The sequence below is a fragment of the Hydrogenispora ethanolica genome, assembly GCF_004340685.1.
GTDB classification, from domain to species: domain Bacteria; phylum Bacillota; class UBA4882; order UBA8346; family UBA8346; genus Hydrogenispora; species Hydrogenispora ethanolica.
Genome location: NZ_SLUN01000030.1, coordinates 1 through 57,671, shown reverse-complemented (window position 1 = coordinate 57,671; position 57,671 = coordinate 1). Strand labels below are relative to the sequence as shown.

Here is a 57,671-nt window from a genome sequence, read left to right as displayed (position 1 = left end):
CGGCTAAGATCATCAGGGCGATGATGCCCTTAAGGAAACTTCTCATTCTCATGACCGTGATTCCTTCCTGCTTTTCTTTCTGGAATTTACTTCGATGGAATGGAGTGAATTCCTTCCATTCAATCCAAATTTACTATGACTTAGTCCCAATGACATGGCAGACCTTCTTCCCACCGCAGCGGACCTTCCCGCCGCCACGGAAGACCTTCCGGCCGTGCTGGACGATCTTCCTTTCGCCGCAGCAGGCCTTCCCGCCGCCGTGGCAGAACTGCTTTTCCCCGCGGCAGACCGTCCTCCGGTCATGGAAGACCTTCCTTCCGCCATCGCCGGCCTTCTTTCCGTTATCGCAGAAGTTCAACAAAAAACTCCTGCCTCGGCAGGAGTTCTTAAAATCCGGTAGCGGACGCGGGATTTCACGTCTCGCTGTAGACCGTCTTGTCCTTTAGGATCACGTCGTGGGCGCCGCCCTCGATCAAGCTGGTGGAAGAGACCAGGGTAATCCGGGCGGTCCGCTGCAACTCGGGGATGGAGAGCGCGCCGCAATTGCACATGGTCGACTTGATCTTGCTGAGGGTGATGTCGAGATTCTCCTTCAAACCGCCGGCATAGGGGACGTAGGAGTCGACCCCTTCCTCGAAGGAGAGTCCTTGTCCGCCGCCCAGGTCGTAACGCTGCCAGTTGCGGGCGCGGTTGGAGCCTTCGCCCCAGTATTCCTTGACGTAATTGTTGCCGAGCTTGAATTTCTTGGTCGGGCTCTCGTCGAAGCGGGCGAAATAGCGCCCCATCATCACGAAATCCGCCCCCATCGCCAGCGCCAGTGTGATATGATAATCATGGACAATGCCGCCGTCGGAACAGATGGGAATGTAGATCCCGGTCTCCTGGAAATATTCGTCGCGGGCGGCCGCCACTTCGATCAACGCCGTGGCCTGGCCCCGCCCGATCCCTTTCTGCTCGCGGGTGATGCAGATCGAGCCGCCGCCGATGCCGACCTTGACGAAGTCCGCGCCGGACTCGACCAGATAACGGAAGCCTTCCCGGTCCACCACATTGCCGGCGCCGATGCCGATCTGCCCCTTGAAATTCGCTTGGACATATTCGATGGTGCGGCGCTGCCACTCGCTGAAGCCGTCCGACGAATCGATGCACAGGACGTCCGCGCCGGCCTCCACCAGGGCGGGAATGCGCTCCGCGAAATCGCGGGTGTTGACCCCGGCCCCGACCACGTAGCGCTTGTGCTGGTCCAGGAGTTCGTAGGGGTTTTCCTTATGGCTGTCATAGTCCTTGCGGAATACGAAATACATCAGGTTCTGGTTCTCATCGATGATCGGGAGGCAATTGAGCTTATGGTCCCAGATGATGTCGTTGGCTTCGGAGAGGGAAATTCCCTCACGGCCGTACACCAACGAAGCGAACGGCGTCATGAATTCACGGATCGGTTTGTCCAAAGCGTCCCGGCTGATCCGGTAATCGCGGCTGGTGACGATCCCCAAGAGTTTGCCGTTGGGGGTGCCGTCCTCGGTCACCGCCACGGTCGAATGGCCTTTCCGCTCTTTCAGGGCCAGGATGTCCCGGAGCGTATGGTCCGGGGTCAGGTTGGAATCGCTGATCACGAAGCCGGCCTTGTACTTCTTGACCTTGCGGATCATCTCCGCCTGGTCGGCCACGGACTGCGAGCCGTGGATGAACGAGATTCCGCCGGATCGGGCCAGGGCCACCGCGAGATTGTTGTCGGAGACCGATTGCATGATCGCCGAGACGATCGGGATATTCATGCGCAGCGCGGACTGCTCGCCGGTCCGGTATTTGACCACCGGCACCGTCAGGTCGACATTGGCCGGGATATTATCGGTCCGGGTCAGATTGGGGATGAGCAGGTATTCGCTGAATGTCCGGGATGGCTCCTGATAATAAAAAGCCAAAATTACCACTCCTTCGTTGGATTCGCCGCAAAACTTTTAAGTTAAAGATTATAATATCGAATGTGGCCGCGTTTGTCAAACGCTATCGCCGAACGATAGCGGCGCCGAGGAATCGGCTCATCTGGAAGTCATCCCGACTTCGTTTCGCGGCGAAGCCGGCGGCCGGTGATTCGCCCGGCCATTTCACGAAAAGAGGTCATTTCATGGTCTATATCGCAATCCTCGGGGCCATTCTGGTCCTGATCGGCAACAATACCCGGACCGCTTACAGCCGGCCCTTGGTCCTGGCCGGGATGGTTGTCACCGTGCTGGGTCTGATCCTGATGTGGGTCTTTCGCGAGGTTCGCTCCTGAGGAGTCCGGACGGGCCACCCGCTCCGCACAGCCCCGTTCAAGAGGCCGTTCGCGAAAGAACGGCCTCGATTGATGGCGATCGTGAAGGAACTCCGGCGGTGCGAGCGGATTAGCTTCCCTGATTGAGCGCGGCGACCTGAATCTCTTCCGGGCGGAGCAGGCTGCCCGGCAAGCCTTGAAGGGTCACGATCTTCTCCTCGCCCGGCCGCAGATCGAAATAGTTATCGCTGAGGGTAGCCCCGTCCAGCCGGTGCTCGATCTTGACGAACTTGGCAAAATTGTCGGTCCGGATCCGGAGCTCCAGGCGGTCCTCCACTGCCCTGTCCCGGTTCACCTCCAGCCGGCAAGGCGGCAGGTTCAGATCCTTATAATCCTCGAAGAAGAAGAGATTGCCCCCGGCCGCCGCGTCGCCCGGCTGGGCGTATAGGAATTCGAAATTGGTGTAGGTCACATTGATCCGGTTCTTGGAGAATTCCCGGAGCTTGACCGAACGATTGGCCGGGACCGCGATCTCCAGGACTTCCCGGTACTCCGAATTGCCGAAGAAATCGGCCAGCCCGATTTCCACCCGGTCCCGGTACTCCTGGAGCGTGTCATTGATCGCCCAGAGGGAGACCGTGTCCGGCCCCTCTTCCTTGAAGGAGAGCAGAATGGGCTGGAACGCCCGGCGCACATAATAATAGGAGGCTTTGGGCCGGCCGTGGAAATCGACGATGCTCCAGCTGATCGCCGGCCAGCAGTCGTTGAGCTGCCAGATCAAGGCGCCGCTGCATTCCGGCTTGCGCCGCCGGTAATGCTCCAGTCCGTACTTCAGCCCTTCGGCCTGGGCCAGCATCGAATAGTCGATATACTGCCCGAGATCGGACGGGAGCCCGGTGTAGCTCTGCATCATCAGAAAGCCCCGGTTCGGCCGCTTGTCTTTGTTCCGGTAGCGCAATCCGAAACTGCCCCAGTACAACTCCTCCTGCGGCAGGCACTCCTGGAGCGTGCGCAGCACCGGCGCGGCGTGGATCCCGAACTCCGAGACGAACTTGCCGTAATCCTGGGCGAACTTTTTGAAGGAGATTCCCGCCGGGGTGTTATCGACCACCAGCTTTTCGCCGTGGCGGTGCGGATAGACCTGGCCCGCCCAGACCTGCCAGTTATGCTTGTCGCCTTCGTCGTCGCTGTTGGGGTCGTTGCCGCCAAACGGCGAGCTCGGCCAGTACAGCCGGGTCGGATCCAACTCCGCCAGGAGCTCGGGCATCAGGTCGTGATAGATCTTCTCGCCATACAGCCGCAAGTCTTGCAGGTCGGAGAGCTTCTGGCCGTGAATCCACTGGATCTCGTTATTGCCGCACCAGATGGCGAGCGACGGATGGTTGCGCAGCGCCGTGACGGCGTAGCGGACCTCCTCGCGCACATTGGCCATGAATTCCGGATCGAAGTCGGGATAAGACGAGCAGGCGAACATGAAATCCTGCCAGACCATGATCCCCTGCCGGTCGCATTCGCGGTAAAACCATTCCTTCTCGTAGATGCCGCCGCCCCAGACCCGCAACATATTCATCCGGCCTTCCTTGGCAATGGCGATCCACTGGCGGTAAGCATCCTCCCCGATCGCTCCGATAAAGCTGTGGGCCGGAATCCAGTTGGCGCCCTTGGCGAAGGTCGGAACGCCGTTTAATACGAAGGTGAAACGCTTTTGGCCGTCCTCGGTCCGCTGTTGCACGGTCAGGGTGCGGATGCCGATTGGCGTGCTGTAACTGTCGACCATGGTCGCGCCGTCTTTGAGCAAGACAGTCAGATCATAGAGCGCCGGCTCGCCCAGATCGTGGGTCCACCAGAGCTTGGGCTCCGGCACGGTCAGGCGCAACGCGGCCCGGCCCTCCCGCAGCGCCACCGTATCGGTCAAGCGTTGTCCGGGCCGGCTCAAAGTGATCTCCGCGTGGAGCCCGGCCTCGGGCCGCCAGACGGTTGCGGCGATCTCCAGCTGCAGATCGGCCGCGTCTTCCCGGAGCGCCGCAGTGTGGGCGAAGACGCTGTCGATCTTGGCGGTCTGGTAGACATTCAACGCGACATCCCGCCAGATCCCGGCGGTGATCAGGCGCGGCCCCCAGTCCCAGCGGAAATTCATCTGGGCCTTGCGGACCCAGGCCCGGTTCGGGCTGTAGGAGTACCACATCTTCTCATAGTCCTTGCCGGCGGTGGCGGCGATGGTCGAATCGAACCGCACCGCCAGCCGGTTGAGTCCCGGCCGCAGCCGGCCGGTGACGTCAAAGACCGCCGGGGTGAACATATTCTCATGGCTGCCCAATTCCCGGTCATTCAGATAGACCGTAGCGAAAGTGTCCAGCCCGTCAAAGCATAATTCGCAGATCGCGCCGTCCGCCAGTGGCCGGTCGAAGCTGAATTCCATCCGGTACCACCAGACCTTATCCTCGATCCAGCGGCATTTCTCCACATTGGTGGAGTAAAAGGGATCGGCGATCCGGCCGTGCCGCAACAGCGTGGAATGGACATCGCCGGGAACCGCCGCGTCCAGCCATTCGCCGGACCATTGCCCGGAACGGGCGGCTTCGTCCGCTTTGGAATGCCGGTCGCAGCCTTGCAGTTGCCATCCTTCATTCAACAAGATCTTCATCTTGGTTTTCTTCCCCTTTTTCGAAGCATTTTTGAAACGCCCCGGCCGCAGAGAGCTTGCTCTCCGGCCGGGGCGCTTGAAATACAACCCGTTCTATGCAACGGCATGATTTAAATCGCCTGATTCGCGAAGAAACGGTGCAGCGTCCGTTATTTTCGCAAATCTACCCGTCAAAGATTCATGTCGTGGCATAGCGATTAAAGGCCGTTGTCGCGAATGACCTCGCGGTACCAGAGCGCGCTCTTTTTCCAGGTCCGCTCCAGCGTCTGATAGTCGATGTAGATCAGGCCGAAACGCTTGCCGTAGCCATGGGCCCATTCGAAATTATCCATCAGCGACCAGACATAGTAGCCCTTCAGCTTGACGCCGGCTTCCAGCGCGCGGTGGGCCGCGGCGAAATGCTGCTGCAGAAACTTCAGCCGGTCCTGGTCATCCACCACCCCGCCGTCGCGGCGGTCATCCTTGAAGGCGGCGCCGTTCTCGGTAATATACAGATCGGGGTGATGGTAGTCCCGGTCGAGCCGGACCAGCAGATCGGTGAGGCCCTGCGGCGTAATCTCCCAATTCATCGCCGTATATTCCGAGCCTTCCGGCTTGATTTCCTCAAATTGCAGGATCGGGTGGACCTCCGAATGCTTGACCACCTTCTGGAAGTAGTAGTTGATGCCCAGGAAGTCCATGGGACTGGCGGCGATGCACTCCATGTCGCCGGGCTCAATCACCGGCGAGTTCAAGCGCTCCTGATAGAGGCGGAGGATATCCGCGGGGTACTCGCCTTTGAGGACCGGATCGAGGAACCAGCGGTTATTGTGCCCGTCCACCAAAGTGGCGGCCGCCCTGTCGCTCTCGGAGTCCGAAGCCGGAACGCTGGGATAGAGATTCAGGGTGATCCCGATCTGGCCGTCACCATGCTTGCTGGCGCGGTAAGCCTGGACCGCTTTGGCATGGGACAGGATCAGATGATGGGTCACCTGGACCGCCAGGGGCAGATCGGTGAGCCCCGGAGCGTGCCGGCCCTGGAAATGTCCGGCGAAGGCCACCACCCAGGGTTCATTGTGGGTGATCCATTTCTTGACCCGGTCGCCCAAAACGTCAAAGAGGTAAGCGGCATATGCCGCGAAATCGTCGACGATGGCCCGGTTGCCCCAGCCGCCGTTCTCCTGCAAAGCCTGGGGCAGATCCCAGTGATAGAGGGTCACCGCCGGCTCGATCCCGTTGGCCAGCAGCTCGTCAACCAGCCGGTTGTAGAAGTCGATCCCCTGGGGGTTCACCGCACCCCGTCCGTTCGGGAAAACCCGGGGCCAGGAGATGGAGAAGCGGTATCCCTTCAGTCCCAGCTCCTTCATGAGCCGGACGTCCTCCCGGTAACGGTGGTAGTGGTCGCAGGCCACGTCGCCGGTGTCGCCGTTGGTCACCTTGCCGGGGATATGGCTGAAACGATCCCAGATCGATTCGCCCTTCCCGTCGTCGGCGGCTCCTCCCTCGATCTGATACGAGGCGGTCGCCGCGCCCCATAGAAAGTCTTTCGGAAAAATCAGCTGAGCCATGTTTCTCACAACTCCTTATCGAAAATGAAAATCCGTCCTTGCTCCGGTTCAACCTTTCACCGCGCCGCTGGTCATGCCGTTGATGACCTGTTCCTGCAGGATCAGGTACAACAGGATAATCGGGATCGACGAGATGGTCAGGGCGGCCATCAGTTCGGCATAGTTGCTGCTATAGGCGCCCAAAAAATTATAAAGTCCGAGGGGCAGCGTCTTTTTGATGTCATCATTGATGAAGATCAGGGCAAACGAGAATTCCTTCCAATTATTCAGGAAGTTCAAGATGGTCACCGTGGCGATGGCCGGCCGCGACATCGGCAGGATCATCTGGAAAAAGACCCGCGGGATCGAACAGCCGTCCATCACCGCCGCCTCGATAATGGCGTCGGGGAACGAACGCATGAAACTCTCCAAAATAAAGACGGAGATCGGCAGTCCGAACGCGGTGTAGGAAAAGATCAGCGACCAGTGGGTGTTCAGCAGGTTTAGGTTCCGCATCTGGATAAACAGCGGCACCAAAACCGACTGCAACGGGATGAGCATTCCGATGATGAACATCGTATACACCAGTCTTTGCAGCCGGAAGGTGAATTTGGACAAGATAAACGCGGCCATGGCGCTGACCAGGACCGTCAGGACGATGGCCACCGTGGCCACGTAGACGCTGTTGAACAGATAGACCCCGATCTTTGCGGTCTGCCAGGCATTGACGTAGTTCTCAAAATGCAACTGGGTCGGGAGCGCAAAGATGTTCATGGTAATCTCGGCGTTGCTCTTGAAGGAGGTGTAGAACATCCAAATCAAGCAAAACAGCGTCGCCACGCTGAGCAGCGTGAGGACCAGATACAACAGCGGCTTCTCCCAGCGGTTGCGGGCAGCGTGAGGCCGGGCCGCGTCACCGAAGCTTTTCAGTTGAGTGCTCATCTTATTCCCCTCCTTCATCGGCTTTGCTGCGGCCCATCAGTTTCTGGCTGAACAGGATGAAGCTGAAACTGATGATGAAAATGACCAGGGAGATCGCGCTGCCGTAGCCGTATTTGTAGACCGAGAAGGTCTTGTTGTACATATAGGTGGCCATCAGTTCGGTGGCATGGGCCGGTCCGCCCTGGGTCATGACAAAGACCAGGTCAAAGGAGCGCATGCTGCCGGCGATGCACAGGACGACCGCGGTTTTGATGGTGGTCCACATCATCGGCAGGGTGATCCGGAACAGCTTCTGCGCCTCATTCGCTCCGTCGATCTCCGCCGCTTCCATGATATCCACCGGGATATTCTGGAGGGCCGCCAGGAAAATAATCATATAAAACCCGATGAATTGCCAGATCACGACCCCGCTGACCGTATACATCGCCAGCCGCGGATCGCCCAGCCAGTCTTGGGCCAAAGCCCCCAGCCCGATACTTTGCAAGAGCGTATTGACCAATCCCGTCTGCGAATTGAGCATGGTGGTCCACAGCAAACCGATGACCACGGTGGAGAGGATCATCGGGATAAAGAAGACCGATCGGAAGAACCGGGCTCCTTTCAATTTCCGGTTTAGGATAATCGCCAGGATCAGTCCGATGGGCACCTGCCCAAAGACCGACGCCACGACGATAAAGATGTTATTTTTAAAGGAATACCAGAAAACCCCATCCGTCAAAATTTCCTTGAAGTTTTGCAGTCCGATATAGATCGGCGCGCTCAAGCCGTTCCAGTCATAAAAACCGTAAAAGAACGAGCGGATAATCGGATAGACGACCAGGACCAGATAGAACAGGAGCGCCGGCAGCAAGCCAATGGCGATATAGTTCTTATTTTTACTGGTGATATACATTTTCTCACCTCTAAACCAAAGATAAATCGATCCCGGAAGAATTGCCCCCTTCCCTTGCAGGCAATTCTTCCGGTCGACAAAAAAGGGCAGGAAAGCGGAGCAGTTTTCAATCATGCCAACACATTCTTGATCTCAAGCCGGTCCACATTCCATACCCTTTTTGACGATCCGTTCAAAACAACTTCGCTGAATTCGTGATTTTCTAGGATATTATCGGATTACTTAACCGCCGCTTGCAATTGTTTGGCCAGATCTTCGGGTTTTTGCATGCCCATCATCACGGCTTGCAAGCCGTTGTTGATGATCTCGGTCTGTTCGGAATTGAGCGCCGAGTCATACACGGTTACAAACGGGTGCTTTTTGATCAGGTCCACCAATTTGGCGAAGAGCGGGTCAACCTTGCCGGGATCGATATCCACGTTCTTGAAGGATACCGGGATGCTGCTCTTGACATACAGCTGTTGAGCGTTCTTGTCGGTGACAAACTTGATCAGCTTCTTGATGGCTTCTTTTTGTTTGGGTGAAGCTTTGGCGCTGACGACGATGCCGGTGGCGCTGACGCCGGACATAACGTTCGGATCGCCCTTGCCGCCCTCGAAGGCAGGCAATACGCCCATCTCAATGTTCTTTTTCAACGCATCCGGGGCTTTGCTGATCATGTCGGTCAGCGCCCAGGAGCCGTCGATCATCATGGCCGCCTGGCCACGGTAGAAGTAATCGCGCATCTGGACATTGTCCAGGCTGTTGTAGTCTTTGTTGAACGCGCCGAGGTCGGTCAGGGTCTTCAGGTCTTTCAAAGCGGCCACGAATTGTTTGTCAGTGAACTTGGCGCCTTTCTTGCTCAGGACATTGTCCAGCCATTCGCTGCCGGTCCGGCGGTTGGCCATCAGGCTGAAGATGGTGGATTGCGCCGGCCATTTGGGCTTATTGCCCAGGCTGATCGGGATGACCCCGTTTTTCTTGAAGACTTTCACCACGTTCAACAGTTGTTTATAGGTCTTCGGATAGGCCAGCTTGTATTTGGCAAACAAAGCTTTGTTGTAATACACGATCGAGGTGACGGATACGCCGATTCCGGCGGAGTAGGTCTTGCCGCCCACGGTGAATTCTTTCAGAGCCGGGGCCACGAAAGAATTCTTCCAGTCGGGGTTCTGTTCCAGCAGATCGTTGATGTCCGCCAGCAGGCCGGCCTTGGCGAACTCCTGGGTCATGGCGTTCGGCCACAGGACGAAGGCATCCGGCAATTGGCCGGCGGCCGCCAGGGTCTTCAGTTTGGTCTGATATTGATCGCGGGGGATCTGCTCTTCCACGATCTTGATGTCGGGATATTCGGCGCTGAATTTCTTGAGGATCTCATCCATAAACGGGGCGCGCATGTCCGCACCCACATAGGAATGCCATAAGGTAAATTTCACCGGTTCGCTGTCGGCACCCACCTGGCTGCTGTAACCCGCCAGTCCGACCAGCATCAAACCTGCCAAAAACAGACTGAGTATTCTTCGTTTCTTCATACGAATCGGCACCTCCCGTTGTCCATTGGTTTTCATCGCAAACGGTTCCTTGGTGCCAAGTCCCCTTCAACCTTCTTGAAATCAGCCGCAACCCGTCTTCAGCTGTTAAGATCGGGATCCTGGGCCGGTCGTTTATGGGTGAACTTGGCATTTGCAACGCGCGCTTTGGAACAGTTTCATTATATAATTTTAAGAGGATGTTAAGAATCCACAATTCTTCGATTGTATCGGATATTCTTAGAACCTGCGGATCAGGGAATATTTTCTTCAGCGTTGCAAGCCGTGGTAGTCGGTGGGCGACACGCCGGTGATCTTCTTGAAGACGCTGCTGAAATACTTGTAATCGCTGTAGCCCACCATGTCGGAGACCTCGTAGACCTTGTAGAGGTTGTTCGCCAGCAGCTCGGTGGCCTTGCGGATCCGCACCTGATTCAGATAATCGGTGAAACTCTCGCCGCGCACCTTCTTGAAGATATGGCTGAAATAGTCGGGGCTCAGGCAGACCTGCTCGGCCACGGCCTTGACCGAGAGCTCCTCGGCGTAATGGCCGTCAATATATTGGAGCGCCTTTTGAATCGCCACGTGATGGCCGTTATCCTTCCGCTCCTCCACATAGCGGGCGATGCCCGCGGTAAACCGGCGCAGCCAGCCGTATAGCTCCTCGGCTGTGGCCAGGGAGCGGAGATCCTGATAAGCGCGGCCGTTTCCCGGTTGCCATTCGCCGGACAACGGAATGCCGTCGCGCTGCAGCGCCTCAAGGACCTGGTTGGACAGTTCCAGGCAGACTTTGCGCAGCTGTTCGGGGGAGATTTTTTGGCTCATCAGCTTCAGGACGATCTCGTCCAGCACCGCGCCGGCCTTTTTCCCGTCGCCGAGCCGGATGGAGTTCAGGTAGGCCTCCAGCCCCAGGCCGATCTCTTGCTTCGCTTTGACCAAAAAGAGTTCGGCCGAGAATTCCGCTTCCATCTCCTGGACCAGTTTTTGCATCACCCGGGTCAGCTCTTTGGCGCCCACCGGCTTCAGAATATAATCTGAAACCCCGTAGCGCAAGGCTTTCTGGGCGTAGGAAAACTCATCGTAGCCGCTGAGAATGATGATCTTCACGTCGGGCAGGGTTTCCCGGACTCTTTTGATGAATTCCAGGCCGTCCATCCGGGGCATCCGGATGTCGGTCAGAATGATGTGCGGCCGGGTGGCGGCCACCAACTCCAGGCCTTTGAGGCCGTTCTCGGCGGTTCCGGCCACTTCGATCCCCAGTTCGTGCCAGGGAAAGGTGGCGGCCATGCTTTCCCGGATCATTTTTTCGTCGTCCACGATGACAATCTTAAGCAACGCCATTGGCTCCATTCCTTTCGATATACTTTGGAATCCGCACCCGCACCCGGGTTCCCCGGCCCGGCGCGCTGTCGATCTCGATCCCGTAGCGCTCGCCGAAATACAGCCGGATCCGCTCGTCGACATTCTTGAGGCCATAGCCGCCCTGGTCGCCGGCGTTCTCCTGAAAGATCTCGCGGATCTTGGCGTCGGTCATTCCGACGCCGTTATCGCTGACTTCAAAGACGATCTCACCGGAGACTTCGGCGCCGGTCACCCGGATCTTTCCGGGCCCGTCGATCTCGGCGATCCCGTGGTACAGCGCGTTTTCGACCAGGGGCTGGAGAATCAGCTTGATGGTGTGGTACGGATAGAGCTGCGGATCGATGGCGATCTCGATCTGCGGCTCCTCGTCGTAACGCATCTTCTGAATGAACAGGTAGCTGCCCAGGTGTTCCACCTCTTTTTCGATGGTGGTGATCTCATTGCCCTTGTTCAGGCTGAGGCGGAACAGCTTGGCCAGGGCCTCCACCAATTCCCCGGATTTGGAGGCGTTCTCCTGGCGGGAGGTCCAATAGATGGTGTCCAGGGTATTGTAGAGAAAATGGGGATCGATCTGCGCCTGCAGCGCTTTGAGTTCGGCTTCCTTCCGCTTCAGCCGGGTCTTGTACACCTCGTCGATCAACCGCTTCAACCGGCCGATCATACTGTTGAAGCTGGCGGCCAAGGCGCCGATCTCATCCTTGCGTTCGATATCGATCACCACGTCCAGATCGCCCCGCTCCACCCGCTGCATCAGCCCGGTCAGCTTCTTGATGGGGTCGGTCACCTTGGAGGCGATCAGGTACGACATCACCAAGGCCACCAGCGAGGCGATGAGAATCACCGTCAGGCTGAGCCGCCCGATGAACATAGTGTCCTTCAGGAGTTCGGCGAAGGGGATCACCTCGACGTAGATCAGATCCTGATCGGCGGAAGTGTAATAGGTGATCAACATATCCCGGCCGCCGATGCTGCGGCGGTAATATCCTTCTTTCCCGTCGAAGACCGGCTTGAAATAGGACTCGTTCCTGAGCGACCGGGAGATCTTCTCCTTCTGGGAATGGGAAACGACAAAGCCTTCCTTGTTGACCACGAAGACGTAGCCGGTCTGGCCCAGGTGGATGTTGCGGTAGAGGAGGTTGATGGTGTTTTCGTTGATGTCGATGCGCAGCGTGCCGAGTCTCCGGGTCAGATCGTTGATATCATTGATCTGGCGGTAAAAGGAGATCACATATTGCTCGCCCACCGCCTGGTAGTTCCGGCGGTAAGTGGGGGTGAGCATATAATAGCCGCTTTTGGGGATCCGCCGCTCATAGCCGGCGATGATGCCGCCGCTCAGGTCCCGCGACGGACCCTCGGTCTCCAGTTTGAGCCCGTTGTCGCCGTAAATGTTGATCGAGGCGATAAAGGCGGCGCCGGTCAGATTCGAGAAATTCTCGTACAGCCGCGTCATGATGATGTCGCTGCGCTCTTTCAGCTTCAGGAAGGTCCGGGCGTCGTTGTTGGCGATGATGAAAAGGGAGATGTCCTGGACGTAGCCGAGCATCGAGTGCATGTTCTTGTCGATCTGCTTGAGCGTCTCCAGCGTCGAATCGCTGACCATCTTCTCGGTGGTCCGCTTGGTCCAGCTGTACTGGAGGCCGCCCACGGTCGCGAGCAGAATCAGGATGAGCAAGAGAAAATAGAGCATCAGTTCCGAGCGGAATTTGCGCACGTTCGGGTGCCTCCTGGCATAGCGTTGTCCTGTCGATCATGGTTTCGGTTAATCTATGATTATTCCATACCCGCGGGGGCTCATCCTTCACGGATCATCCCGAAATTTAATGGAAAGGGGTTTAGGACTCCATTGGAATGTGATTTATCCACAGCCAAAACCATTAACCGCGTTAAACGGAACCGTTTATCCGCAGAAACAAATCGCTTGACAGAGCCGATCGTTTATTCACAAAAAGAGCTTGCTGAACGACTGAGCGAGCTCTCCCATTCACAAAACAAGCTTGCTTATCCACAAAGCGAGCTTGCCGAGCGACTGAGCGAGCTTGCCGAGCGACTGAGCGAGCTTGCCGAGCGACTGAGCGAGCTTGCCGAGCGACTGAGCGAGCTTGCCGAGCGACTGAGCGAGCTCACTGATTCACAAAACCAGCTTGCTCATCCACAAAAAGAGCTCGCTGAACGACTGAGCAAGCTCTCTTATTCACAAAACGAGCTTGCTGAGCGACTGAATGAGCTCTTTCAGTCACTAAAAAAGATCCGTTATTCACAAAGTGAATAATAGCTATCTTGATACGAGGAAAACTGATCAAATATTGATTTTCCCCATCCCCCGGCCCACCAGAGCCACCCAGTAGCCAAACAAAATCCCATCCATCAACGCTTCACTGTAAATAAGCTCATCCTGGCGGTTCATTTGTGCCATCCGTTCACTATCGTATTCATCCAGTAACTGGCTATCTTCTGGCGGCAGCTTAGCGCTGAGCTGGTTCAAAATCTCACGAGGTTTTTCTCCAAGTTCGCGAAACTCTTGGTCATGAATAAGCAGTTCGTCATGGATTTTAACCAGCCGTTCGAGGATAAATTTCTGAATGCCTTGACTGTCACTGTTCAGCATTATAAACCCTCCTATATGCTTCATCCATTTATTTTCGTATGCAACGTATTGAGAGGTTTACAAGATATAAGCCATCACAGGAACGAAATTGAGTTCAATTAGCGCGCAAAAGCGAACTTGCAAACTCATGAATCAAAGAAATATGCTACAATTATTTCGTGGCCAAAAACTTATTGCAAAATCGATGGTCAAAAAGAAAGTTGCCAGGCATTATGTCTCATCATGGCGATGTTTGATACAGGCCGATTGAGAAAGTAAGCGTAATGTCGGTAGCGCATCAATATGTACTTCCATTTCCAATACTTTTGTCTCCGATCCATAGACTATATTCTTATCATAAGTCTATGATTGATAGACTGTCAAGATAAATCTTTCCATTTTCTATAAAAAGTTCCTAATATTTTAACGAAGAGACCCATCAAAAAGGCATTGAACTTATCAACCCATACTATAATTGCTATACTGAACGCGGAAGGGAGTCATTCATTTTGAAAACACCCACCACTTTTGGAGCAAGGTTTAAACAATTAAGGGAAGAGAAAAATCTGACCCTTGAGCAAGTTGGGAAAGAATTGGGTTTTATTAAGCAAACGATTTCGAAGTATGAGAAAAACGAGAATGAACCAGCCTATTCTGATCTAGTACGGATCGCCAAGTTCTTCGAAGTATCGATTGACTACTTATTAGGGAATAGCGATGAAAAAGACTGATCTCCTCTCCTTTTGACTTTTGTCGCGTGCAATACAAAAAACCGCCACCGCATTTGGGGCGATGATATCCAATCTGAAGGCGATTGGTTGAATGGTGAGAAATTTGAAGCCCCAAGAGGTTTTCGCGCAGCGCCTAAAAGAGCTCAGAGAAGAGAATCAGCTGACCCAGGAGCAATTGGCCGATCAAATATCGACCAGCAAACAAGTTATCAGCCGTTACGAAAAAAACCAGCGGGAACCGGGAATCAATATCGTGGCGAAAATCGCCGATTTTTTCCAAGTATCCATCGATTATCTGGCCGGAAAAATAAATCACAAATGAACCCCGACTGGATATCGATTTATCTTTTTGCGACCCTACCCCTTAAAAGGGAAACCCTCCTTCTTCACCGTCTCTGAAACTCATTCCCCAATTTTGCAAGTTCCGTTCCATGATCTTTTCGACTCTAAATTCCTAATTTTTCATTCAGCTCTCTTTTTAAATTCAGCGCCATTCATATCCGCTTCCGGCTGGCGCAGCCGGTCAGTCGGAAGCGGCTGCCTTTTTACAGTCTCATCATTTTGACATATTCCTCGGGGCGGATCAGCTCCATCTCCAGTTTTGCCTTTGTAAGTTCGGATACCTTCCCGCTGGCCGCGATCTCGGAACCGGCTTCCCGGACATAACGCAAATATTCATCGACCGTGGTTTTTAACTCAGCATGGTTCGTTTTCAGCAAATTACCGCAATTCCGGTAAATCTCCAATAGGGGGCGGCACGGTTTGACCACTTCCTTGAGTGTCGCAAAATTATTCGCGCCGGGAAAGCCACAGTTGGCGATGACAACCGCCTCGGGAAACTTGACGCGCGCTTTCATATCATAATTTTCCCCGGACTGGTTGGCGATAGGGCAACGCAAAGGAATCAGGCGATCGACGAAATTTTTAAGCGCGGCGGTCATATCCCAGGTGTAAACGGGCGTCGCCAAAGCGATGATATCGGACGACACATACTTTTCCAGCAGGCCGCTCATGTCATCGTCAAGGACGCAGCGGCCCGGCGTTTTGAACCAACAGGAAAAGCAGCCGGTACAGTGCCCAATATTTTGGTGAATCAAAAAAACATTGTCCACTGCGGCGCCGGCCGCTTGAGCCCCCGCCAAGAATTCCCGGACCATCACATGGGTGTTGCTCCGTTCCGCGCGGGGACTCCCGTTAAATACCGTTATCCTCATGATCGTTTCCGCCTTTCCGTAGATGCATTTGCGTTTGGTAATCGAAGTATAATTTTATAGACTTAATTATAATTCGTTCGCTAATTATATAAACATTATATATGTTTATCTTAATTTTGTCAAAAATAGCGGTGATAAACCCGGGTCAAATGCTGGAAAAACGAAACAGCGGCTCCCGTCGCCGAAAATGGTCCGGCGGATGAAGCCGCTGTGGGAAAACGGAGTCGATGCGGTTTTATGTTGGCACCCGGGCCGTTCCGGCGGGCTCAGGCGAATAATTCGGTGACCCGTTTCAGTTCGTCGCGGATGGCGATGCCTTGCGGGCAGTGGCTCTCACAGCGGCCGCATGCCACGCACTTGGAGGCGGGCGCCGCCTTGGTGAGAGTGGACTGGCGCTGGTACATCGCTTTGATCTGCGGGTTGCCGTCAAATACCCAATGGTCGTTGTAGAATGAAAAACAGCCCGGAATATTGATCCCGACCGGGCAAGGCATACAGTAGCCGCAGGCGGTGCATTGCACTTTGACCCGTTCGTTGAAGATCCTCTTGACCCGCTCGATGGCGGCCAGCTCTTCCTGGCTGAGGGAATCCGGCAGCACCTCCCCGGCGGCCTTGACGTTTTCGACCACCTGCTCCATGGTGGTCATGCCGCTCAGGACCACCGATACTTCCGGGCTATTCCATACCCAGCGCAAACCCCATTCCGCCGGGGTGCGCCCGCTGCCGGTCCGCTCCAAAACATCCCGGGCCGCCTGGGGGAGATTCACGATCTTTCCGCCGCGCAACGGCTCCATGATCACCATGCCCAAGCCGCGCTGCGCCGCGTACTCCAGGCCCTCCGTGCCGGCCTGGTAGTTTTCGTCCAGATAATTGTATTGGATCTGGCAGAACGACCAGTCGTAGGCGTCGACGATCTCCTTGAAGAGCGGGAGCCGATCGTGGAAGGAGAAGCCGGCGTACTTAATCCTGCCGTCCCTCAGCGCCTGGTCCAGAAATTCGGCAATGCCGAACTGCTTTACCGTCGCCCAGGAGCTGACATTCAACGAATGCACCAGGTAGAAATCGATATGGTCCGTCTCCAGCCGCTCCAATTGCTCGTCCAAGTATTGGTCCATGTCGGCGCGGCTCTGAATCAGCCAACTGGGAAGCTTGGTCGCCAGTTTGACCCGCTCGCGGTAACCGTCCTTGAGCGCCTTGGCGACCAGCGGCTCGCTGGATCCGCCGTGCGTAAAACCGGTGCCGTGATAGGGATAGGCGGTATCCACATAATTAACGCCCGCGTCAATGGCGTAGCGGATCATCCGGATCGCCTCGGCCTCATCGATATGGCTGGGATCGTCGTCCCGGATCGGCAGCCGCATGCAGCCGAATCCCAAAGCGGAAACCGTTTCGCCGGTCTTGCCGAATTTTCGGTATAACATATTCATTCCTCCAGTTCTTGATGGATGCCCTATTTTGGTCTGCCGCGACGATCGCAGCCAACAGAACGGCAGCGCCCGGCGACAGGCATTAACGTCTAAAGCGTCGTGAAAAACCCCGTCCGAAGGTCGGGGCGTTCACAAAAGCTCAGAAAAGCAAGGGATAAAGTCGTTTCAAAACTGTTTCCAGGACGCTTTTTCGATTCAAACGTTTTTAGTAGGCTTGGTCCCCCCTGGAGCGGATTGACGGAAACGAATCAGATTCAAAAACGCCTTCCGGGTGATATTTTTAGTATATTTCTTAGAGTTTACTCTAAGTCAATAGCCGGATCTTTAAAATATTGCTGAGAATATTTTTGAACCCTATCAGATGAAATAAATTTCTGAACTAAGATTTGCATTCCGAATGCAACGACTTTTAACAAAGCCGTTTGCATAGAAAAGCCGAATGCAAATGAAATGAAATCGGAGTTTATCCGCCCGGCCCGAAACGGAGGCCCGGCCTCCCCCCGTACGCCGCCAGCTGTTATTGTTTTGTCTCGCATGCCGATACACTGATATGCCGATGATTGCATTTCGTCTTTCCATTCCGTTGCATAGGATATATAAAACGGAGGGAGGACTGGTGAAATTGGCAGACATCGATGAAAAGATCAGGATCACCATCGATAAAGACGGAAAACCAATTACTACCGAGTCCGTAGCGGGACAAAAGAGAATTGTAATCATCATCAATAACCAGATTACCCATTCGCCCAATACAACCCAGATCGCCAGCGGCGCCGGCAGAAACAGCGCGGCCGGAAATAACGCCGCCATCGATTCGTCCAACACCCTGCAGCAACAGAGCGTGGGGGCCCAGGGAAAGGCCAAGAATCTCGATATGAAAGGTTATCAGTCTCAGCCTCACAATCGTTCGGGCGACTATAAAGACGATCACGAGATCGTTATCGTCATCAACAACCAATTGAATCGGGCCGTGGGAACATCCTCCGCCACCCAAGTGGCCAGCGGTTGCGGAACCGACAGCGCCGGCGGGACGAATGCCGCGATTCAGAGCTCCAATACCAAACAACAGCATGCCGTCGGCGGCGATTTGAAGGGCCGCGCCTTCAACCGGGGCTTGGACTGTCTCCAAAAAGAGAAACTTGGCAGTTTTCACTTCCGGCGCTTTACTCCCAACGGAAAAATTAAAATGGCGTTTCCCGGGGGCGCCGGCGGATGAAACTCCTCCGGCGGGTCCGGCCGGATATGCGTCAGCGTTCGCAAATCACAATGATCTGCGAGGGCGTGGTCTGAGCGGGGATACTCCGGGTGGTTGGGCCGTAAACTACGATGAGATCGCGATTGGCGGGAGTTCCGGTAAAAGCCTGGCCATTTTGGATCAGGACCCCGGTCGATGGAGCGAGATTCAGTTTTAAAGTGCCGTCCCCGCTCAGCAGCTGATCGTTAAAATAGTCGACCTTCACACTCTGGCCCGGGACGTCCCGCGCCATCACTACCGCCCGGAATTGGGGCGGATAAATGGCCGGCGCCGCCATGCTCGTGTCGTAAAACCCGGTGACCGTATCCCCCACGCTCACCATCGTGTGATCGACGAAATAAGTGGCCGGAGCCACCACAAAATCGACCCGGTTGCCGCTGCTATTCTCGACCGACATCAGCTTATAACAACCCGCTTGCCGGCCGTTCCCCACCCAAAAATCATCGATCCGGGTAATCACACCGGAGAAAGATTCATATTCCGCCATTACCATGCCTCCCGCACCGATCGGTATACCCATAGCATATGCGTCCGGCGGGGCGGGTGTTATTTCCGGCGCGCCGGTTAAAATTCCCGGTCCCAAAAAGCCTGGACTTCAATGAGAAATCCGCGCCAATCATCTCGGGCGGCAAAGCGCCTGCGAAGCCGGTTCCCCGCTTCCGGAACAGAAACGTTAAAAGCGGTCCGCTTGGCTCGATGCATTCCAATGTCTTCATTAGAATGGTTCCGGACGAAGCCATGTATATTCCGGTTTAAAAATGACTACCCTGGTATTATCGTTTTGCGGCGGGGGCTGTCGCGGATGGACATCCTTGCGCCGCGCGGGCGATGGACTTTATTTTTGGTTCCGCCAGTGTTTTGGAGTGAGTTTCCGCGGATTACAAAATATGGTATGCGGAAGATGAGTTAAACCGCTTTTCCTAGACATATAATCAACAGAAAACCCCGTCCGGCGGCACGGATTTTAATGCAGGAGGCCCAATCATGGGATGGAATACGGCGCGCTGAAGAATTTCGAGAGCAAGTTCAAATATCTTTCCAGACTCGTCCTGATTGTCTTCGCGGTCCTATTGATCCGGTTGTGGCAGCTTCAGATCATGGAAGGTTCGGCGATTATGGTAAAATCGCGGCAGAACCAGACCCGGGTCGTTAGGATCAATGCTCCGCGCGGGATGATTTACGACCGCAAGGGCAAAATTTTGGCAACCAGCCAGTTCTCCCATCATGTCTCGGTCGTTCCCGAAGATATTGAGGATAAGCCGGAAGAGCTTGCGCTGCTGTGCAAAATCCTGAAGCTCACCCCCGCCGAATTGCGGACGAAGCTCCAGCCCAACCCCAAATATCCCCGGAGCGACTACCAGTACGTGCCGATCATGAAAAATCTCGATCCGGACACCGTCATTCGTCTTAAGGAAGCCCAACTGAACTTGGCCGGGGTGGAAGTGGATGAGGTGCCGATCCGTTTTTACCCCTACCGGGAGCTGGGTTGCCATTTATTCGGTTATACCCGGGAGATCGATCTCCAGGAACTCCTGCAGCTCCGGGATAAGGGCTATCATCCCGGCGACCCGATCGGCAAAACCGGATTGGAACGCACCTATGAGGATTTTTTGCGCGGAAGCGGCGGCGGCAAGATTTACGAGGCCGATATTCACGGCCGTCCCTTGCGGCTATTGGAGAACCGGGAGCCTGTTCCCGGCTATGATCTGCATTTGACCATCGATCTAAAGCTCCAGGCCGCGGCCGAGAAAGCGCTCGACGCCCAGCTGGCCTGGCTCCAAAAATATACCCAGTGGAAGAATGCCAAATCCGGGGCAGTGCTCGCCCTGGATCCCCGGAACGGCGATATTCTGGCCATGGTGAGCAAGCCCGGGTTTGACCCCAACTGGTTCAGCGGGGTCATGTCCCGGGAAGTCGCCGATTCGATCTATCAGAATCCCCTGCACCCGCTCACCAACCGGACGATCCAGGGAGAGTTCGCTCCGGGCTCGACGTTTAAACCGCTTACCGTCCTGTCCGCCCTCATGGAGCATAAGGTCACCCTCGACGATCAGTTCTACTGCAACGGCTTTGACCCGGTTTACGGCCAGAACTTTAAATGTTGGACGGTTACCAACCGCTTCGGGCCGAAGGCGCATTTCCGGGAGAATGTGATTGACGGTTTAAAAAATTCCTGCAATATCGTCATGGGCGAACTCAGCAGCCGGGTGGGTCCGGAGATCCTGGCCAAATACAGCCGCGCCTTCGGCCTGGGGAAGCCGACCGGCCTTCAACTGTATCCGGGGGAGGCTTCGGGCCTGGTGCCGGATCCCGAATGGAAACGCAAGCATACCAGGGAAAAGACTTGGTTCGACATTGAGACGAAGATGTTTGGGATCGGCCAGACCTATCTTACGGTCACTCCCCTGCAATTAGCCCAGGTTTACGCGGCGCTCGCCAATCGCGGCAAGCTGTACCGGCCGCGCCTGGTCTCCAAGATTACCTCGGCCGCCGGCCGTCCGGTGGCGAAATTCGCGCCTCAAGTCGTCCAGGATCTGAAGCTGCCCCCAGATGTCCAGGCGATTATCCAGGAGGGGCTGATGGAAGTGATCGGCGACGGCGGCACTGCTGCCTCGGCATTCCGAGGCTTCCCGATAGAGCGGTATCCCATCGCCGGCAAAACCGGTACCGCCCAAAAGCCGCCCTACGACAATTCCGGCGTGTTCGCATGTTATGCCCCGGCCCGCCGGCCGCGGATCGTCATCGTGGTCTTTGTCGAACAGGGCGGCTCGGGCAGTGGCGGCGCCGCGCCCATTGCCCGGAAAATCCTAGAGGCTTACTTTCATTTGGATAAACCGCTCCGGCGTCCTCTGTCCGCACCGCCCCGCTCCCGGGTACCGCAGCCGGACTCTGCAGTCAATGGAGTTTCCGTTCCGGAGCCTCTCCCTGGTTCGGCCACGCCGCCAGCGGAGTCTTTGCCGGCCGGGAATGAGCCCCATGCCGGCACCGCCGTTCCTTCGGAATCCAGGCCCCAAACCGAATCTCCCCAGCCGGCCGTTCCCGCCGGCGACTCTCCCGGTTTTTAAAGTCTGGAACGGAGATTCATTCCCGCGCGCTGTCCACCCGGCCACCTCCGGAAGGCCGGGTGGACAACTCCCGGAGCCGGTCCGGGTCCAGAATGGAAACGGTTTTATGATCACATCAGGTAATCGAGTCGGACTCCAACTCTTTCAGGTACCGGTAGTTTGTGCCGGCCATCCCCTTCCGTTTGCGCCCCGCGGAGCGCGGCTTTGATCAAAGAGAGCCCATCCCTGCCTGACCGGAGTCAGGCGAGGATGAGCTCTCTCTTGTTGCAACATCGCGGGGCGGGTCGCCCCGGCGCAAAACGGTCAGGCTTTCTGAACGACGATCACCAATTCCCGGTCGGATTGGCCCTCGGCCCGGATGGTCAGGCCCCGGCCGTTCCGGTGGCAGGGAGCTTGGGGATCGTTCGCCGCTACCGGCACCGGCGCACCGTTCACCGTCACCCCGGTCACCGCGCCGGTATTGTGCAGCTCCAAAAGGAAGTGATGCTCCGAAGGCGACACCGTGACCCGGATGCTCTCATCGGCCTGCAGCGTCACTTGGATCCGGTTTTGATCGGTATCGACGATCCCGAAACGGGACTGGCCGCCGACCGGGTAGAGGTCGAGCGTGATCGGGTCGCATTCCCGCTCGTCGATATAGTTCATCAGCGGGCCCATGGGAATGATCGCGTTGGCCCGGACAAAGAGCGGCAGCTTGTCGAGGCCCGCCTCATAGGTCAGCCATTGCTTGCCTTGATACTGGGTGCCGTCCCAATAGTCGGTCCAGATTCCTTCCGGCAGGTAAATCGAGCGGACGTTCTCCTCATTGAGGATCGGCGCCACCAGGAAGGACTCGCCGAAGAGATACTGGCTGTCGATCCCGGCCACCGCCGGATCGTCCTGGTACTCGAGGACCAGGGCCCGGAAGAGCGGCAGGCTCTCCGCCACGCATTGCCGCGCCGATGAATAGATATAGGGGATCAGCCGGTAGCGCAGTTCGGTATACTTCTTGAAGATCGCCTCCACTTCCGGTCCGAAGTCCCAGGGTTCCCGGGTGAAGAAGCCGTGAGTCCGGGCATGGGAACTGAACATGCCCACTTGGGTCCAGCGTGCGAACAGCACCGGGTTGGTATCGAACCAGAAACCGCCGATATCGTGGCTCCAGAACGGGAATCCCGACAAACCGAAGCCGAGCCCGCCCTTGATCGAAGAAGCCAGCCCGTGGAAGTCGGTTCCGGCGTCGCCGCCCCAGTGGACCGGATACTTCTGCGAACCCGCCCAGGTGCTGCGCGCCCAGATCACCGCGTCTTCCTCGCCGTAGACCTCCGCCGTGGCCTCGTAGGCCGCTTTATTGTAGAGCAAGGCGTACAGATTGTGCATGGCCTTGCCGTCGCAATTCTGATAGGTATAGGAGGCCGGCGCCGACTCGCCGAAATCGACCTTAATCGCTTTGATCCCCAATTCCAGCAGCGGTTGGAGCAGTTTGTGCTGGTACCAGTCCACCGCCTCGGGATTGGAGAAATCGATCAGGCCGTGCGGGAACTCCAGCTCGCCATCGCCGGCGCAGGCGAAGTAGCCTTTGGCCATGCCCTCTTCATAGACGTCATTGACCGTCAGATTGCCTTTCTCGACGTAGGGCAGCTGCCACAGGGAGATCTTAAAACCGTCCCGGCTCAGGTCGGCGATCATCTCGGCCACCTTGGGGAAACGCTTTTCGGAGAATTTCCAGTTGCAGACCCAGCTCTCGTCGAACCAGTCGGTGTCGATATGAATGACGTCGCAGGGAATCTGGCGCTCGCGCAGCTTCTTGGCGACCCCTTCCACCTCTTCCCGGGAGCCGTAGCTGATCTTGCTCATCCACAGGCCGAAAGACCATTTGGGCGGCATCACCGGCTTGCCGGTGATGGCAGTGTAGCGCGGCAGGATCTCCTTGATCGAAGGCCCATGGATCACAAAAAAGTCCAGCGCCGGATCGCCGCTCATGATGGAATAGGCTTTGTAGAGCGAATTGCCCATATCGCAGTTTAGCTTGTAGGAAGTGTTGTAAAAGACCCCATAGCCCCGGGAACTGATGAAGAAGGGGATATTTTTATAGCTGCGCTCGGTATTGGTCCCCATCGCATTGGCGTTCCAGAGGTTCAAGGTCTGGCCCTTCTTGTCGAGAGCGCCGAATTTCTCCCCAAAACCGTAAAAATGTTCGGCATCGTCGAAATAAACCCCCTCGCAGCTGAATTTCTCCTGATGGTCGCGGTCATACAAAAAGCCGAACGGGCAAACCTCGTATTTCATGAACGAATGCTCGTCGCCGCTGAATTGTTTGTAAAAGATCTTGCCGGCGCAGTCGCTGATCGTCAGGTTCCAAGGTTCTTTATGGATCCGCACCGTAATCCGGCGGGTGGAGATGACAACTTCCGCCGCGTCTTCCACCACCGCCAGCTGGACCGGTTCGTACTGACAATCGCCGATCATCTCGGTCCGGTTCTCCGGGACCGCCATGCCCTCGGCCAGCTGGATCCGCACCACATCGTCATTGAGAAAGCTCAGCCGGACGCAGAGATTCCGGGTGTTGGGCAACTCGTCGTGCATCGGCCGGAAATCCAGGTAACGGTATTGCGGCGCTTGGCGGTAGAATTTCCCCTCGACCTGAAAGGCCACGGCGTTCTGCTCCCTGCGGTAGCTCTTGACCCGTTGGGCCAGTAAAAAGGCAACCTCCTTCAGCTCGGTGATCTTCGGGAATTTGGCCACGTTCACAAAGATGCCGCCCTTTTGGTTTTGCACGGCAGCGGCGTTCTTCGTCCATTTTAACGGCCCATACTTTGCTTCGTTGGCGCTTGTTTGATTCGACATTGGCTGTTCCTCCTATTATCCTTTGACGGTGCCGGTGGTTAGACCGCCAACCAGGTATTTTTGCAAGCTGATAAAGATGACGATGACCGGGAGCACCGTCAGGACCCCGAAAGCCATCACCCGGTTCCAACTGATGCCGTACTCGGCAATGATGAAGTTATAGATTCCCGCGGTCAACGGGCGCATCGCCTGATTGGTGAGATAGGTCAGCGGATAGATCAGGTTGCCCCAGGCGAACAGGAATGAGAAAGCCGCCGACACAATGACGCCGGGATAGGACACCGGAATCATGATTCTCATAAAGGCCACGAATTTGTTGCAGCCGTCGATCCGGGCCGACTCCTCCAGCTCCTTGGGGATCGACAGGAAGTAGGTCCGGAGGGTGAGGACGCTGAACGGGATGGCGATGGTGCAGTCGGCGATGATCGGCGCCAGATAGGTGTTGAGCACCCGCGCTTGCTTAAAGATGATGAACAGCGGGGTCAGGATCAGTGTCGGCGGCATCATCTGCGTAACCAGGAACAAAAGCAGCATGGTCTTTTTGAACGACATGTTGTAGCGGGCCATGCCATAGGCGGCCGGCGTCGAGAGGGCCATCGAGATGACCATCGTGCTGAGCGAGATCAGCATGCTGTTGAAGAAGGAGCGGTAGATGCTGAAGCCGCCGCTGGATTCGACGATGTAGTTCTTAAACTGCACCGCCGTCGGGAATAAGGTGGGCGGCGTCCGGAAGATCTCCGCCTCCGTCTTGAGCGAGGTCACGATCAGCCAATAGATGGGGAAGAGAAAGACAGCGCAGATCGCAATGGCGATTCCGTTCAAGAGCCACTCCCGGTGCTGGTCCGATAGTCTCCAGGCGGGTGATTTCATCTACATGACCTCCTCATTCTGGCGGATCAGGCGTAAGTAGAAAAGGCCGACGAAGAACAGGATGATGAACAGGACATTGGATACCGTCGCGCCTTTGCTGAAGTTAAACTCCACGAAAGACATCCGGTACGCCAAGGTGGAGAGTACCTCCGTCGCATTGACCGGCCCGCCGTTGGTCATGATGAAGACCAGGTCGAACACTTTGAAGGTATAGATAAAGCCCAGGGTCAGCACGGACATGATCGCCGGCCGGATCATCGGAACCGTAATGCAGAAAAACTTCTGCAGGAAATTGGCTCCGTCAATATTGGCGCTCTCATAGACGCTCTCGGGTATCGTGGTGATCCCGGTGGCCAGGAGGATCATATTGAAGGGTATGCCCACCCAGATATTGGTGATGATAATGCCCCACATCGCGGTTTTCCCGTTGATCAGCCACTCCACCGGCTCCTTGACCAGGTGCAGCGCCATCAGGATCTCATTGATCAAGCCGCCGCTCGGGCTCAACATGTACTTAAACATCAGGCCGGTGATGGTCATCGGCACCATCCAGGCGATCATCGCCAGCCCGCGCAGAAAGCTGGCATAGCGGAACCTCAGCGCGAAAAAGATGGCGAAAGCGAACCCGATGGAAAACTGGAAGATCAGACAGACCGCCGTATAAAAGAAAGTGTTCAGGATCGAAAGGTTCAAAATGCCATTCGACTCGGTGAAAAGCTGCACATAATTCCTGAGGCCCACCAGTTCCTTGGCATTTTGAAACGTCATCACGCTGACGTCCCGCAGGCTCAGGATTATGTTATAAATAATCGGATAGCCGATAAAGGCCAACATAAACAGCAGCGCCGGCAGTACAAACAGATACTTCGCCCAATCCCCGGCTTCCGCTCGAGATTTTTTCATAATCATCCCACCCCAATCGATAAACGTTGCAATCAGTTCTTTGCATAACTTTGGCGATTGCAACATATTTCCTTGATTCATAAGTTTGAAATAAACAACGATTGGCCGTATTTATTTCAACTTATCGAACGATGCTTCAAACATTTTTGGGTATCCTGAAGAAGATTGAGGCAGTCCCCTCAATTCATCCATTCCAATCCATCCGGCTCTCTTTTGCCAAGGATTCGGCTCAACGGAAACCGGTTTCGCAAACCAACCCCGGCCAATTTCGGGTTTTTTCAGCCGCTTGGCTGTGGGGGATGAGAAACATCCCCCGCATCTTGTCTTGACTGAATCAGGCTGGGCCACTCATTCGAAGCAATGAACCCAGCCTGATGAAAGAACTTATTGCACGATATTCACTTTTTTGGAGGCATCCTTCAGCGCTTGGGCCGGTGTTTTGAATCCGGAGAGGGCTTCCTGGATAGCAATCTGGATGGCCCCGGAGAACTCCGGCCATTTGGGATGGGGTCCCCGCGGCATCGCGTATTTCATTTGATCCATAAAGGTTTTCAGGATTGGATCCTTTTGCCAGGTATCATCCTGAGCGACATCGCTCCGGGCCGGCAGATGCCCCGACAGCCTGCAGAACTTGGCCATCACATTCTTACTGCAGAGATAGGTCAGGAATTGGAAGCTTTCATTCACTTGTTTGCCCTTGAGAATCGCGATGTTGTAACCGCCGAGCACCGAGGCTTCCTTTTTATCTTTCGGGAAGAGGGCCACGTTCCACTTCAGATCGGGAGCGTCCTTCTTGAGATTGGAAATCTGCCACGGGCCATTGATCATCATGGCCGCTTTGCCCGCAGCGAACTGTTTCTCAACATCCGGCTGTCCCCAGTTGATCACTTCTTTGCTCATGTATCCTTTTTTCACCAAATCGGTCCACATCTGAAGCGCGCGGGTCGCTTTGGCATCGTCAAGCTTGGCGAAATTCCCGCCGGACGCGATCAGCCAGGGCAGGAATTGGAAGGTCCCTTCCTCGCTCCGCGCCGCGCAGATGGCCAGACCGTAGTGCTCCTTGGTGGTCAGTTTCTTGGTCGCTTCCATGACTTGCCCGAAGTTGCGGGGCGGCTTCACGCCGGCTTCCTGTAGCATGGTTTCATTGTAGAAAAGGGCGAGACAATTGCTGTAAAACGGCAACCCGTACTGTCTTTTGTTGTAAATGGTGGATTGGATCGGCCCTTTGAAGAACTTGTTCACTTGTTTCCACTTGGCCAGGCGCTGAGTGATGTCCTCGAAGACGCCCATGGCCGAAAACGCCGCCTGATCCGGATTGTCCACCGTGACCAGGTCGGGAAGATCATCGCCCGCCATGCCGATGGAGAGCTGCTTTTTCAATTCCGGCAGCGGAATATACTCCGGAACCACTTCCACTTTGTCCTGCGAAGCATTATAATCATGCACGATCGACTTGAAGGCGTCTTGAACCGCGCCGGGGAAGATATTCCACATTCTCAGCTTGACTTTGGGCGCCGCGGCGTTGGCCGCCGTTAAAGAGAGCCCCATGACCAACACAAACAACACGGACAAGATTTTTTTGTTTGCCTTTTTCAACTTTTCCACTCCTTTTTTCTTGTTTCTGGAACAATTTCATTTTATTACGGTTCTGTAAAACGATAAATCCGAAATCCTTTATAAAGGTGCAATTTTTTAAACAAAAATGGGGCTATGCTTTATGTTTGCGATAGGCCCCACGGAAAACGATTGGTTAATTTTCTGCATACGAAACGCCGCTTCGTTATTTTTTCGCGCCAATCATGACAAAAAGATCCATTTCTCCTGATTTCTTGCAATGCGTTAACAAGACAGCTTCAGATAGTCTCCCGCCGAATGCCCGGTGATCTTCTTGAAGACTTTGCAGTAGTATTTGACGTCGGAATATCCCACCATTTTGGCGATCTCGTAAATCTTATACTGCCGGCTCAACAACAGATCCTTTGATTTTTCGATCCGGTATTCGGTCAGGTAAGCGATGAGATTTTTCCCGGTTTCCCGTGCGAAAAGCGCACTTAAATACTCCGGCGTGATGTGCAGCTTTCCCGCCAGATACTCCAAGGAGAGATCCAGATGGTACTCTTTCTCGATGATCTTCAGGGTTTTCCGGATCACCAGGTTATACTGGCTGACTTTCCGGCTGCATTCCCCGGCCACCTGGCGGAGGAGATCCTCCAGGATTTTCCGCTTATTTCCGAGCCAAAGACACTGGTCCATCCTGCTGATAATCAAGGTGTTTTTGACCTGGTCATTCATTTCAGCCCGTTCCCGCTGGATCGCATAGAGCACCGCTCCCGTCAGCCGGGTGACCGCCTCTCGCAAATCGTCGGGATGGAATAAACGCGCCTTGAGGCGGCCAAAAAACTGTTCCAGCTCGTCGAAAAGGTCCCCAAAATTCAAAGTCGCAATCCGCTGGGTGATTTTGATCTCCATCTCGGTGGGATATATAAATTGCTCCGGCTTGAACAGCGCCACCTTCTCCTGGAAAACGATATCCTCCAATACCAGATTCCACTTCAGGTTAGCGCTGATCCACAGATACGTCCGGCCGATCGTCTCCAACCCGTCCAGCTCCGCATAGCCGGCCACCACCTCGCCGGACCAGTGATCCGCGCAGTGACTCCGCAGCTTTCCCATGAAGCTAGCGCCGGAGCCCGCCGCCTGCTGTGGAAAAAGTAACGCCAGTTCCCTCCGGGGCTTGTTGGCGGCCAGCAACGGCCGCAGTTCGCCCCAGCTGTCATCCCCGATCAGCCTGGTCAACTCGGCGACCCAATCCTCCTGCTCCGGCTCTGGCACATCCGGCTCAAAGCGGATTAATCCCAGGGACCACCGGACAGCGGCAACTTGCTCAAAATGCTGGGCCAGTTTCCCGATATCCGCCGGCGAATTGCCTTGGTCCATCATGATCTTTCCCAAAAGTTTCTCCGGCGGTTCCGACCGCGCCGCCAGCATCCCGGCGGCCTCTTGCTCCTTGGCCAGCATCCGCTCGATACTTTGAAGGCTGGCGATCAATTCAGGGACGGTGATCGGTTTTAACAGGTACTCAACCAGCCCCAGTTTCAATGCCTGTTGGGCATATTCGAACTCGGCATAGCCGCTGAGAATGAGGAATTTGCTGCGAAGATCCGCGTTCCGCAGCTTCAGTGTCTTGATCATCTCCAAGCCGTCGATATTGGGCATTTTGATGTCCGTAATGACCAGATCCGGCGCGGTCTGCTCGATCACCGTCAGACCCGCGGCGCCGTCCTCGGCCTCGCCAACCACCCGGTAATCGGGATTGAGCTTGGTGAGCAACTTAATAATACTTCTCCGGGTACGGAGTTCATCTTCAACCACAACGATTCGCATCTGTCTCCCGACCCTCCCAATCCTTGGGAATAATGATTCGAATAATCGTACCGCCATTCACCGGACTTTTGACGTGCAGCCGGTAATTGGCTCCGTAATACAGTTCCAGGCGCGACAGGGCGTTCGTAATGCCGATCCCGGCTTCCCCATTTTCCCGTTTCTCAAAGACACTGAGAATCTTCGCCCGGTTCATTCCCTTGCCGTTATCGCGGATGGTCAGCAGCATCTGATCCGCGCCAAAGCTCTTCCCGGTGATCTCCAATATCCCGCCGTTCGTCTTTCCCGCCAAGCCATGAATGATCGCGTTTTCGATAAACGGCTGGAGCAATAGTTTATGGATCCAGCAATCCATCAGCTCGGGGTCAATGGCGATCCGATAGGTGAAGCTATCGGAAAAACGGCATTTTTGCAGGGCGAGATAATCCCGGAGCCATTCGCTCTCTTGCCGGAGCGTCACTTTTTGATTGCTGCCGTTGACGCTGTAACGCAAAATATTGGCCAACTGCTTCAGGCTCTCGCTGATCTCCAGTTCGCCCTTTTCGATCGCCATCCAATTGATCGAATCGAGCGTATTATAGAGAAAATGCGGGTTGATCTGCATCTCAAGCTTCTTAATCTCCGCTTCCTTCTCTTTCTGGGTCACCCTTTTGACTTCCTCCACCAAGCTCCGGATCTTCTCGATCATGGTATTAAAACTCTTGGCAATCAGCGAAATTTCGTCGTCGGTATCGGTTTCAACCCGCACCGACAAGTCGCCGTTTTCGGCTTTGAGCATGGCCTGAACGATCTTTTTCACCGCAGCGGTCAATCGCTTGGAGACGCTGATCGCGATCAGGATCAAGGAGATCATGGCGAAAGTCTGGATCAGCAGGATCAGGTTTTTCGTCAGGCGGATCTCCCGGAAAAGATGATCCCGGTCAATGATGTTCACGACCCGCCAGCCGGTCTTGGAGATCGGCGCGCTGTCCACGATCACCCCTTTGCCGAAGATTTTCGAATTCAGCTCGATGAGGTCTTCTTTCCGCAACAGTTGTTTGGCGACCGGTGGCGGGAAGATATCGCGCACGTCCCCGCCGATCAGCTTTTTCACCGGATGCGAGATGATCCGCCCTGTTTCATCCACAATGAAAGTTTTATTCAGATCCTGACGCATCTCTTCCTTTTGATCGGCATAGATGCCGGTCAGCAAAGGTTCGCCGATGCTCAGGACCACCACTCCCAGCGGCCGGTTGGTATTGAAATCAATGATCCGCCGGCTGAGGAAGAAAGAATAGTATAATGTATCGCCGTAAGCCCCTAAAAACTTGGTGCCTTCCCAAACATTCCGACTGTATAGCTCGATGCTTTTGCGGTAAAACGTCGTCCCCGTGAGATCCCCCAATGACTGCCAAAAATGATTGTTAATGTCCTGCCCGGTTCGGTCGATGCTGATCACGGAATCGCCGTTCTCGGTGATCAGCACCAGGCTATTGATCCACTTTTTCGAGTAGGAAAGGATATTCAATTTCAGTTGCAATTTGTTCCAGGTGGCCGCATCGTACTTGTCGTTTAATTGCGCCAGCAACTCAATCAGACTGTCATCGTATGCGACCTGATAGACTAGATCCTCGTAAGCCGACAATTCGGTCCGGAGGTTCCGGATCGTATGGGTTAAGCTACTGCCCGCATATTCCTTGACTTTTCGCTCCATCACTTTCACGGTGTAATAATAATTGAAGAGCTGAACCAGTGTTACCGGTATCAAAGAGACGAACAGAAATATCAGCATCAGTTTTTGGGTGAAAGATATCTTCCAAGAAAAAGAATGCCGCCTAATCCAAGCAGGAACTTGGAACAATGAACGGGTCGCCTCCCTCTCCGGCGAAGTCGTTTCGGATGTCCCGAAAACCGGCAAAACTGATTGTTACCTGCGCCGGGCTTCTTTAACAATTTCTTCGGCAAAATTTTAAATATCATTATCATTATATAAAATTATCAGCCCCCATGCCCAGTCAATTTGTGCCATTCGCCCTGAGTATCACGGAGAATTGCCGAACCGGCAGGTTGGATTTCAAGGGTAAATCGCGAAGTGTAACAAAAGAATTTATTTCATCCTATATCTAGCGCCGTTTTGCGGATACGGACCTGAGGAGCTGAAAGAGAACGTTTTGCGAATCACGGATCGCTTTGGGTGACTGAAAGAGCTCATTCAGTCGCCGGGCAAGCTCGTTTTGTGAATAAGCGAGCTTGCTCAGTCGTTCAGCGAGCTCTTTTTGTGGATGAGTGAGCTTGTTTTGTGAATCAGCAAGCTGGTTTTGTGAATCAGTGAGCTCGCTCAGTCGCTCGGCAAGCTCGTTTTGTGGATAAGCAAGCTTGTTTTGTGAATGAGAGAGCTTGCTCAGTCGTTCAGCAAGCTCTTTTTGTGGATAAGCGACCTATTTTTGTGGATAAATGGATCCGTTTAACGTGGTTAACGGTTTTGGCTGTGGATAAGTCGGGGAAGTGCGGCGAAAAACGGGTACAGTCAGAGGGTGAGCGGAGCGAAGTTGATACTCAGTAATAAAAAAAGAAGGGGATTCCGGATGTTGAAACCCCTTCTCAAAAAACAGCCCGAGTAAGATCAATAAGCCACAATCAATCGTCCATTTCCCGGTTCCGGCGTAATCTTGATCCCCAACGGTTCTTTTTGGCTGGAACCGCCGCTTACGGAATGGACTGCGTTCACGCCTCGCAACAGTAGGCTCCAGGGTTTGCCGCTGCCTTCCACTACGACAGTGACCTTCCCGTCACGCCGCTCAGCCGTCACGGTCAGCTCCGCTGCGCCGTCCGTATTGTAAACGATGGTCGCGGCACTGGCGCCATCCGCCAGCTCAAACAGGTGCAACGTCACCCCGTCGGCATAATCATAGGCCGGCTGCCTCAGATTATTCCCCACCGCGATGATGGAATTCTGCCGCGCCAGCAGCGGGAGGCTCAAATAATCGTGCCGTTCCTCGCGCCAGCAGCCGCCCTGGATCTTCTCTCCGGTCAAAAAGTGGGTCCAGGTCCCGGCGGGCAGATAATAGGAGGCCTGGCCCTCGGTGTTGAAGATCGGCGCCACCAGCAGTGAATCACCCAGCATATACTGGCGATCCAGGAAGCTGCAGGTCGGATCGGCGGCGAACTCCAGCACCATCGCCCGAAGCATCGGGACGCCGGTTTGGGTGGCATTCACGGCGGCGCCGAACAGATAAGGCATCAAACTGCATTTCAAATGGGTGAAAAATCGCAGCACCTCCACGGACTCTTCGTCGAACAGCCAGGGCACCCGGTAGGATTCGTTGCCGTGCAGCCGGCTGTGGGAAGACAACAGGCCGAAGGCGATCCATCGTTTGTAGATATCCGGCGGGGCCGTCTTTTCGAAGCCGCTGATATCATGGGACCAAAACCCGAAACCGGTTAGGCAGAGCGACAGGCCGCCCCGCAAGGTCTCCGCCATCGACTCATAAGTGGCCGAACAATCGCCGCCCCAGTGTACCGGGAATTGCTGGCCCCCCACCGTGGCCGAACGGGCGAACAAGGCCGCCTCATGTTTGCCGCGGACCGCTTCCAGCAGTTCGAAAACTGCCTTGTTGTATAAGAACGTATAATAATTATGCATCTTGAGCGGATCGGAGCCGTCGTAATAAACCACATCGGTGGGGATCCGTTCGCCGAAATCGGTCTTGAAACAGTCGACGCCCATGTCGAGCAGCGCTTTCAGCTTGCCCTGGAACCAGCGCGTCGCCGCCGGGTTGGTGAAATCCACCAGCCCCATCCCGGCCTGCCAGCGATCCCACTGCCAGACGTCACCGTTTTTGGTCTTCACCAAATACCCATGCTTCATTCCCTCGTCGAACAGGTAGGATTTCTGTGCGATATAGGGATTGATCCAGACGCAGATCTTCAAGCCTTTGGCTTTTAACCGTTGCAACATCGTTTCCGGCTCGGGGAATACCTCGGGGTCCCACCGGAAATCACACCACTGATACTCTTTCATCCAAAAACAATCGAAGTGGAAGACATGCAACGGCAGATCGCGCTCGATCATCCCGTCGATGAAACTGTTGACGGTAGCCTCGTCATAGCTCGTGGTGAAGGAGGTCGTCAGCCAAAGTCCGAAGGACCAGGCCGGCGGCAGCGCCGGTCTGCCGGTCAGCTTGGTGTAGTTCTGCAAGACTTCTTTCAAGGAAGCGCCGCCGATGATGTAATACTCCAGATACTCGCCGGGGACGCTGAACTGGACCTTCGAGACGTTTTCCGAGGCAATCTCGAAGGAGACCCGTTCCGGGTGGTTGACGAGGACGCCATATCCTTGATTGGTAATATAGAAGGGAATATTCTTGTAAGCCTGCTCGCTGCTGGTGCCGCCGTCCTCATTCCAGATATCGACGACCTGACCGTTCTTGACGAACGGCGTGAAGCGCTCGCCCAGGCCATAAACATACTCGCCCACGCCCAGGTCCAATTGCTCCCGGATATACGCCCCGCGCTCCGCATCCAGGATGTAACCGGTGCTTTTGGTCCCGGTCCCGGTGAGACGCCGCCCGTCGTAACGAAAATCGACCTTCCAACCCTCGCCCTTGCCGACCGTCACTTGCAGCTTGCCGCTCTGGAGCGTAGCCCGGGCGGGTTCGTCGGTGATTTTAATCGCGACATCCTCCCGGTGCAGCGCAAATTCCGGTCCCAACTGCTTGCGGCCGCGATGATGCCAGATCCGGACACCGATCACCTCCGCCAGCGGCGAACTGTATTCGATGGTGATTAACGGCGCATTCAGCGTATCGCCCCGGTGCTTGACCATCTTGCAGGCCGCGTAGGCTACGAGGGAGCCGGCATCGGCCTTCACGTCGCGCAGCTCGACCGGATTGTGAATCGTCACGCCTTCTCTTACATGCCAGTAGCCATCGGTAAACTTCATAACGGATCATCGTTCCTTTCCTCTATGACATTTATGACATTTCCATTGCTCCCGCTGTTGCCGGGCATCAATCCTTACGCTATAATTATATTGATATTTTCGGACCTTTTCTTTCAGAATTTGGACTGTTTATAACACGTTTTTGATATGGTGTCCAATTCCAATAGGAGTCGTCAAGACATGGAGCGCAGTTTGTTTGAAAACCGGGTCCACGGGGATGCGCTGTTTCCGCTCAGTGTTTACCGGGTGGAAGTTACCGGCGATCATCTCTTCCCCTGCCATTGGCATGATGAGCTGGAGCTGAACCTGGTGCAAGAGGGAAACGCGCTGTTTCAGATCGATGCCGGCGGGTTCGAAGCCGCCGCCGGTCAGGCGGTCTTCATCAACAGCCGGGAATTGCATGCCGCCTATCCGGCGGCGCATGCGCCCTGCGCGCTCCATGCCCTGGTCTTCCACCCCAGCCTGCTGGCAGGCGTCGGCTACGACGACTTGCAGAACCGTTACATTGCCCCGGTGCTGCGCAAGGATTATGCCTTACCCTCGTTGATCCTTGGCGAAGCGGATTGGGAAAAGGAACTCCTGGGCCACCTGAACGCCATCATTACGCTGGAGGCGGCGCAGCCTTTCACTTATGAGCTGCTAATCAAAGCCCGGCTCTACCAGATCGTCGCGTTGCTCATCGCCAACAGCGGGCGCGCCGCGGCCCGGAAGAATTTCGGAGCCCAACAGGAGCAACTGGCGCGGATCAAGACGATCCTGCAATACATCCAGACCCACTATTCCGAGCGGATCCGCATCAAAGACCTTGCCGCCATGGAGCATGTCAGCGAGGCCCATTTTTGCCGTTTCTTCAAGCAGATGGTCCGCAAAACCCCGGTGGACTACATCAATTACTACCGGATCCAGAAAGCCGCGCAACTGCTGGAGGATGACAGCAAAAAAATAACCGACGTCGGCATGGACGTCGGATTCGAAAATTTCAGCTATTTTATTCAGACCTTCAAACACTATATGAAGTTGACGCCCTCCGAATACCGCAAACGGCGCAGGGAATCCTTATCCGGGAACGAGCCTGAGGCGCCACCGTCCCTCTGAACGGACCCTCCCTGGCGCGCGCCGCTCCCGCCCGCCGCGTTCTTCTTTCGATCAGGAATCGGCCACCACGGGGTTGACCAACTCGCCCAGCCCGGCGATGCTCACCTTCACCGTATCGCCGGGTTGCAGGAACACCGGCGGTTTGCGGGCCATGCCGACTCCCGGCGGGGTTCCGGTGGCGATCAGATCGCCCGGCTCCAGGGTGACCAGTTCCGAGAGAAAGCTGATGAGCTGGGGGATCTTAAAGATCAGCTGGCTGGTGGAGGAATTCTGCATTAACTTGCCGTTCAGTTCGAGCTTGATAGCCAGGTTGTGGGGGTCGGCGATCTCGTCCCGGGTCACCAGGTACGGGCCGAGCGGCGCAAAGGTGTCCAGCGCCTTTCCCTTGGTCCATTGGCTGCCGCGGTTCTGCAGATCCCGGGCGCTCACGTCATTAAAAACGGTGTAGGCCGCCACATGCTCCATGGCCTCCTCCTCCGGGATGCGTTTGCCCGTTTTGCCGATGACCACCGCGAGCTCTGCCTCATAATCCACGGTTTTGGAGATGCGGGGCAGCCGGATGGGCTGACCCGGTCCGGTGATCGAGGTCCGGAACTTGGTGAAAATGACCGGTTCGGTCGGGACCTCGGCGTGGGATTCGATGGCGTGATCCAAGTAGTTCAGGCCGATGCAGATGATCTTGTTGGGGTTGGCGATGGGCGCTTGGATCTTCAGTTGGTCCAGCGGGCGCTTGAATGGGCCGAGCACCGGCCCCTCCTTGAGCAGTCCCCGGATCGTCTCAACCGAAGCCAGCGTGGTCCGCATGTCCGAAAAAGCGGTTTGCGCCTCCCTATATCTTGGCAGCGCGGCGGCAGCGGCGGCCAGATCGATGACGTCATTTCCATCCAGGACGCCGATGAATGAAGCGTTTGACAGTCGAAAGGTACCCAGTCTCATACGTTATCCTCCTTGCTACTACTCCGTGGTTAGATACATCGTTCAGTTCCGGAGCGGTCCGCAAACGCACCCCGGCGGCACTGCTTATTCTGCCGGAGCCGCGGCTGCCTTATCCAGGGCGCTGATGATCACTTCCAGATCGGCGTAGGCTTCGGCGAAGGAACTCTTCACCGGCGAACCGGTCCGGATCGCCTGGAAAAAATCCTGATATTCCTCGAAATAACCCTTGTCTTCCGCGAACTGCTCCTCGTACTCCGTTTGGCCGTTCCGTTTGACGGTCAGCGTATTATTCTCAATGATCATGCAGCCTTCTTGCGCCATGATCAGTAAGCGGTCTTCAAGATAGCTGTTGGAACTGAAAAAGATATTGAAGACGCCTTGGACCGAATGGGCGGCGTTAAACTGAAAACTCAACGAATCCAGTTCACCAATGGCCGGATTGATACACTTGGCGAATGCCGCGGTGACGGTGAGCGTTCCGAAGAGATCCCGCAGGGCCGCCATATTATGGACCCCGCCGTCGGTGATGAAGCCGCCCGGATAACGGTGCCGGATCCGCCATTGGGTCTGGGCGTACTGGTTATCGGTGGTCATGTGCTTAAAGCAATTCCAAAACACTGCATACGGCGCGCCGATCGTCCCGTCCTGCAAAAAAGCGGCGGCTTTGTCGAACAGGCGGCGGTAACGGAAATTCTCCGCCACCAAAGTCACCTGGGGACAGGTCCGCGACAGCTCCACCAGTTCTTTGGCCTCTTCCAAACTGGCCGCCAGCGGTTTTTCGACCATCACGTGCTTTCCGGCGCGCACCGCATCCTTGACCGCCTGCGCGTTCAGATGAACCGGCAGCAGGATCGCCACCGCTTCGATAGCGGGATCCTCCAACAGCTTTTGATAGTCGGTAAAATAGGGAACGCCACCGACCAGCGCCGCGAAATCCTTCGCCTTGGGTTCCGTATGATTGCATACCGCCTGAATCGTAAATTGTTCCTTCAGTTGCTGCAACGCCGGCCAGTGCAGAATGCGCGCGGCGATGCCGCAGCCGATGACTCCCAACCGAATCGGTTCCATAACTGTGAAAGCTCCTCTCCGTCGTTTCTCCAATGATAGAATCAGCGATGCCGATAAACCGCTATAATGGGTTGCCATACATTTCGACATTTCGCGCTCGTTCCGGGAAATCCTTTTTTCCCGGCAACATTTCATTACCCTTGCGAATATCGACAATTTGCGGCAAGTTTCTGCTTTGTTTACGGAATGTTGAAGATCTTTGCGGAGGAAAACCCGGAATTATCTCGAAGTCTACTCCAAATGTTTACATGGAGGTTGCAATTTATGTCGCAAGAATCAATTCCTTTTTATATTTGTGTCCCGTTTGTGGTCATTCTGTTGCTGATTGCGTTGATGCCGCTGGCGCTGCCGCATTGGTGGGAGAAGAACCGCAACAAGGGGATTGTGGCCTTCGTCGCCAGCCTTCCGGTGTTCCTGTTCCTGGTGGTAAAATTCCCCTCGGAACTGCTGGCGACCTTTTACGATTATCTATCCTTCATTGTCCTCTTGGCGTCGTTGTTTATTATCTCCGGCGGGATCCTGATTCAGGGAAACTTAAAAGCGACTCCGCTGGTGAACACCGTCTTTTTACTGATCGGCGCGGTGATCGCCAATGTGATCGGAACCACCGGAGCCAGCATGCTATTAATCCGGCCAATGCTGCGGACCAATAGCGAGCGCCGCCATACGATACATATCCCGGTCTTCTTCATCTTTGTCGTTTCCAATCTCGGCGGTTGTCTCACACCGCTCGGCGATCCCCCGTTGTTCCTGGGCTATCTGCGCGGTGTCCCCTTCACCTGGACGCTGGGGCTCTTCCCGGAGTGGCTGACTGCGGTGGGCATCGTGCTGGCCGTCTTCTATATCTGGGACAGCATCGCCTTTAAGAAAGAAAACTATCTGGATCTGATCCAGGATATTGCCCGCAAGGAGCTTTTGACCATCAAGGGCAAGATCAACCTGCTCTTTCTACTGGTGGTGGTCCTGGCGGTCTTCGGAGCCAAGACGCCCTACCGCGAGCTGATCATGGTGGCCGCCACAATCCTCTCGCTCGTCTTTACAGGGAAACAGGTCCGGTCGGACAATCAGTTCACCTTCAATCCCATTATTGAAGTGGCGGTCCTGTTCGCCGGGATCTTTGTGACCATGGTGCCGCTCCTGATGCTGTTGGCCGAGAAGGGCGCATCTTTAGGCATCACCGAGCCTTGGCAGTTCTTTTGGCTGACGGGCGGACTCAGCTCCTTTCTGGACAACGCCCCGACCTATCTGACCTTCTCATCGCTGGCGGCGAGCGTCACCGCGGCCGGTCACGCCGGAGCGCAAACCGTCGCCGGGATCGATCCCAATCTGCTGCGGGCGATCAGCTGCGGAGCGGTCTTCATGGGCGCCAACACCTACATCGGCAACGGCCCCAACTTCATGGTCAAGTCCATCGCCGAGGAACAGGGCATGAAAGTGCCGCATTTCTTCCAATATATGCTCTATTCGGGCCTGATCCTGATCCCGACCTTCCTTTTGATCACGCTGATCTTTTTCAAGTAGGCCGCAGCCCGTCCGAAACAAAGCTTTCATCCCAGCTAATAAAACGGCCTCATTCCTGTCATGAATGAGGCCGTTCAAAATTTACGCCGGAAACCGCCGCGCTGAAACTTCTCAGCTCACGATCTTGATGCAGTAATCGGTGTGGCACTTGGCCGCCAGCTTCTTGCGGTAAGGCCGGTAGACGACCAGCTCGCCGCCGCAGATCGGACACTCGATCACTTTATTGTCCCCCTGCTTCATCTCGCTGACCACCTTGGCAATGACACTGATGGCCCTATCGAATTCGGCCTTTTTCTCCTCTTTGGTTATCGTCGTCAACTTCGCTCCCCCATTTTTCTATCGGAATGGATGATAATGGAAACATTCGCCGCCGAACTATAAAATCCTGCCGCTCATCCATGGAACCAAGAAAAAACATCCTAATAAAGTAAGCGCTCCCTTCCTTTTTCCAGCTCATTCTCAGGGCTCAAATTGAAATACAAATGGCCCTTTCGCCGGGAACGGTTCCTTGGCCGTAACCGTACCGTGGCTTCGCCGATGCCGCCTCGGTCCCAAGCTGCGGCATGAGCCGTTCCAATTCGGCCAGCATTTAATGGCCATACCAGCAAGTGGCAGGCCCCAGACTGGTCGCATAGAGAATGGCCAGCTCCTCCGCGAAGCCGGCCGCTTCTCGTAGCTCCAGGTCGAACGCCGCACGTTAATGGCTGATTCCCAGTCAATCTCCTGCATCATCCCATCTTTCCCTTCATGGTATTCGGGATTCGCCCGTTCCATTCGCGAATCGGCATCAACTTGCCGTCCGCGGCTCCCCAACCGTTCGAAAAAGCGCGCTCCTCCCCCTTTTCCAATAAGCTCCCCATTCCTATCCTGAACATACGCATCACCCGGAAACTTGCGACGCACGTACCCACCCTCTCCCGCAACCGGAGTCCTTGGCGGGCTGCGCGGATGATCTTCTTCCTCCGCTAGACGGGGTAGCGTGCTTGACACCGCCCCTTGGCCGGGAGAAATATTTCCGCCGGTTCGTCCGGCAACGGCATTGGCGGGAGCAACCACGGCGACGGCTGCTATAGTTCCTTTTGTAAATCAAGCTACTCCTTCTGTGGTTAAGATTCTGCCTTTTGGGAATAGAGCAACTGTGGCAATGAACGCCGCTCGATCATTTGTGAATGAAGCACTTCCTTTGGTGAATGAAGCAACTCCTTCAACGGATGAAGCAACTGTGGCGACAGCCGCCGCTCAATCGTCTGCCGGTGAAGCGCTTCCTCCTGTCGCCCAAGCAACTCCTTTTGTGGATAAGGTCTTGCCGTTTGCGGGCGGAGTAACTACAGCGGGTGGATCCGGAGCGTTTCATCCTGTTCCGGAGGGCGGAAGATGACGATAATGAGATCGAAGGAGGGATCCGCATGAGCTTCAAGGATGAAAAAGACCTCAGCGCTTCGCTGATCGAAGCGTTGAAAAAAGCCAGCGCCGAGATGAACGTATCGGTCGAGGAGGTCTTCCGGAACCAGCGCAAAGCGGCGCCGCCGCGCCGCGCTCCCGGGAACGCTCCAAAAGCGCCGCTTCCCAAGAAATAAGCGCGAGCGAGCGGCAAGCGGAAAAAAAACCGGCGACTCGACAATTTAGCCGTGTCGCCGGGCGTGCAAACCAAGGCCCGGTTGGTCGGATGGGGCGGTGGGGAACCAGACCGGCCGTCGGTCCGTTGATCCATTTTGAGGACGAACCATGAGTGATTCAAAAACTGATTGCAAAATTACACCGCCGCGACTCCCCGCCGAGCTCCAGGAGTATCCCGCTTTCGAGCGCGGCATCCGCTCCGAGGATTGCTTCACGGCGGGGAGCGTCACCGGCGCCGCGATCCGGGATCAACAGGCCGACCACGTCCTGTTCCGGCAGACGCTCTTCCGCAAGGTCGCTTTTCAGCGGACCGCCTTGAAAGCGATCGAACTGACCGATGTCCGGTTCGAAGATTGCGATCTGCGAAACCTGGATATCAGCGGAGCCATCCTGCACCGGGTGGTCTTTCTCCGCTGCCAGGCCGTAGGGATCGACCTGAATGGCGCGACCCTGCGCCATGTGGTCTTCGATGGCTGCGACGGGAGCTACGGCTTTTTCCGTTTCGCCGATCTGGAGCAGGTCCGCTTCGCGAAATGCCTGTTGCCGGCGGCCGATTTTCAAGGAGCCAGCTTCGTCAAGACCGCTTTGCAAGACTGCGACTTGCGGCAGGCGCAACTGTCCGGAGCGCGACTGAAAGGGATCGATCTGAGCGACTGCCAGATCGACGGGATCGGCATCCGCCTCGAAGACCTGAAAGGCGCCATCGTCGCTCCGATCCAGGCGGTCGCGCTGGCGCGGCTGATGGGACTGGTTGTCAAGGAATAGCGCCACCGGGCGCGCCCGGGTCCGCTCCGGCCGGAACCGGCTCCCGGGCGGAGCGGCGGCGGACGGCGCTCAATTTTTCAACCGGAACCTTTCGACCATGCCGCGCAAGGTAACGGCCTGGCCGGCCAACTCCTCGCTGGCGGAAGCGCTCTGTTCGGCCGTAGCCGTGTTGGTCCCGGTGGAATCCGCCACCAGGTTGATCCCCTGGTTGACTTGGGCGATCCCGGTCGCCTGCTCATTGGAGGCCGCGGCAATCTCCGCCAGCAGCTGGGCCGTACGGGTGGAGCCGTCGAGGATCTGCTGCAGGGAGGCGGCGGTCTGCTGGGCGATCTGCGTTCCGGCCTGGACCCGCTGCATCGAGCCTTCGATCAGGGCCGTCGTCTCCTTGGCCGCATTCGCGCTGCGCACCGCCAGGTTGCGCACCTCCTCGGCCACCACGGCAAAGCCCTTGCCGTGCTGCCCGGCCCGGGCCGCCTCGACCGCGGCGTTCAGGGCGAGAATATTGGTTTGGAAGGCAATCTCGTCAATGACCTTGATGATCTTGGAGATGCTTTCCGAGGCTTCGTTGATGCCGGTCATGGCCTCCAGCATCTTTCGCATCTCGGCGTCGCCCTGGATGCCGTGTTCCCGGGATTCGGCCGCAATGGTGCTGGCCTGGTTGGCGTTCTGGGCGTTCTGCCGGGTCTGGGCCGCAATCTCGGTCATGGTGGCGGTGATCTCCTGCACGGTGCTGGCTTGCTCGGCGGCCGCCTGGGAAAGAACCTGGCCCGAATCGGAGATCTGTTGAGCGCCCGAAGCCACCTGGTCGGCGGCATGGCCGATCTCCGTCAAAACCTGGTGAAACGCTGCTATCGTATGATTGAGCGCCTGGGCCAGCAGGACATGGTCGCCCTGGTATGCGCCACTGACCTGTACCGCCAGATTGCCCTCGGCCATCTCCTGCAGAACGGCGGAGGCCTCGTGCACCGGTTCGATAACCGCATCGAGCGTGCGGTTGAAACCGGCCACAATCTTCTGGTAGCCGCCCTCAAACTGGGCCACGTCGCCTCTGGCTTTCAGCTCCCCGTTGACGGCCGCGCCGGTCAGCCGTTCCACCTCGGCGATGAGATTGGCGATGGCTTCCATCATGGCGATGAAGGAAGGAAGCAAGCGGTCATTCTCGGAGTGCCGGCCGATGCTTCGAAACTCCGCCAGCTTGCTCAGATCCCCTTTCCCGATCCGGACCGCGATATCCTGAATGGTCAGCAGCCGGTCGCGGACCAGGTTGATGTCGTCGCCCAAATTCTGCAGCGCCCCCTGATATTTGGCGCTGTCCATGGGAACGGTGAAATCGTTCACCGCCATCCGCTGCAACACCTGTTGGGCTTCGCGCAAGGGGGCGACGATGGCGTCCAGGGTCTGATTGAACCCGGCGATGACCCGCCGGTATTCGCCGGTGAAGTGCTCCGCTTCGCCTCTGGACTCCAACTGTCCGGCCACCGCCGCGGCGGAAAGGCGCAGCGTCTCCTCGACCATGGCCTGGATCGTCTCCATCATCCGGATGAGCGCCGGCGAAGCTTGATCCTGCTCGCTCCGTTTCCCGGCCTGACGCAATGTCTCCAGCTGCTGCAGATCGCCGGCGGCGATCTGCTGGAAGATGGTCTGCATCTGAATGAGCCGCAGTCGGAGCTCCTGGATGGCCGCGGCCATGTCGCCGTAAATGCCCAGCCCCTCCTCGGTGAATGGCACCGTGAAATCGTAGACCGCCAGGGATTGCAACACCCGGTTGCATTCCTTGACCGCCTCCAGCCCGTCGATACAGGCGTTAATGCTCTGCTTCAACTCATCGAAGTCGCCGGGATAGGTCTCGGTGATCCGCTCCGGAATATCGCCGCGGCCGATTCTCTGCACATACTGGGCCGCGGTATTCAGCGGCCGGACCACCCTATCCAGGGTCTGGTTGATTCCCAACACAATCTCCGCATAGACGCCTTTGAAACGGCCCTCCTCGCCTCTGACGCTCAACTGGCCGGCCGCCGCCGCCTGGGTCAATTGATTGGTGGTGGCCGCCAGCTCCCGCAGGGTTTCGACCATCTTCTGCATACTGTGGCCTTGCTGGTCGTGCTCGGATTTCAGCCGGACCTCCACCGCCAGGTCGCCGTCGGCGATCCGGTTGGCCAATTCGGTCTGTTCGCGGATGCTCTGGGCCAAAACCCGGAAAGCCTCCGCCAGCTCGCCAATTTCGTCGCGGCTATCGGCCCGGATCTCGACTGCCACATCGCCCACGGTCAACTGTTTGGCGGCCGCGGTCAGCTTGCGGATCGGCCGCACCAGCTGGCTGACGAATAACGAGGCCAGGGCCACGCCCACGATCAGCGAGACGGCCAGGGCGATCAAAAACCCGATGATCAGCCCGTTCAGTTTGGCGGCGAATTCGGCCACCGGCACTGCAAAGCCGAAAGTCCAGCCCACCTCGGGGACCGGGGCCATCACGAAATACTTTGACACCTTGTCATAATCCTGCTGGATCGTAATGAGCGCCTGCCGTCCCCGGAGTCGCTCGGCGACCGCTCCGAACCTGCCGTTCAAGACGGTGTCCAGCTTGCTGAAGCCGTCTTCGCGGGGTTGGAACTCCGGGAAGGGATGGACCAGGAAATTGTGCCCCGCATCCAGCAGAAAGGCATAGCCGGCCTTGCCCTGTTTGGCGTTTTTCACCAAATCGGTCAGGAAATCGACATAAATATCGACCCCCACCACTCCGACCACGGTGCCTTTCCACCGCAACGGCTTGGCGACGGTCACCGTCATCTTCCGGGTGATCATATCCTGGTACGGGTCGGTGAAAGTCAGGCCGTCCTTGGCGATGGTCTGCTGGAACCAGGGGCGTTGGGAAGGATCGTAACCCGCCGGCGGCACCCATTCCGTGCCGTTAATAAACCGCTTATCGTAAAGCCCCAGATATACGTTGCCAAACGCGGGATTGTCCCTGAGTTTCATCTTGAAGAACTCCACCAAGCCCCGGGGGTCCAAATCTTTTCTGAACTCGAGATCGGCGGTGATCTCCTCGACCACCTTGCCTTGCGTCGTGAGCCAGCCGTTGATGGTGGCGGCGAATTTGCCGGCCGATTCGGTCAGGGCTTGCTCCGACTCGTCCATCAGCGCGTGATAGGAAACATAATAGTTGATTCCGGAAGCGATAGCCAGACAAAGCAGCGAGACCAGGCATACCACTCCGATCGCCCGGGCGCGAAACGATTTCGCGTTACAGACTTTCCATTGCATCAATTCTGATCCTCCTTGAAGTTTTAAAGGGGATCCTATTGGATCCCGATTTTTAACAAAGCTCGGTACCGCAGTTCAATCATTTTGGACCGAAATCCGGCGGCGCGGGAACGGCGCCGGGGCGCCGCGCGGCTTTTGCGCATTGCCCACTGGATGATTATCGGGCCGGACCATTCACTCCTGAATAACCAATGACTCCGTTAACACGATTGAAACCAAACCGGCATCCCCTTCGCGGCAATAAAAAACGGCCGTCTTCAAGTACGAAGGCAAGCCGCGAGAAACCAAGAAACCTTCATTGCTGCGGGTTGCGCCAGTCAAAATCCCCCTTCATTTTCCCAAAAAGAAAGACCCGCCCTTATTACCGGCGAGTCCAGCGGCTGCGTTTCAAAGATACGTACGCAGCAGTCTTTGGATCATATCCTTCATGTCTGCAATGAGATCACTTTCCCCATCATGCAGGCTCCAGTCAAAAATGACACCTCGTGCGGCAACAAAAAGCCGTTCGGTGATCGTTTCGGGGGGAACGCTGCCGGAGACTTCGCCGCTTTCCTGCCCCTGCCGCAGGATGCCGGTTAATAAATCTTGCATGGCCCGGCCATGGCTGATAAACATTTTGTTGGTGGGTACATAGAGATTCCTGACCATCTCCAGGCCGTCATCGATAGCCAGCTGGGCGTAAAGGCCGAAGTAGGCGCTCACCCTGTCCGGACAGCTCGCATACTGCTTCAAAAGCTCGGGAACCTTGGCTTTAAAATATTCATCGCCGTGCCGGTAGATCTCCACGAACAAGTCGAACTTCGACTGAAAATAATGATAGTAGGTACCGACGGAGACCCCGGCCTTTTTGGCAATCTGATCGACGGTCACATTCTCATAGCCGTATTTTTCGATCAGCTTGACCCCGTTCTGATAAATCCGGTTTTTAGTGGATAAAGCCTGCTTGGTACGATTGGTCAACCGCTTGGCCATGAAGGCCCTCCTTTACAGTGACCATTATACTAAAAGCCCTGGGATCAAGTCTATTGAATCCTAAGATCATCCTGTGGAAAATTTAAAAATGAGAAGTCCGCCTCCCGCCTACTGAATGTGGCTGGCCACTTCGTAAGCGTCCCAGATCGCATACATGATGTTGGCGACCCGGCGGGCGTCGCCCAGCAGATATAGCTCTGGAAGCTCCGGCCGCAGTTTTTGGTAGAGCGTATTCTCCGGCAGGTAGCCGATGGCCGCGATGACCGTGTCCGCCTTGACCCGCCGCGTCCCGTCGGCCGTTTCCACCAGCGCCGAACCGTCCTCATAGCCGGTTACCTTGGCGGAAGTGATGGCGTCGATGCCTTTGAAGGGGATCAGTGCCGCCAGCATGTCGCTGTTGGCGTGACACAACGGGGCGTTGATGGCCAATAGTTTCGGCAGCGTTTCGACGATGGTCACTGTTTTTTGCTGCTCGCGGAGCCAGAGTGCGATCTCGCAGCCGACCAGTCCGCCGCCGATCACCACCACGTCTTGCCCGGCTTTTACTCTTCCCAACAGTACGTCGGCGGCGGGATAAAGCGGGGCCCCTTCCAGCGTTACCATTTTGGGATTCGAGCCGGTCGCCACGATCACCGCGTCCGCCCCCCAATTGCGGATGGCTTCGGCATCCATTGCCGCATTCAAGTGCACCGCGACGCCGAGTTGCTTCAGTTGATGGGCATACCAGGCCGCCAGGGCATGATCGTCCTCCTTAAAGGAAGGCATGCCGCCGGGGATCAGATTCCCGCCGAGCCGGTCCGTTTTTTCATAAACCGCCGGCTCATGGCCGCGCAATGCCAGCACCCGGGCAGCCTCGCAGCCGGCTACCCCTCCGCCGACGATCAGGATCCGTTTCTGGCGCGGGGCGGGCACCAGACGCTCCGAACGTTCGCGGCAGGCCTGCGGATTGACGGCGCAATTGAGCGCCGAATATTCCTGAATGCGTCCCATGCAGCCTTCTTGGCAAGAAATGCATGGCCGGATCGCGGCGGTATGGCCGGCCGCCAATTTATTCACATACTCTGGATCGGCCAACAGCGGCCGTCCCAGGGAGATGATGTCGCACGCGCCTTCGTTGAGAGCCTTTAGCGCCAGTTCGGGATCGTCCATCCGTCCCGCGCAGATCACCGGCACGTCGACGGCCTCCCGTACCATTTTGGCGTAGGGAATATACAACCCCTTCTCCTGGTACATCGGCGGATGGTTCCACCACCAAGCATCATAACACCCTACATCCACATCCAGCGCGTCATAGCCGTATTGCGCCAGCAACCTGGCAGCCTCGATGCCTTCGGCAACGTCCTTGCCTTTTTCGCTGAATGCTTCGCCCGGCAACGCGCCGACCCGCCAGTCCTTGATGAAGCTTTTGACGCTGTAACGCAACGTGACCGGGAAATCGGCCCCGCAGGTCCGCTTGATCTCCATTAACACTTCCCGCGCGAACCGCAAGCGGTTTTCGAGGCTCCCGCCGTATTCGTCATCGCGCTGATTAAACAGGGCGATAGCGAACTGATCCAGCAAATAGCCTTCATGCACCGCATGAATCTGAACGCCGTCGAATCCGGCCCGCTTGGCATGGAAGGCGCCTTTCCCGAACTGCACCACAATCTCGTGGATCTCCTCCCGGGTCAACGGCCGGCAGGTTTTATCCAGCCAGCGGTGGGGGATGGGAGAAGGCGCCACCGGCGGATGCTCTCCCAAATTCGTCGGAATGGTAACCCGGCCAAATCCGCCGGACAACTGCAAAAAGATCTTCGAATCGTAGGCATGAATCTTCTCCGTCAACTCCCGGGCGGTGCGGATAAAATGAACCGAATTATGGGTGGAGCAAGGGACACTAGGCATATCATGCTGCTCGATCCGGTTATCCACAAAGGTGACTCCGGTAATGATCAGGCCCGTACCGCCGCGGGCCCGCTCCACATAATAATCGATCCCCCGTTGATTGAAGCCGCCTTCGGCGTCGCCAAGCCCCAACGGACCCATCGGCGCCATCGCAAAACGATTCTTCAGCCGGCATGTGCCGATGGCAGTCTCCTCAAACAAGCTTGCGTATTTGTCTCGCATATCCTGGCCTCCGTCCCTTCTGTTCCGGTGAACAAATTCACCGAATACGTTCTATGAAATTAATGTACCCCCGTCCCTTGCCATTGTCAAGCAGCCAATCCATGTCATTTTCGCCCTCAGCTGCACAGAGTAGAAAATATGAAAAAAGAAGAAGTCCGACGATGGTATTTTGCCCAGTCGCCGGACTTTGAAAAGGAGGATCCATGATGAACATTTCGAAGAGTCTGGTCTTAACTCTCCTAAAAGCCATGTGATAAAGTCCTCAAATTTGGAAATCATCCTTCCAATGGACTAAAAAACGACTTTATCACTTGCTTTTCTGAGCTTTTGTGTTCACCCTGGCCTTCGGACAGGGTTTTTCACAACGCTTCTAATTCTTTCAACGTTGGCCCGCCTGTTTTGTTCCAGAAGTTCTCCCATGAACCAAATTTTCGGTTCATTCCCTCCGTTCTCAGAGCGCAACAAGGTTTCCAAGGGTTAAGACGAATGTGCTGACCCGGGCGCTCAGCCATTCGCCGGATGGGTTTTGGCCATGACAATTGGTTGCGCTGTCCGGAATGGCGGCCCGATATCGAATGATTCTCCGGTGCTTTTGACTTTCAAGTACCGAAAAATGACCGGCAGAAAATCGTCGAAAGTCGGATACCGCTCCCGCTGAGTCAGGTATTGATTCTGAACCAGGGAATACAGTTCGTCAATGTTTTTCCAGCCGGAATTCTTTTCTCTCAAGATAAGCTGTTCTGCGGCGGCGCCATCTTGATACTGCGCTATCATGCTCGCGGTGATGACCCGAGCCAAGGTTTCATTCATCAAACTATAAAAATTATTGCGCACCACTCCGTCAACCTCCGGGTTCAGAGCATTCTGATAGATCCTGTACCTCCGCAGGAGGCTCATCCGTCGCTGGAGCAGCGGCATTAAGAAAGTATGAGCCGTTTCGTGATATAACAACCGAAGGATCCGGGCCCGTGGCAAGCAGGGATTAATGATGGCGAAATGGGTGGTTGTGCCTTGCCGGTTGATCAGGTATAAAGCTCCTCCCCCGCTATACAGCGGCGACAAAATGATGTTAAAACGGTTCTGACCCGCATCGACCCCGAAGAAATCCTCGAGCTGCCCGATATAATGGGCTTTAAACCTTACAACAAAACGATCCGTGATGCGATTATATTCGGGAAGCAACTGGGCGAAAAAACGTCCCGAATCGCTTTCCCGATAAAAGCTCCGCAGTGTGCCGATTAATGGGAAATCCGCCAGCTTTTCGGAAGGCCTTGTCTGATAACCGAATGTCCCGGATAAAATCTGGCCGCGGTTTAAAACTCGACTCAGAATGGGGGTGCTGAACTTCCGCGCCGGAAGCGCCATCATCCGCAAGGACAAATCATTCATCGCCAGGGCGCTTTGCATCGTCTGAAACATGCTGTAATAAGCCTGGCTCTGATCACGGATTTCATTTTGAACGGCGCCGTATCCCGGGTGGGTAAACCCGCTGCCGGCCGCCGTGGCGATGCACAGTAATTCTAAATTAAAATTGACCCCGATGGTGACATTCCGGCCGATCCGATAGCGGTGGACCGTTCCGATCCCCGGGACGGCGAGGGGGGTTCGCACGACCTCCGGCGCCGCGGCGGCCCAACCCTCAAAGAGCAAAAAACCGACGAAAAGCAACAACCACTTTGACATAATATTTTTCCCTGGCATATTTTAAAAAGAGCTTCCGTTCTCTCACAATTCCAAAAATTTCAAAATAATGAGTGATTCGCCATTACGTGTCCAATAATAATAATTGCTGAATATTCTCCATAAAATCGGCCTTTCCTTCATCCCATCGACCGAATTGCAAGTCCCAAATTCTTTTCATGCCGGATGATTCCCCGGATTTCGCCGGCTTACGCCCTTTCCTTTTTTGCAATAAAAGAGCACCCGAAGGTGCGACTTATTCCTCAAATTCTTGGATTGCTTTTAAAATGCCCATCATTTTCTCATAATTGGAAATGGATTCCCCGGCACGGCTTTGCGTTGCCTCGAGAAAATTTTTGGTTATCGTCTCTCCTTGATGGTTCTTCTCCAGATAAATGATTCCTTTGGCGATCCATTTTTCATACGCTTCTCCGGCAAGGTATTCCCCATAGGTTCCATCCTTTACGCATTTCTTGCGGACCGCTTCGCCCTCGGCAATGATTTTATCCAGCATCGCTAAACCTCCATATTGTTTTAATGGAAACATTCTCCAAAAAGCCGCAATTTCCTTTATATTACAAATGGACAATGCCGGAATTCCTGCGAAGCGGATCCGCTTGCCATTCATTCCTCCAATAAAGAGTGAATCTGGCGTGTTATTGTCCTGATAATATCCGGCAATTTTCGATTCAGTTCCGGTGAAAGGCATACACCCCACTCGAGCGAGGCAATTTCAACCCCAACCAACCAAATTTTTTCGGCATCATCGCCGGCCATTTGCATTTGCCATATTAAATCCAAGTCATGGAGCGAATACCGGGCAACTGGCTCCTTCCACCGTTTGTGCCAAGGAATGAAGGTTATCGTGCCGGGGTCGCCTGCCGGCGGCAAGGCATCCACGATGAAGGCCGAGGGATAGGAGCGCGCCAGATCCGGTATCTCAAAAAGCTTGCCGCCGAGATCGAAAAAATCAGCTTGCTGGCTCAACGCCCCTTTTTGCAACTCCCGTACCACGGCGGGACCCACCCCGTCATCGCCGCGAATTTCGTTGCCAATGCCGATAATGCAAATTTCCCGCAATTTTCGAACATTCCTTCGCTAAAATTGCCTCTCGCAGCATACCATTTATTATCCATTGTATGGTTTCGCCGGAGGAATTATGGCTCATCCCGATTCATTTCAAAACTTCTGTCATATCCGTAGGGGCCGGCCGGATGGTAGCGACGGTTTGGCCCGATACTCGGAGGGGGATCTTTTTTCACCCGCTCCAAAACCCGCTCTGGTCTGGTTTGAGGCCAATGCTTGTTCCGGGGATTCGATTTCGCTTCTGAATTCGGTTGCGCCCGGACTGAGCCAGATCCTCTGTTCTTTGGTGGCGGTCAAATATTGGAACGCGCTCATGCCGGACCAAGGGACCAGGGCGCGCGAGATGCTGTTTCAAACGGCGGAAGCGGGTGATTTCATCCTGGCGGTGGAGGGCGCAATCGCTACGGCCGGTCAGGGCCGGTATGTCATTCCGTTTCAAAACGACGGGTCCGTTTTTACCAGCGAGGAGCTCCTTCACTATCTGGCTCCCAAATCCCGGTTTATCATGGCGGTGGGAACTTGCGCCGCGTTCGGCGGCCCTGCGGCGGCCCGTCCCAACCCTTCCGGCAGCAAAGGCGTATGGGAACTGATTCAGGACCGCCCGGTCATCAATGTTCCCGGTTGCCCGGTTAACCCCGACTGGTTCATCGGAACCCTTTACCACCTGGTCCGCTTCGGCCTGCCCGAAGTGGACCGTTATCAGCGGCCTACCCTTTTTTACGGTCAAACCATCCACAGCCTGTGCCAACGCCGTTCCTATTTTGACCACCATTGCTTCGCGGCCGCACCGGGCGACGCGGAATGCATGTACTCCTTAGGATGCATGGGACCCGTGGCCGGCGCCGACTGTCCCAACCGGCTTTGGAATGACCACCTGAATTGGCCGGTCAAAGCAAGCACTCCCTGCATTGGCTGTACCAAATCGGGTTTTCCCGATCGCTCCAGCCCATTTGATGTGCCATTGCCGGAAAAATTGCCGCGCCGGGGAGGACGCGCCGACGCAAGCGGGCCGAAGAAGCCGCCGGAGGAAGCCTGAGATGAAGATAACCTTCAGTCCGGTCACCCGGATTAGCGGGCTCTTAAGCATCAATCTTTTTACCGATCCAGCCGGCAGGGTTTGCGAGGCTCAAGTCATGGGGGAGCAATTTCGCGGTTTTGAGTCCATGATGCGCGGCCGCAAGATCACCGACGCGGTTTATTTTACGGAGCGAATCTGCGGCATCTGCTCCATGGCCCACGGTTATACCGCCGCCCGGATGGTGGGACAACTGTACGGGAGCGAGGCCCCGCCGGAAATGATCCTGCTGCAACAGGCGATGCTGGGAGCGGAGTTTCTGCAGAATCACATCCGCCATTTTTACCTGCTGGCGCTGCCGGATTACTTGGATGCCGCCGTCATGGGCGACGCCACGCTTCCGGTTCCGGCAAGCAGCCATCCCGAGCCTTCCCGTCTCCACCCCGCCCAGCAGCGTTCCTATATCGAGCACTATTTCGCCTCCATGGCGGCCGGCCGGAAATGCCATGAAATGCTCGCGGTTTTCGGCGGTAAGGTCCCGCACCAGCATGGCTTGGTCGCCGCCGGAGTCACCGTCCCGCCGAGCGCCGACCGCCGTATCCAATTCCAGTCTTTACTGGAAGAAGTGAGTGAATTCATTCACGGTGTCATGTTGCCTGACGCGCAGCTGTTAGCCGAGGTCTATCCGGAGTATCGCGGGATCGGTGCCGGACCGGGACATTTCTTATCGTTCGGCTTATTTGACCCCCGGTTCGGCGGGCATTTCCCCGCCGGTCTCTGGAGGGACGGCGCGCTGCTGCCGGTCCGCGCGACGGAGATAACCGAAAGCATCCTCCATAGCTGGTTTGAAAAAACGGCTTCGGAAATCGAACCTTCCCCCGCTAAACCGGGAGCTTATACTTGGGTCAAGGCGCCTCGCTATCAAGGCATGGCTTGTGAAGGCGGTCCCTTGGCGCGCAAAATCATCGCCGGACCGGCCCATGGTTTTGAGCCACCCCGTGCTTTGGGCGTCATGGAACGGATCGTGGCCCGGGCCGAAGAGGCGGCACTCATCTCGGACTGGATCAAAGAATGGATCCGGAGTTTGCCGCTCCATGGCAAGTATATCGTCCCACTCGAAAAGCCGGTCGCATCTCGGGCATTTCAAGCCAATGACGCGCCCCGCGGCCCCTTGTTGCACTCGGCGGCCATCGCCGGAACGGACATTGAATCGTATACCATCATTACTCCAAGTACCTGGAACTTTTCCCCCAAAGACGAGGCGGGCGGGCGTGGGCCGGCCGAAACCGCGCTCCTGGGTTGTGTCGCCGGGCCGGAGAACCCGACGGAACCGGGCCGGATCGTCCGTTCCTTCGATCCCTGCCTTTCCTGCGCCACCCGTCTGCTCGACCTGGATGGCAAGCACAAGATGACCCTGAATACTCTGGTATGATCGGAGCTGAAAAAGATGCCTGAGATTCCTGCCAACCGCCGCTTCACCCGCGCCGAACTCAGCCGCTATAACGGCCAAAACGGAATGCCCGCTTACGTAGCCGTGAATCAAACCGTATATGACGTCACCACCGTCTTTGTCCAGGGGAAACATTTCAACCATCTCGCCGGCCAGGATTTGACCGGCGCATTTCTGCGGCAACACGCGCCGGTCTCCTTGTCGGGCTATCCCGTCGTCGGGATTCTCATGGGTTAACCCGACCGTTAAACTTTAAAAAAGTGAAACGATGATATGAGCAAGGTTTCATCAATATTTCGGCATAACATTTTCTATGATTCGGATTATCGCGCGATGGAACCCATACTACTTTCCGGATTCGATGATCTGCGGCATCGGTTGGTAATGGTCTATCCCCAATTCTTTCCGTTCCGTTTTACCGTTGGCCCGACTTATCATCACCCAGTTTTTGATCTTCATTCCTTCGGCTCCGGGTTGAACGATTTTTTCCTCCCCTGCGGGCAAACGGGAATTATAGCGACGGATGACCGGCATCTCACGCCGCGATAAGACCCGATGATGCCAGATCACCCGGGGTGCCGGAGCCCTCCCATAAAAAACCATATATAGAGTGGTATTTCGTTTTTCGGCCCAAATCATGATCGGCTGACCACTGGTATTCCGGAATTTAAAATCAGTGGTTCCATAAGAAACCGTGGCATCCTGTCCTGGCGGGACATAGGGAACCAGCATCCCATGGGGACGACGCTCCATGATCTCCAAATTGGCCAAAACAGCTACATTGTAAAGGGTGGTGGATATTTTACAGATTCCGCCGCCGATGACTCGAATAACCCGGCCTCCCGCATAGGCCGGACCTTCTCGAAACCCTCTCTCCCGGGTCCTTGGTCCAAGAGTTTGATTCATTGAGAAAATCCCCTCCCTTTGAACCACGGTTCCTTTCAACATTTCTGCAGCTAACCCCACATTATATTCTTCACCCGGCAATGGATCCGGCAGGGTAGTTTGAAATGCCGCCATCCTCACCGGGGTTTGATACCTGGCGCGCAGTTTTAAAAATTTCTCATCATTTTCCCAGAAAAATTGGCTATGAGCGGGCCGTTGCTCGGGGGGATTCACTTCCGGAACAGGATGCTTGGCCATATAATGAAGGGAAGAATGAATGGCGAAGTACAGGGCGGCTAAACTAACCGCAGCAAAGACAATCAGCAGAACCTTTTTCCAGTTCAACTTGGCAATCCTCCAGTTCATCCTGTCCTTTTCTCTCCATACGGCTCAACCACCCAATATTATTTTCCGCGCCTCTTCAAATAACCCATGGATTGACTCCCTCTTGCAGCCAATTTTTTGAAGCGAAACCAACTGCTTTTTCACTTGATAGGATGAAATAAATTTCTTAACTACGATTTGCATTCCTAATGCAACGACTTTTAACAAAGCTGAATGCAAATAAAAATAAAGCGGAATTTATTTCATCCTATTACTGCGGTAATAAGTTGAATTCAATTCCTCAATTTATCCATCATGGAAGGCTTACGGGACATGATGCATATTAGAAATTGAATTCAACTTATATAGATAGCTTCCCGAGCCCGTAAACTCGATCTTAAAAGTCCCAGCAAACCGGGAAGGTTATAACTTTTCCGCCATTCGGGCATAAAAAAATAAACCCGATGGAATTCACCGGGCAAAAAAGGAGGTATGGTAAGGAGGTATGATATGAAAAAACGACTATGGTCTGAATATACACCCTGGATATGTAGAAAGCATGAAGGGCGTGTGGTGTTCTTTTTAAGACTTTTTAAGATTCGATTTTTTAACATCTGAACCACCGGATTGAAGTGAGCTTTCCGAAAAAATTACCATTCCATAGCGGATTAAAACCCAAGCATACTGGGCAAATCAAACTTGTTCATTTGGCTTAAGGCAAATTTCTTTACAGGCTCATAGAATGTAGAAAAAGCAAGTGAGGTGAAAATTGCAGCCATGTACGAATCGTTCGAAGAATCATTCAATGAAGGGCTTGCCGAATCGCTTGACGAACAACGGCGCAGAGGACCGGAACGACCGAGAGACCGGGAACGACCGAGATTTCGGTATCGCTATCGAAGGCCGGGCTATTACCAACCCTATCGTTACGGCCCATTGTACTATCCAGGCTTTCAGCAACCGAGCTATTGCCCTTACGGCGGAACAGCCTATACGATGCAAGAAGACAGCGACGTCTATACATTAGCGAATCAACTCGGCGTTTCCCAGGAAGAAATTGTGAACTTCAATCCCAGTCTTAGTGTTAATTCAATCATCTACCGCGGACAGATTATCTGTCTGCCCTAGCCTAATTTCAAAAAATCGCAACCAGTTTTTTGGGCGCCCAAATGGGTTACGACATATTCCCTGATTCATATGATAAAAATGGTCAATCATCCGGCCATTCACAACCGGCTTTTCGGATGTGAATGCTGATTCAAAGACTTTTCATCTGATATAGGAAAGGAGTTCGCCCATGATTATGGGTTAGCTCCTTTAGTTTATGTTAAGGTTCTCCAAAACGTCCACCTTCAGCTTAATTCTTCTAAAAGCGTTGTGATAAACCCCGTCCGAAGGTCGGGGTGAACACAAAAGCTTAGAAAAGCAGTGATAAAGTCGTTAAAATTGACTTCTCAACTTTCGCAGAGAACAAAGCAAACAAAGCCATAGATACATAAGCATAAAAGAAAAAAAGAAAGTTAGCTTGACAAACGGCTTAAAAGCAGAACTGATATTGAATGTTGCGGGGGAAAAACTTATGGATGCTTGTTCCTTTGGCCCACGGTTCCGGCGGCGGGTTACTTTTTTAGCGGTAAAAAAATAACCAAAAAACCGTTGGATTCGGCCGTATCCATCCGTGGGGCCTCATCTTTGCGACTTCCTGTCGCTGAGAACCTACGGATTCCAAGCCTCCCTCATTCATCCCAGTTCTAGAACGTCTTCGCCATCCCTGGCCATCTGTCCGGCAACCAGGTCATGGCTTCCGTTCTCGACCGCTGTTTTTCATCCTCCTATGCAACGACATTATCTTCAAAGAACATGATTTGCGAAAAAACGGTAAAGCGTTCGTTATTTTCGCAAATCATCTATACTAGGGGAATAATGTCGTTGCATTGGAAAAGAAGCGGCGCCGACTCCCTCCATGGAGACGGTTGCTATTTTGTCTTTTCTGGTTTTTAATCAAACTCAAAAGTCGTTAGGAGCCCTTAGCTTACGAAACAGTAACCGCCTTCAGGGAAGAAGGCGGACGCCGCATATTTTCGTGGATGAAAAACCTGCGGTCGTCAACGGAAGCCTACACTTGGTTGCCAGTCAGAATGCCAGGGATGGCGGCGACATGCTAGAACCCCGGATGAATGAGGAGGTCTTGGAACCTCGGTTCCAAGTGGGCGGATTCCAAAGGGTGTCCCACTACACCCTTTGGTCCTGGGGGTGTGGGGGCAGGAATAGTCCCCATCGACCCTCAATCGCTTACATTCATTTGTTTATTTTTTTACATGGAAACTCAATCACTTATTTTTATATATGTCAAGATGATTTCTTGTCATGATGCTTTACCTATGATTGCGAGGGTTTACTGGTATATTTGATCTGCGAAAGTTGAGTTGACTTCATAAAGATTTTTTGATTCGACAGACTTTATCACATGGCTTCTAATGGTACTATCTTTTCTGGGGAATAGGCATGACCGGGCGCCCTTGAGATAGCGGTCCATCTGAATCTTGCCTTTCTGGACAAAAGATTATTGATCAATTATACAATGCTCTCCAGTGATAAAGTCGTTGTTATACCTCTCTGCACGCCCATGGCGGAAACAAAACCCGGCGGACCGGTACTGCTACCGAATCGCCGGGTTTTAAAAAGGAGGTAATGGGGGTATGGATTTGCCCGGAGAGCCTGGTCTCACTCTCCATATTTAATTTAACGTCCGCCCGCTATTTTTGTTCCCAATCCGGGTTTTCAACCACATTCGTACCGGCTTAGCAATCTCAGGGTCCCCGCTATTCCGTCAGCTTATTGAACTCACCATTCTACGAATAACGAAGCCGTCACCTCAAGGTGACGGCCGTTTTCCTACTTTTCCGCGTTTTGCTCTAGTAATTTTCGATACTCGTTTAGTAATTTGTCGACTTTCGCTGCGGCTCTTAAAACTTCGGGATCAGTCCGTTTCTTTAAATCCCACAACCTTTCCATTTCTTTACGGGCAACTTCAATTTTTTGGCGAAGCTTGCTCATTTGATTGTCCAATTTTATCACCTCCTCCCTATTTGTTAAAATAGGCAAAGAAGGCGATTTTTTCAAATAAGCCAGTTATTTAATGTTTTTTACATCATACTCGTATCCGGTTTGGGACGTTCCCGCCGCCGCACGACCATCCTTCCTAACGCCAATTCCAGGATTTTCAGAATTTGTCCTGTTCACTAATGATCGTTTCCATTGCAGAATATACATCTCTCCATCATTCCACGCAATTCGTAGCCAATGGACCATCGCTTCGTCCCCCATCCCCGGCCCCCTAATATATTAGTCGATCTCCCCTCGTGTCAGGTATGGTCTTCCGTCCAACTAGGATATTCTTCATCCTTGTTAGGATGAAAGCCATCCTTGTAAGGGATGCCTCGATCCTTTCATAGGATCTTGCGATTCTTGTAAGGGATGCCATGATCCGTGTTAGATATAATGGAAGTGCCAGCATCCGATTCGCAAAACGTAGGTTAAACTAAGCGAGAGCTTAGAACAGAGCTACAATACGAAGGAGGCTGA

The 57,671-nt window shown here is 55.0% G+C and carries 46 protein-coding genes (1 of these 46 running past the window's edge); 13 read left to right on the top strand and 33 right to left on the bottom strand.

Annotated elements, in window-relative coordinates; genetic code table 11:
• From EDC14_RS19865 to EDC14_RS19855, 3 genes are all read right to left on the bottom strand, one after another.
• Nucleotides 1-52 carry the 5' end (the start) of a hypothetical protein gene (locus EDC14_RS19865; RefSeq protein ID WP_132016070.1) on the bottom strand. 1,103 nt of this gene lie to the left of the window's left edge, so only the first 52 of its 1,155 coding nucleotides appear in the window; the start codon lies at nucleotides 50-52; its stop codon lies beyond the left edge, outside the window.
• A gap of 81 nt (nucleotides 53-133) precedes the next feature.
• Nucleotides 134-358 carry a hypothetical protein gene (locus EDC14_RS19860; protein ID WP_132016069.1) on the bottom strand — a complete coding sequence of 75 codons (225 nt, stop codon included), beginning with the start codon at nucleotides 356-358 and terminating at the stop codon, nucleotides 134-136.
• Nucleotides 359-413: 55 nt separating this feature from the next.
• Complete coding sequence (locus tag EDC14_RS19855; RefSeq protein ID WP_132016068.1) at nucleotides 414-1,922, bottom strand: IMP dehydrogenase; 1,509 nt, start codon at nucleotides 1,920-1,922, stop codon at nucleotides 414-416.
• A gap of 203 nt (nucleotides 1,923-2,125) precedes the next feature.
• Here EDC14_RS19855 and EDC14_RS26880 point away from each other — a divergent pair, with 203 nt between their 5' ends.
• Nucleotides 2,126-2,275, top strand: a complete 150-nt coding sequence (locus EDC14_RS26880) for a hypothetical protein (RefSeq protein ID WP_165908169.1) — start codon at nucleotides 2,126-2,128, stop codon at nucleotides 2,273-2,275.
• 109 nt (nucleotides 2,276-2,384) lie between these two features.
• On the opposite strand, the gene EDC14_RS19850 is transcribed toward EDC14_RS26880, so the two are convergent.
• From EDC14_RS19850 to EDC14_RS19820, 7 genes are all read right to left on the bottom strand, one after another.
• Nucleotides 2,385-4,898: a beta-mannosidase gene (locus tag EDC14_RS19850; RefSeq protein WP_132016067.1), complete on the bottom strand. Its 2,514-nt coding sequence runs from the start codon at nucleotides 4,896-4,898 to the stop codon at nucleotides 2,385-2,387.
• 197 nt (nucleotides 4,899-5,095) lie between these two features.
• Nucleotides 5,096-6,445: a GH1 family beta-glucosidase gene (locus EDC14_RS19845; protein ID WP_132016066.1), complete on the bottom strand. Its 1,350-nt coding sequence runs from the start codon at nucleotides 6,443-6,445 to the stop codon at nucleotides 5,096-5,098.
• Nucleotides 6,446-6,493: 48 nt separating this feature from the next.
• Nucleotides 6,494-7,366 carry a carbohydrate ABC transporter permease gene (locus EDC14_RS19840; protein WP_132016065.1) on the bottom strand — a complete coding sequence of 291 codons (873 nt, stop codon included), beginning with the start codon at nucleotides 7,364-7,366 and terminating at the stop codon, nucleotides 6,494-6,496.
• 1 nt (nucleotide 7,367) lies between these two features.
• Nucleotides 7,368-8,258: a carbohydrate ABC transporter permease gene (locus tag EDC14_RS19835; protein ID WP_132016064.1), complete on the bottom strand. Its 891-nt coding sequence runs from the start codon at nucleotides 8,256-8,258 to the stop codon at nucleotides 7,368-7,370.
• 218 nt (nucleotides 8,259-8,476) lie between these two features.
• Nucleotides 8,477-9,769, bottom strand: coding sequence for an extracellular solute-binding protein (locus EDC14_RS19830; protein ID WP_132016063.1), 1,293 nt, complete (start codon nucleotides 9,767-9,769; stop codon nucleotides 8,477-8,479).
• Between the two features lie 267 nt (nucleotides 9,770-10,036).
• Nucleotides 10,037-11,107, bottom strand: coding sequence for a response regulator transcription factor (locus tag EDC14_RS19825; RefSeq protein WP_165908168.1), 1,071 nt, complete (start codon nucleotides 11,105-11,107; stop codon nucleotides 10,037-10,039).
• Nucleotides 11,094-12,839 carry a sensor histidine kinase gene (locus tag EDC14_RS19820; protein WP_132016061.1) on the bottom strand — a complete coding sequence of 582 codons (1,746 nt, stop codon included), beginning with the start codon at nucleotides 12,837-12,839 and terminating at the stop codon, nucleotides 11,094-11,096. Before EDC14_RS19820 ends, EDC14_RS19825 begins: the two co-directional genes overlap by 14 nt.
• Before the next feature lie 207 nt (nucleotides 12,840-13,046).
• Here EDC14_RS19820 and EDC14_RS19815 point away from each other — a divergent pair, with 207 nt between their 5' ends.
• Entirely contained in the window at nucleotides 13,047-13,397 is a 351-nt protein-coding gene (locus EDC14_RS19815) for a hypothetical protein (protein WP_132016060.1), read from the top strand.
• A 27-nt stretch (nucleotides 13,398-13,424) separates the two neighbouring features.
• On the opposite strand, the gene EDC14_RS19810 is transcribed toward EDC14_RS19815, so the two are convergent.
• A complete protein-coding gene (locus tag EDC14_RS19810; protein ID WP_132016059.1) occupies nucleotides 13,425-13,733 on the bottom strand; it encodes a hypothetical protein in 309 nt (102 codons plus the stop codon).
• 488 nt (nucleotides 13,734-14,221) lie between these two features.
• Between EDC14_RS19810 and EDC14_RS19805 the strand changes: the two genes are divergently transcribed.
• Both EDC14_RS19805 and EDC14_RS19800 read left to right on the top strand, forming a co-directional pair.
• The gene (locus EDC14_RS19805; protein WP_165908167.1) at nucleotides 14,222-14,443 is read left to right on the top strand and encodes a helix-turn-helix domain-containing protein; all 222 of its coding nucleotides are present in this window, start codon (nucleotides 14,222-14,224) and stop codon (nucleotides 14,441-14,443) included.
• 91 nt (nucleotides 14,444-14,534) lie between these two features.
• Nucleotides 14,535-14,765, top strand: coding sequence for a helix-turn-helix domain-containing protein (locus EDC14_RS19800; RefSeq protein WP_132016057.1), 231 nt, complete (start codon nucleotides 14,535-14,537; stop codon nucleotides 14,763-14,765).
• 223 nt (nucleotides 14,766-14,988) lie between these two features.
• Here the strand turns inward: EDC14_RS19800 and EDC14_RS19795 are convergent, their stop codons facing one another.
• Together EDC14_RS19795 and EDC14_RS19790 are read right to left on the bottom strand one after the other, a co-directional pair.
• Complete coding sequence (locus EDC14_RS19795) at nucleotides 14,989-15,657, bottom strand: flavodoxin family protein (RefSeq protein ID WP_132016056.1); 669 nt, start codon at nucleotides 15,655-15,657, stop codon at nucleotides 14,989-14,991.
• 266 nt (nucleotides 15,658-15,923) lie between these two features.
• Entirely contained in the window at nucleotides 15,924-17,078 is a 1,155-nt protein-coding gene (locus tag EDC14_RS19790; protein ID WP_132016055.1) for an aldo/keto reductase, read from the bottom strand.
• A gap of 628 nt (nucleotides 17,079-17,706) precedes the next feature.
• Between EDC14_RS19790 and EDC14_RS19785 the strand changes: the two genes are divergently transcribed.
• The gene (locus EDC14_RS19785) at nucleotides 17,707-18,300 is read left to right on the top strand and encodes a hypothetical protein (protein ID WP_341540177.1); all 594 of its coding nucleotides are present in this window, start codon (nucleotides 17,707-17,709) and stop codon (nucleotides 18,298-18,300) included.
• A 31-nt stretch (nucleotides 18,301-18,331) separates the two neighbouring features.
• Here EDC14_RS19785 and EDC14_RS19780 read toward each other — a convergent pair whose 3' ends face one another.
• Nucleotides 18,332-18,826, bottom strand: a complete 495-nt coding sequence (locus tag EDC14_RS19780) for a hypothetical protein (protein WP_132016054.1) — start codon at nucleotides 18,824-18,826, stop codon at nucleotides 18,332-18,334.
• A 502-nt stretch (nucleotides 18,827-19,328) separates the two neighbouring features.
• On the opposite strand from EDC14_RS19780, the gene mrdA reads away from it, so the two are divergent.
• The gene (gene mrdA, locus EDC14_RS19775) at nucleotides 19,329-21,404 is read left to right on the top strand and encodes a penicillin-binding protein 2 (RefSeq protein ID WP_132016053.1); all 2,076 of its coding nucleotides are present in this window, start codon (nucleotides 19,329-19,331) and stop codon (nucleotides 21,402-21,404) included.
• A 303-nt stretch (nucleotides 21,405-21,707) separates the two neighbouring features.
• Here the strand turns inward: mrdA and EDC14_RS19770 are convergent, their stop codons facing one another.
• The 7 genes from EDC14_RS19770 to yicI form a co-directional block, all read right to left on the bottom strand.
• Nucleotides 21,708-24,230, bottom strand: a complete 2,523-nt coding sequence (locus EDC14_RS19770; protein WP_132016052.1) for a TIM-barrel domain-containing protein — start codon at nucleotides 24,228-24,230, stop codon at nucleotides 21,708-21,710.
• Nucleotides 24,231-24,245: 15 nt separating this feature from the next.
• On the bottom strand, nucleotides 24,246-25,100 hold the full coding sequence (locus tag EDC14_RS19765) for a carbohydrate ABC transporter permease (RefSeq protein WP_132016051.1): 855 nt from the start codon (nucleotides 25,098-25,100) through the stop codon (nucleotides 24,246-24,248).
• Complete coding sequence (locus EDC14_RS19760; RefSeq protein ID WP_132016050.1) at nucleotides 25,101-26,003, bottom strand: carbohydrate ABC transporter permease; 903 nt, start codon at nucleotides 26,001-26,003, stop codon at nucleotides 25,101-25,103.
• Between the two features lie 384 nt (nucleotides 26,004-26,387).
• Nucleotides 26,388-27,599: an ABC transporter substrate-binding protein gene (locus EDC14_RS19755; protein WP_132016049.1), complete on the bottom strand. Its 1,212-nt coding sequence runs from the start codon at nucleotides 27,597-27,599 to the stop codon at nucleotides 26,388-26,390.
• A 243-nt stretch (nucleotides 27,600-27,842) separates the two neighbouring features.
• The gene (locus tag EDC14_RS19750; RefSeq protein ID WP_165908166.1) at nucleotides 27,843-29,387 is read right to left on the bottom strand and encodes a response regulator transcription factor; all 1,545 of its coding nucleotides are present in this window, start codon (nucleotides 29,385-29,387) and stop codon (nucleotides 27,843-27,845) included.
• Entirely contained in the window at nucleotides 29,368-31,224 is a 1,857-nt protein-coding gene (locus EDC14_RS19745; protein ID WP_132016047.1) for a sensor histidine kinase, read from the bottom strand. The genes EDC14_RS19750 and EDC14_RS19745 overlap by 20 nt, the downstream gene beginning before the upstream one ends.
• Before the next feature lie 762 nt (nucleotides 31,225-31,986).
• Nucleotides 31,987-34,305, bottom strand: coding sequence for an alpha-xylosidase (gene yicI / locus EDC14_RS19740; protein WP_132016046.1), 2,319 nt, complete (start codon nucleotides 34,303-34,305; stop codon nucleotides 31,987-31,989).
• A gap of 180 nt (nucleotides 34,306-34,485) precedes the next feature.
• On the opposite strand from yicI, the gene EDC14_RS19735 reads away from it, so the two are divergent.
• Nucleotides 34,486-35,400 (top strand): AraC family transcriptional regulator, encoded by a 915-nt coding sequence (locus tag EDC14_RS19735; RefSeq protein WP_165908165.1) that lies wholly within the window; start codon nucleotides 34,486-34,488, stop codon nucleotides 35,398-35,400.
• Between the two features lie 51 nt (nucleotides 35,401-35,451).
• On the opposite strand, the gene EDC14_RS19730 is transcribed toward EDC14_RS19735, so the two are convergent.
• Both EDC14_RS19730 and EDC14_RS19725 read right to left on the bottom strand, forming a co-directional pair.
• Entirely contained in the window at nucleotides 35,452-36,336 is an 885-nt protein-coding gene (locus EDC14_RS19730) for a fumarylacetoacetate hydrolase family protein (RefSeq protein WP_132016044.1), read from the bottom strand.
• An 84-nt stretch (nucleotides 36,337-36,420) separates the two neighbouring features.
• On the bottom strand, nucleotides 36,421-37,404 hold the full coding sequence (locus EDC14_RS19725) for a Gfo/Idh/MocA family protein (RefSeq protein ID WP_165908164.1): 984 nt from the start codon (nucleotides 37,402-37,404) through the stop codon (nucleotides 36,421-36,423).
• 264 nt (nucleotides 37,405-37,668) lie between these two features.
• On the opposite strand from EDC14_RS19725, the gene EDC14_RS19720 reads away from it, so the two are divergent.
• Nucleotides 37,669-38,925 (top strand): sodium:proton antiporter, encoded by a 1,257-nt coding sequence (locus EDC14_RS19720; RefSeq protein WP_132016042.1) that lies wholly within the window; start codon nucleotides 37,669-37,671, stop codon nucleotides 38,923-38,925.
• 111 nt (nucleotides 38,926-39,036) lie between these two features.
• Here EDC14_RS19720 and EDC14_RS19715 read toward each other — a convergent pair whose 3' ends face one another.
• On the bottom strand, nucleotides 39,037-39,243 hold the full coding sequence (locus tag EDC14_RS19715) for a hypothetical protein (RefSeq protein ID WP_132016041.1): 207 nt from the start codon (nucleotides 39,241-39,243) through the stop codon (nucleotides 39,037-39,039).
• A gap of 1,088 nt (nucleotides 39,244-40,331) precedes the next feature.
• On the opposite strand from EDC14_RS19715, the gene EDC14_RS26875 reads away from it, so the two are divergent.
• Nucleotides 40,332-40,502: a hypothetical protein gene (locus EDC14_RS26875; RefSeq protein WP_165908163.1), complete on the top strand. Its 171-nt coding sequence runs from the start codon at nucleotides 40,332-40,334 to the stop codon at nucleotides 40,500-40,502.
• 148 nt (nucleotides 40,503-40,650) lie between these two features.
• Nucleotides 40,651-41,307: a pentapeptide repeat-containing protein gene (locus EDC14_RS19710; RefSeq protein ID WP_132016040.1), complete on the top strand. Its 657-nt coding sequence runs from the start codon at nucleotides 40,651-40,653 to the stop codon at nucleotides 41,305-41,307.
• Nucleotides 41,308-41,376: 69 nt separating this feature from the next.
• Here the strand turns inward: EDC14_RS19710 and EDC14_RS19705 are convergent, their stop codons facing one another.
• The 6 genes from EDC14_RS19705 to EDC14_RS19680 all read right to left on the bottom strand — a co-directional run bounded on the left by EDC14_RS19705 (nucleotide 41,377) and on the right by EDC14_RS19680 (nucleotide 50,406).
• The gene (locus EDC14_RS19705) at nucleotides 41,377-44,568 is read right to left on the bottom strand and encodes a methyl-accepting chemotaxis protein (RefSeq protein ID WP_243663037.1); all 3,192 of its coding nucleotides are present in this window, start codon (nucleotides 44,566-44,568) and stop codon (nucleotides 41,377-41,379) included.
• A 387-nt stretch (nucleotides 44,569-44,955) separates the two neighbouring features.
• Nucleotides 44,956-45,540 (bottom strand): TetR/AcrR family transcriptional regulator, encoded by a 585-nt coding sequence (locus tag EDC14_RS19700; RefSeq protein WP_132016038.1) that lies wholly within the window; start codon nucleotides 45,538-45,540, stop codon nucleotides 44,956-44,958.
• Between the two features lie 108 nt (nucleotides 45,541-45,648).
• On the bottom strand, nucleotides 45,649-47,646 hold the full coding sequence (locus EDC14_RS19695; RefSeq protein WP_132016037.1) for an oxidoreductase: 1,998 nt from the start codon (nucleotides 47,644-47,646) through the stop codon (nucleotides 45,649-45,651).
• A 504-nt stretch (nucleotides 47,647-48,150) separates the two neighbouring features.
• Nucleotides 48,151-49,329 (bottom strand): DUF4932 domain-containing protein, encoded by a 1,179-nt coding sequence (locus EDC14_RS19690; protein ID WP_165908162.1) that lies wholly within the window; start codon nucleotides 49,327-49,329, stop codon nucleotides 48,151-48,153.
• 253 nt (nucleotides 49,330-49,582) lie between these two features.
• Nucleotides 49,583-49,954: a hypothetical protein gene (locus EDC14_RS19685; RefSeq protein ID WP_132016035.1), complete on the bottom strand. Its 372-nt coding sequence runs from the start codon at nucleotides 49,952-49,954 to the stop codon at nucleotides 49,583-49,585.
• Entirely contained in the window at nucleotides 49,951-50,406 is a 456-nt protein-coding gene (locus EDC14_RS19680) for a hydrogenase maturation protease (protein ID WP_132016034.1), read from the bottom strand. Before EDC14_RS19680 ends, EDC14_RS19685 begins: the two co-directional genes overlap by 4 nt.
• A 79-nt stretch (nucleotides 50,407-50,485) precedes the next feature.
• On the opposite strand from EDC14_RS19680, the gene EDC14_RS19675 reads away from it, so the two are divergent.
• From EDC14_RS19675 to EDC14_RS19665, 3 genes are read left to right on the top strand one after another with little or no spacing between them, the layout of a single operon-like run.
• On the top strand, nucleotides 50,486-51,448 hold the full coding sequence (locus EDC14_RS19675; protein ID WP_132016033.1) for a hydrogenase small subunit: 963 nt from the start codon (nucleotides 50,486-50,488) through the stop codon (nucleotides 51,446-51,448).
• A 1-nt stretch (nucleotide 51,449) separates the two neighbouring features.
• Nucleotides 51,450-52,859, top strand: a complete 1,410-nt coding sequence (locus EDC14_RS19670; RefSeq protein ID WP_165908161.1) for a nickel-dependent hydrogenase large subunit — start codon at nucleotides 51,450-51,452, stop codon at nucleotides 52,857-52,859.
• A 15-nt stretch (nucleotides 52,860-52,874) separates the two neighbouring features.
• Complete coding sequence (locus EDC14_RS19665; RefSeq protein ID WP_132016031.1) at nucleotides 52,875-53,114, top strand: cytochrome b5 domain-containing protein; 240 nt, start codon at nucleotides 52,875-52,877, stop codon at nucleotides 53,112-53,114.
• Between the two features lie 108 nt (nucleotides 53,115-53,222).
• Here the strand turns inward: EDC14_RS19665 and EDC14_RS19660 are convergent, their stop codons facing one another.
• From EDC14_RS19660 to EDC14_RS19645, 3 genes are all read right to left on the bottom strand, one after another.
• Nucleotides 53,223-54,107 carry a VanW family protein gene (locus EDC14_RS19660; protein ID WP_165908160.1) on the bottom strand — a complete coding sequence of 295 codons (885 nt, stop codon included), beginning with the start codon at nucleotides 54,105-54,107 and terminating at the stop codon, nucleotides 53,223-53,225.
• 2,874 nt (nucleotides 54,108-56,981) lie between these two features.
• A complete protein-coding gene (locus tag EDC14_RS19650) occupies nucleotides 56,982-57,155 on the bottom strand; it encodes an aspartyl-phosphate phosphatase Spo0E family protein (RefSeq protein WP_132016028.1) in 174 nt (57 codons plus the stop codon).
• Between the two features lie 63 nt (nucleotides 57,156-57,218).
• Nucleotides 57,219-57,413 carry a hypothetical protein gene (locus EDC14_RS19645; protein ID WP_132016027.1) on the bottom strand — a complete coding sequence of 65 codons (195 nt, stop codon included), beginning with the start codon at nucleotides 57,411-57,413 and terminating at the stop codon, nucleotides 57,219-57,221.
• Nucleotides 57,414-57,671: the final 258 nt, after the last annotated feature.

Bases quoted from the DNA above. Each gene is read 5' to 3' on its own strand.
- EDC14_RS26880 (WP_165908169.1), top strand. From the start codon at position 2,126: ATGGTCTATATCGCAATCCTCGGGGCCATTCTGGTCCTGATCGGCAAC.
- EDC14_RS19850 (WP_132016067.1), bottom strand. From the start codon at position 4,898: ATGAAGATCTTGTTGAATGAAGGATGGCAACTGCAAGGCTGCGACCGG.
- EDC14_RS19845 (WP_132016066.1), bottom strand. From the start codon at position 6,445: ATGGCTCAGCTGATTTTTCCGAAAGACTTTCTATGGGGCGCGGCGACC.
- EDC14_RS19840 (WP_132016065.1), bottom strand. From the start codon at position 7,366: ATGAGCACTCAACTGAAAAGCTTCGGTGACGCGGCCCGGCCTCACGCT.
- EDC14_RS19835 (WP_132016064.1), bottom strand. From the start codon at position 8,258: ATGTATATCACCAGTAAAAATAAGAACTATATCGCCATTGGCTTGCTG.
- EDC14_RS19830 (WP_132016063.1), bottom strand. From the start codon at position 9,769: ATGAAGAAACGAAGAATACTCAGTCTGTTTTTGGCAGGTTTGATGCTG.
- EDC14_RS19825 (WP_165908168.1), bottom strand. From the start codon at position 11,107: ATGGCGTTGCTTAAGATTGTCATCGTGGACGACGAAAAAATGATCCGG.
- EDC14_RS19810 (WP_132016059.1), bottom strand. From the start codon at position 13,733: ATGCTGAACAGTGACAGTCAAGGCATTCAGAAATTTATCCTCGAACGG.
- EDC14_RS19800 (WP_132016057.1), top strand. From the start codon at position 14,535: ATGGTGAGAAATTTGAAGCCCCAAGAGGTTTTCGCGCAGCGCCTAAAA.
- EDC14_RS19795 (WP_132016056.1), bottom strand. From the start codon at position 15,657: ATGAGGATAACGGTATTTAACGGGAGTCCCCGCGCGGAACGGAGCAAC.
- EDC14_RS19790 (WP_132016055.1), bottom strand. From the start codon at position 17,078: ATGTTATACCGAAAATTCGGCAAGACCGGCGAAACGGTTTCCGCTTTG.
- EDC14_RS19780 (WP_132016054.1), bottom strand. From the start codon at position 18,826: ATGGCGGAATATGAATCTTTCTCCGGTGTGATTACCCGGATCGATGAT.
- mrdA (WP_132016053.1), top strand. From the start codon at position 19,329: ATGGAATACGGCGCGCTGAAGAATTTCGAGAGCAAGTTCAAATATCTT.
- EDC14_RS19770 (WP_132016052.1), bottom strand. From the start codon at position 24,230: ATGTCGAATCAAACAAGCGCCAACGAAGCAAAGTATGGGCCGTTAAAA.
- EDC14_RS19765 (WP_132016051.1), bottom strand. From the start codon at position 25,100: ATGAAATCACCCGCCTGGAGACTATCGGACCAGCACCGGGAGTGGCTC.
- EDC14_RS19760 (WP_132016050.1), bottom strand. From the start codon at position 26,003: ATGAAAAAATCTCGAGCGGAAGCCGGGGATTGGGCGAAGTATCTGTTT.
- EDC14_RS19750 (WP_165908166.1), bottom strand. From the start codon at position 29,387: ATGCGAATCGTTGTGGTTGAAGATGAACTCCGTACCCGGAGAAGTATT.
- yicI (WP_132016046.1), bottom strand. From the start codon at position 34,305: ATGAAGTTTACCGATGGCTACTGGCATGTAAGAGAAGGCGTGACGATT.
- EDC14_RS19735 (WP_165908165.1), top strand. From the start codon at position 34,486: ATGGAGCGCAGTTTGTTTGAAAACCGGGTCCACGGGGATGCGCTGTTT.
- EDC14_RS19730 (WP_132016044.1), bottom strand. From the start codon at position 36,336: ATGAGACTGGGTACCTTTCGACTGTCAAACGCTTCATTCATCGGCGTC.
- EDC14_RS19725 (WP_165908164.1), bottom strand. From the start codon at position 37,404: ATGGAACCGATTCGGTTGGGAGTCATCGGCTGCGGCATCGCCGCGCGC.
- EDC14_RS19720 (WP_132016042.1), top strand. From the start codon at position 37,669: ATGTCGCAAGAATCAATTCCTTTTTATATTTGTGTCCCGTTTGTGGTC.
- EDC14_RS26875 (WP_165908163.1), top strand. From the start codon at position 40,332: ATGAGCTTCAAGGATGAAAAAGACCTCAGCGCTTCGCTGATCGAAGCG.
- EDC14_RS19710 (WP_132016040.1), top strand. From the start codon at position 40,651: ATGAGTGATTCAAAAACTGATTGCAAAATTACACCGCCGCGACTCCCC.
- EDC14_RS19705 (WP_243663037.1), bottom strand. From the start codon at position 44,568: ATGCAATGGAAAGTCTGTAACGCGAAATCGTTTCGCGCCCGGGCGATC.
- EDC14_RS19700 (WP_132016038.1), bottom strand. From the start codon at position 45,540: ATGGCCAAGCGGTTGACCAATCGTACCAAGCAGGCTTTATCCACTAAA.
- EDC14_RS19695 (WP_132016037.1), bottom strand. From the start codon at position 47,646: ATGCGAGACAAATACGCAAGCTTGTTTGAGGAGACTGCCATCGGCACA.
- EDC14_RS19690 (WP_165908162.1), bottom strand. From the start codon at position 49,329: ATGTCAAAGTGGTTGTTGCTTTTCGTCGGTTTTTTGCTCTTTGAGGGT.
- EDC14_RS19685 (WP_132016035.1), bottom strand. From the start codon at position 49,954: ATGAATGGCAAGCGGATCCGCTTCGCAGGAATTCCGGCATTGTCCATT.
- EDC14_RS19675 (WP_132016033.1), top strand. From the start codon at position 50,486: ATGGCTCATCCCGATTCATTTCAAAACTTCTGTCATATCCGTAGGGGC.
- EDC14_RS19670 (WP_165908161.1), top strand. From the start codon at position 51,450: ATGAAGATAACCTTCAGTCCGGTCACCCGGATTAGCGGGCTCTTAAGC.
- EDC14_RS19665 (WP_132016031.1), top strand. From the start codon at position 52,875: ATGCCTGAGATTCCTGCCAACCGCCGCTTCACCCGCGCCGAACTCAGC.
- EDC14_RS19645 (WP_132016027.1), bottom strand. From the start codon at position 57,413: ATGGGGGACGAAGCGATGGTCCATTGGCTACGAATTGCGTGGAATGAT.